The sequence below is a fragment of the Nitrospira sp. CR1.1 genome, assembly GCA_014055465.1.
GTDB lineage: Bacteria > Nitrospirota > Nitrospiria > Nitrospirales > Nitrospiraceae > Nitrospira_A.
Genome location: WIAF01000001.1, coordinates 850,966 through 908,636, shown reverse-complemented (window position 1 = coordinate 908,636; position 57,671 = coordinate 850,966). Strand labels below are relative to the sequence as shown.

Sequence of the window (57,671 nt, the reverse complement as noted above, 5' to 3'; positions counted from 1 at the left end):
GTTGAGGCCATCTCGATCCCGCGTCTCCGCGCACTGTTGTCTTCGGACGTGACGATCAGGCGGTAACCAGACGAGCGGCGCGTTCCGCACCTTGCTTTTACAAGGCCCCAACGCTATTCTCCTGGCTCGTCTGTATTGATGCGGAGGGCTATGGCTGATTATTCCATGGGAGGCGGACTCACGCTTCTCACCGCGATCGAAAAAAGCGACAAATTTGCGGACTTTCTAAAAACGAGAATGGTGCAAGCCCTGGAAACGCAGGATCCGACCGAACTCCATTATTTGCTCGCACAGCTCGATGATTATCATTCGTACATGTGGCGCTACTACAAGAAACTCGCTACGGAACGACCCGAACGCATGAATCCAGGCATCTGACCACGGCGACTGCACACCGTTCAACCCCGATTCAGCAGGACACCCCGTGACTAGGACTCCGCCGTCAACGCTGCGATTTGCCTCCGCCCTCACCCGCCAGGGCAACGCACAGGCGGCCGCCGATGACTTGATCAAGTCCATCCGCGCACAGTTGGGTCCCGCGCGAATTGACGTGGCATTCCTCTTTATTTCCGCTCAGCATGCAGACCAGGCCGAGTCCCTTTCACAAGACCTCCGCACGGCACTGGCCCCGGTGACGCTGGTCGGCTGCACGGGCGAAGGGATTATTGCGACCGGACGTGAAATTGAGTCGGGTCCGGCTGCCACTCTCTGGGCAGCACATCTGCCCGGCGTGCTCATCCAACCGCTGCGGCTTTCCTTTTCAAGCGTCCATGACCAGTTCTCGCTGCGCAATTGGCCGGACATGGAGGATGCCGGAGCCACAGACCAGGTCATGATGCTGTTTGCCGATCCTTTTTCCACGCCCATGCAAGAAGTTTTGGCCGTCATTGAGGAGCAGTACCCCGGAACTCGCACGCTGGGGGGGCTGTCGGGAGGCGGGCAAGACCTCGGCGAAAACCGCCTGTTCCTCGATGACCAGGTATATACCGACGGATTAGTCGGCGTGGCGCTGTCCGGAAATATCGCAGTGCGCTCCGTCATCTCACAGGGCTGCCGTCCCATCGGTGACCGCTTCATCGTCACGAAGGCAGAGCACAATGTGATTCAAGAGCTCGGCGGAATGCCTGCCTTGCATTGCCTGCAGACGGTCTTTGAACAACTCAGCAGTGATGAACGGGCGCAAGCCCAACGGGCCTTGCATATCGGTATTGCGATGGACGAGCAACGTGCGCAATTCACCCGAGGCGATTTCTTGATCCGCAACCTGCTCGGAGCCGACCAGCAAACCGGCGCCATCGTCATCGGGGATGTCGTCCAGGAAGGACAGACCGTCCAGTTTCAAGTCCGCGATGCCCATTCCGCGGATGAAGATCTGCATGCCTTGCTCACCGCGGCCCCTCGCGGCGTACCATCACATCCGCTCGGCGCGCTGTTGTTCAGTTGTTGCGGACGCGGCAAAGGGCTGTTTGGCATGCCGCACCACGACGCATCCGTGTTGGGCGAACAATTGGGCGCCATCCCGCTCGCCGGTTTTTTTGCGCAGGGGGAAGTGGGACCGGTCGGGGGACGGAATTTTCTCCATGGCTATACGGCCAGCATTGCCATTTTCTCCGAGCCCGAGCGGCGGCATAGGCCAGATCTGAACCAGTAAATTGCTCCGCCTCTACGATGTCGGGATTCAGGTCACAGGGGGAGCTGAAAGGTACGTATGAAGACTCGCTTCTGGTGGACGACTTGGGGTATCGTGGGACTGATATTCATGACCATAGGGAGGCCAATGATGGCGCAGAGTGAACAACCCGGCACAACGGCGGAAGTCACGACCGCATCCGGGCTTAAATACGTAGACGTGGTTGTGGGGACCGGTCGTGAAGCCGCCGCGGGCAATCTGGCAACGGTGCACTATACAGGCTGGTTGACGAATGGCAAGAAGTTCGACAGCTCCGTCGACCGCCGTGATCCGTTCTCCTTTCCAATCGGCGCAGGCCAGGTCATCCGAGGATGGGATGAAGGGGTGGCCGGAATGAAAGTCGGCGGAAAACGAAAGCTCACGATTCCACCGGAACTCGGGTATGGCGCACGCGGCGCCGGCGGAGTGATTCCTCCCAATGCAACGCTGGTGTTTGACGTAGAACTGCTCGAAGTCCGATAAAACCGGTTCCTATTTCGGTCTACCTGCACCGCCACCATGGATTTCACGCACGTCCGATGAAACACACGCCACTGATAGACGCGCACCGTAACGCACAAGGCAAGCTGGTCGATTTTGCCGGATGGGAGATGCCCATTCACTATTCCGGCGTCGTCGATGAGTATCAGACTGTCCGCCACCATGCAGGGCTGTTCGATGTCAGTCACATGGGACGCATCCGTGTTGCGGGGCCTGGTTCATTGGCCTTTTTGCAGCGCGTCACCACGAATGATGTCTCGAAACTGTCGGTGCGCCAGTCGCAATACTCGATGGTCTGCGCGCCCGATGGGGGCATCAAGGATGATATTTTCATCTATCACGTGAAACCCTATGAATTTCTTGTCTGCGTGAATGCGTCAAATCGGGAAAAGATCGTCGCCTGGTTGCACGAAAAGGTCGCGTACGCTCAGGGCTGCACGGTTCAGGACCAGTCGACAGCTTTCGCGCAAGTTGCGATTCAAGGCCCCGCCTCACGCGAGATTCTCACCGCCGCCGGCGTGACCGATCTTCACCTGCTGAAAATCCGGCACTGCCTCGGCGCCGTCCTCTGTGGTCAGCCGACCCTGGTCACACGAACCGGCTATACCGGCGAATTGGGCTATGAGTTGTACTTTCCTGCTGAGGGAGCTATGACGATCTGGAATCGTCTTCTTGAGGCGGGACAACCGCTGGGCATGAAGCCGGCTGGACTGGGCGCGCGTGATTTACTGCGGCTCGAAATGGCCTACTTGCTCTACGGCAATGACATGGACGAACACACGACGCCCATCGAAGCCGGAGCGGACTGGGTCGTGAAATTCGACAAGGGAGAGTTTATCGGCCGCACGACCTTGCTTGCGCAGCACAGCAACGGGCCATCACGTCGACTCGTCGCCTTTGAACTCGTCGAAAAAGCCGTGCCTCGACATGGATTCAAGATTCTCAGCGCACAGGCGCCGCACGCAGAGATCGGCGAGGTCACCAGCGGAAATCTGTCGCCCATACTGCAAAAAGGTATCGGCATGGGATACGTCACTCCGGCGGCAGCCCAACCGGGATCGTCCATCCTGATTGATATCAGGGGAAAATCCTGCCCCGCGGTGGTTGTGAAACCACCCTTTTACAAGAAACATCCCGGCACACCGTAACCCGTACCCCATGGTCAGACCTATCTACAAAGGCGCGGTCGTCACGCTCAACGTAGAGACGGTACGCCTGCCGAACGGGCATACGATAGATCTGGAAGTCATACGCCATCCCGGGGCGTCCGCTGTCGTGCCGTTGAAGGTTGATGGAACAGTCGTACTGATCCGCCAATTCCGCCACGCCGCCAACGGATTCATATACGAAATCCCCGCAGGCAAGCTACATCCGAAGGAAAACCCGTTAGACTGCGCCGCTCGCGAGCTTGAGGAGGAGATCGGATACAAGGCCGGTCGCTACGAACTCCTCTCCAGCATTTTTACGGCCCCGGGGTTTGCCGATGAGGTCATCCATATCTATCTGGCCACAGACCTGACGCTTGGCATCCAGAATTTGGATCAGGACGAAGTCTTGGAAGTGGTGGAGATGCCACTAAGGGAAGCCATCGCAAAAATCGCGGATGGCACGATACGGGACGCAAAAACGATCGTCGGATTACAATTGGTCTATATTCGGCAAGTAGAAGAACCGTAAACGACAGAAGAGGACTCCCACCACTCGGATGGGAGCCCTCTTCAGCCAGCTAGCCTCGCCAAAAAACGGTTGATTCTTAGTGGCCGCCCTTCTTCTCGTCTTTCTTCTTCTCTTCGCCGAACACGGTCTGGGACAGGTGTCCACCCTTCTTCTCTTCCTTCTTCTTGTCATCGCCGAAGAGGGTCTGGGAGAAGTGGCCGCCCTTCTTCTCTTCCTTCTTCTTGTCGTCGCCAGCGAACGAAGGAGCGCTGAACGCCACCAACAACGCTGCCGCCATGACCGTCAACATCATCTTCTTCATACTGACTACCTCCTGTTAGATTTGAAGTTACCAACCACCGACGGTTCTTCGGTATAGCAAGGTCCTTGCCTTATGGAACGCTGGCGTAACTCCTTGTTTTTTCGCACCTCGAATCTTCAGATGGCCCGAACGTCCTATGAAGCGTCGGTCCATTCTGTGGCAGAATAGCCCGTCCTCTACTAAACCGCCTCATTCAATGACCTGAAATCCGACCCGATAAGGCTCACCGCGCACATGACCAAGAGACCTTGCCATCCCGGGACTCACCCACAAATGCCACGACCACCTTCCTTGCCTGACCATCTCGCACCGGACCTCAGAATATTATTTGTCGGAATCAATCCTGGTCTACGCTCGGCCTCAGTGGGCCATCATTACGCTGGCCACTCCAACCGTTTTTGGAAACTGCTCTATGAGGCAGCTTTAGTGCCGGAACCTCTCACGTACCGGGACGACGGACGGCTTCCCGAATGGGGCCTGGGACTCACGAACCTCGTTGCCCGCCCGACTGCGGGAATGGAGAGCCTCACAGCCGAGGACTATGCCACAGGCCGGTTAGCGCTGATGGAAACCATTCGCCGGTATCGCCCGCGTGTGGTTGCGCTTCTTGGTATCACACTCTATCCAATCCTCTTTCCCTTTGAACCGAGACAAGCAGGCCGCAAGCCCGGTCTGCAATCGGTACTGCTGTACGATTCCCGCGTCGTGTTGCTCCCGAATCCGAGTGGACGCAATGCGGCATATCCCTACAGCTGTCTGTTGAACGCATTTCGCACGCTTGCGCCTTGGACTGGCAATTTTTCAGGATAGGCTACCCCACGCCACACTGCCGGCTGCATGCTATACTCTGGCATCCAGCCCAATAATTGCTGTACCATTCCCGTCTTATTTTGATTCACCTCACATCATCGGTGTTCTTATGAGATACATCGTCATCCCAGTATGGCTCGCGCTTGTTCTGACTCTCATCACCGGGCAGGCTTCCGCAGATACGCCGGTACAACGCCTGACGATCGAAGCCATGCATGAATGCTCGCTGGGCCGGCAGGCCCAGACTCGTACGGATCGGATTCAACATTTCGCTTCGGGGCAAGCCCTGGGCGAGCAGGCTGTTGCGGCGGATGAATCATCGCCTGACGCGCACTTTGCCCTGTTCTGCAATCTCGGCGAGCAACTGCGGGTGGACGGAGAGAGCCTCTCGTCGCTCTTTGGATTCCGCCGAATGATGAAAGAGCTGAACCGCACCCTCGAACTGGCGCCCGACCATTTAGACGCACTCTCGGCCAAAGGCACCGTTCTGGTTCGCGTCCCGGGGTTTATGGGGGGAGACAAGGAAAAAGGGGAACTGCTGCTGCGTGAGGTGATTGCCCGTGAACCAGCGTCCGTCAATGCCCGATTGAGCCTGGCAAAAAGCTATTGCGCCGGTGGGCGACATGAAGAGGCCGTCGCCATTGCGACGAGGGCGCTGGATCTTGCCCAGGAACTGCAGCGCGTGGACTTCATACCGGAAGCGCGGCAAGTGCTCGCGCAACTGAGGGCCCAATCCGCCAAAGGAAATTAAGCGAGCGAGCGCAGGCGTCTCGATCCTGTCCGGCGGAGGCGGTCGATGTCGTCCCGGAAAGGGATCGCCGCCTGCGCGCCATGCCCGGTCGCGGCCAATGCCCCGGCAGCAGCAGCCATCTCCACCGCTGTCTCGATCGGCATTCCTTCAGCCAAACCGCAGGCCAACGCCCCATTGAAAGCATCCCCGGCGCCTGTCGAATCAATCGCTTCCACAACAAAGGCCGGAATAGGAATCACCTCCTGGCCGCGTGAGACCACTGCGCCATCCGCGCCACGAGTGACGACGACTGTTCCTGCGCCACCGCCTAGCAACACCCCTGCCGCTTCGACCGAGTCCGTGACACCCGCGACTACGCAGGCTTCGCGTTCATTCGGCGTGAGAATATCCACCATTCGTAAACACTCTGGCGGCAAAGAACAGGCTGGAGCTGGGTTGAGAATCGTGAGGAGATTATGTTGTTTGGCCAGCCGTAAGCATTCCTGGACCGTCTCAACGGGAATTTCCATTTGAACAAGCAGGACGCGCGCCTCGGAGATCAGTCCAGCATGGCGCCGCACATCCGCCGGAGTCAGATGCTGGTTGCTCCCGGGAACCACGACAATCTGATTGTCGCCGGCTGCATCGACCAGAATCATCGCGACCCCGGTCTGCGCTGCAGTATCACGCAGAAGCACCAGCTGCGACAAGCCCTGCGCCGCCAGATGCCGTTCTATTAGGACGCCGTTCGGGTCACTTCCGACTTTGCTGAGGAACGCGACGTTGGCGCCCGCGCGCGCCGCCGCCACAGCTTGATTCGCACCCTTGCCGCCGAACGATTGCAGGACATGGCGCCCGAGCAGGGTCTCGCCGCGAGCCGGCAAACGATCGACCGCCGCGGTGATATCGATGTTGCTGGAACCAACTACGACGACCATGGGCACAATCGACTGCGGATGACGCCCAACGCCCGTTCGGCGTCGACATCAACCGCCACCTGCATATTCGGATGGGCTTTCTCTTCCGGCCTGCGATGGCGCCGGTCCGCAACGGTGGCCCCCCGGGACACTCGCCCGACCACTTCCACTTCGACATGCAGCAGTTCGGTCTTGAGCAACGATGACTCAACGGCCGCGAGGACGGCCATCGGGTCGTGAAAGTACAGCAACCCGTGACCTTCGACCTGTTCGGCAAAATCAAAGGCTTTGGTGGTCATATCCGCGACGATGCGACAGCGCGGATCACGCGATGCCGCGGTCCACGTCTTGAGGACATCGCGGGGCACGCCGACACGAGTGGTTACGTCCAACGGCACCAGGGTTAACGGAAGCGCCGCTTGAAACACCCGCTGGGCGGCATGCGGGTCCACATACATATTGAACTCGGCCACCGGCGACACGTTGCCGGGCACGCCGATCGCTCCTCCCATCGCAATTATCGAGCGAAACTTTTGCACGGTGAGCGGATTCACTTTCAGCGCCACGGCCACATTCGTCAGCGGACCTAAGGTAATCAGCGTGATCTCTTCCTGATGCCGCCGCACACATTCGTTCCACACATCTTGCGCCGTGGAGAGAAGAGGCGGCAGCCGTACAGACGGGTACCGCATGGTCCCCTCTGCAGTCAGCACAGCATCCAGCTCGCCGAGCCCATCGCAGCCATGTACGTGGAGAGCCGTTTCCAGATCTTCTTCCAATGGTCGGGCTGCCCCCTGTCCAACCAGCAATCCGGGTGGTGGATTGAGAAGATTCAAGAGACGAAACAGATTCTTCGTGCCCTGCCCCACCGGCACATTGCCGCAGACCGTGGTGATTCCCACCACGTCCAACTCAGGCGATGCCAGCGCGAGCAGAATCGCCAGCGCGTCGTCGACGCCGGGGTCGGTATCAATAATGACTTTGGTCGGAGAAGTCTTCTGCATGCCTGAATGTTACGCCCACGAGGAAGAAACGTATGGAATTCCCCTTCGCCCCGGCAAATGCATGGATCACTGCGTGTTACAACGCGGCGTCAGGCCCTGAACCAGACTCGCTGAAGCGCGTGGATTGTCCGAGTTGTTCCAGGACGGTATGGAAGACAGATGTCTCCTGAGGCGGCCCCATCAGAAAATAAACCACTGCCGTATTCTCGGCGCCCATGACCGCCAACGCCCGGCCGGCCATCTCTTCGCCCTGGTACGATTGAGCGATCCACGCGTCAGTCTCCACTTGCGAACCGGCAGGAATAAATGACAGGCCATGCAACAACGCCAGCGGCTCACGGAGTTGTTCGCGAAGCGCCTCTCGTGTGACCCCGGTCAGGGGAAACATCATCCCCAGTTCCTTGCCTTCCTCGGGAGTGAGAAACGGCATTTCTGCATCATCAGGGCGATTGCTCTGCCAACCATCGGGAACCACGAACGACCAGCCGGTACCGGGAATCCTCAGCCTTGTCCCGGCGCGATAGGTCATGCCGGACACCACATCGAGCGGGCGATCTTCGGCATGCATCTCCGCAATAGCGGCGTATTCTGTGGAAGTCACCATAGGTAGGGCAAAGAACAGGTTGAGCAGGAGACAACACGCAGCGATCTGACGGATGACAGGCTCCTGACGCACACAACTCGCACCCGCCCGCCAGAGAGCACCGCCGCGCACCAGACTACGAGAGGCCATCCATCGGCGGACAGGTACAAAAGAGGTGGCGGTCGCCATAGGCTTCATCGATCCGACCCACGCTCGGCCAAAACTTGTTCTCGCGCACCCATGGAGCAGGAAATGCCGCCTCCTCGCGGGAGTAGGGTTTCGTCCATTCGGCGGCAGTCACGGCCAACGCCGTGTGAGGCGCATTCTTGAGCACATTTCCCGCCTTCGGCTGCCGACCTTCAGCAACGGCCTGGATCTCGCCGCGGATCGCGATTAACGCCTCACACAGTCGATCCAACTCACCTTTCACTTCACTCTCGGTCGGTTCGATCATCAAGGTACCGGCAACCGGAAACGAGACGGTGGGCGCATGGAATCCATAGTCCATCAAGCGCTTGGCCACATCCATCGCTTCCACACCGCTGCTTTCCTTGAGAGGGCGCAAATCCAAGATGAACTCGTGCGCGACGAACCCGCGTGCCCCGCCATACAAGACGGGGTAATACTTCTCCAGGCGTTTGGCCATGTAGTTGGCATTGAGAATCGCGACCTGTGTGGCCTTGGTCAACCCTTCCCGTCCCATCAAAGCAATATAGACCCATGAAATGGTGAGGATGCTGGGACTGCCATACGGAGCAGCCGAGACCGGCCCGATCGACTGCGGTCCACCCAGTTTCGTGACCGGATGTCCCGGCATGAACGGCATTAAATGCCGGGCGACACCGATCGGTCCCATTCCAGGTCCGCCTCCGCCGTGAGGGATACAGAACGTCTTATGCAAATTCAGATGGCAGACGTCAGCGCCCAGATCAGCCGGCCGGCAGAGCCCGACCTGCGCATTCATATTGGCGCCGTCCATGTAGACTTGCCCGCCATGAGTATGCACGATCTGACACATGCGGCGAATCCCTTCCTCAAACACGCCGTGCGTCGAAGGATACGTCACCATGAGCGCCGCCAACCGGCTCCGATGCTGCGTGGCTTTCGCCTCGAGATCCTTCAGATCAACATTGCCGCGCTGATCGCAGGCGACGGGAACGACCATCATGCCGCACATCGATGCGCTGGCCGGATTGGTCCCATGGGCGGAGACCGGAATCAAACACACATCGCGTTGCGTCTCGCCTCGATGCCGGTGGTACGCCCGGATCACCATCAATCCGGCATATTCGCCCTGTGACCCGGCATTGGGCTGCAACGAGATCGCAGCAAAGCCGGTGAGTTCCGCCAGCCACGACTCCAGCTGTTGGAACAACGCCTGGTAGCCCTGCACCTGATCGGCGGGAGCAAAGGGGTGCAGCCGCCCGAACTCCGGCCAGGTGACGGGCAACATTTCCGCCGTGGCATTCAATTTCATCGTGCAAGACCCGAGGGGAATCATCGAATGCACGAGCGAGAGGTCCCGAGATTGCAGCCGGTGGATATATCGCAACAACTCATGTTCAGCGTGATACCGGTGAAATACCGGATGCGTGAGATAGGGGCTGGTGCGCGCAAGGTTCGCCGGATACCGCCCGTCGACCGATTCGAGAATGGTGTGCAGCTCTTCCGCGGACATCTCCTGACCGGCGAAGAGCGCCAGCAGCTGCCGCACTTCCTCCGGATTGCTCCATTCGTCGAGCGACAATCCCAGGCTATGATCATCGTACCGACGGAGATTGATCTTCTGCTGCCGCGCCCGGTTCACAATCGTATCCGATTGTGCCGGCGAAAGAGGAACCCGCAATGTATCGAAGACAGGCTCCAGTCCGACTGCGCAGCCGTGCCGCCGCAACCCTTCAGCCAATGCCATCGTAAGGCGGTGAATCCGTTCTGCAATTCGCCGGAGCCCGGCAGGACCGTGATAGACGGCATACATTCCCGCCATGACTGCCAGCAACACTTGCGCCGTGCAGATATTGCTCGTCGCCTTCTCCCGGCGGATATGCTGCTCTCTGGTTTGCAAAGACAGTCGGTAGGCCAGCCGCCCGGTGGCATCTCTCGACACGCCGACGATCCGGCCTGGCATCTGCCGTCGAAACTCTTCCCTGGTGGCCATGAACGCCGCGTGCGGCCCGCCGAATCCCAATGGCACACCGAACCGCTGACTGGATCCCACTGCGACATCCGCGCCGAACTCTCCCGGAGGACGCAGCAGCGTCAAGGCCAGCAGATCGGTCGCCACGACCACGTAGACCCCGGCGGCATGCGCCCGCGTAATGAATTCGCTGTAATCCCCAACATACCCGTCCGTCGACGGATATTGGAGCAACATCCCGAAGAACTCGCCTGAGGACAGATCCAGCGACTGAATCGCGCCGACCTGCAGGACGATCCCCAACGGTTCCGCACGAGTCTGCACCACGGCAATCGTTTGCGGATGACAGGTTTCAGAAACAAAGAACTTGTGCCGTTCGTGACCCGCCGCGCGCGAAATCGCGGCGCACATCGTCATGGCCTCGGCCGCCGCAGTGGCCTCATCCAGTAGAGAGGCGTTCGCGAGGGGCAACCCCGTCAAATCCGCCACCATAGTCTGAAAATTGACCAGCGCCTCAAGACGGCCTTGAGCGATCTCGGCCTGATATGGAGTGTATTGGGTATACCAACCGGGTCCCTCGAGGATATTGCGCTGAATGACCGGCGGGGTGATGCAGTCGTAGTAGCCCATCCCGATCAAGGAACGCCATACTTGATTCTTCCCGGCCAGGTCGCGCAGTTCCGCCAGGACCTCCTGCTCGCCGCGCGGGGACGGGATCGCCAAGGAACCCTGCAAACGAATATCAGCCGGGACCGTCGCCTCGACAAGTGCCTCCAACGAAGGCACGTTCAACGTCTCCAACATCGTCTGGATCTCGGACTCGGTCGGGCCGATATGGCGGGGCACAAACGAATCGCTCGTTTCGAGAAAGTGAGGTTCTGGCATGGAGGTGAAATCCTGGTATAAGGTGACGCACTCGTTCATTCGAGGCAGCGTAGGTACCCTATCATGCAGAACAGAGTTTTCCAAGCGTTCAGCGGGCATCCTCCCCTCGCTTGTTTTCCCGAATTCCGTAGCGTAATAGTGAGATCGGACCCCATGCGCAGGGCAACGTTCGACCCGGCGAAACGGTATCAGGACAGGATCACCTCATGATGACCCATGACATTCTGGTTGTCGGAGCGGGACTCGCCGGCATGCGGGCCGCCATCGCCGTACCGCCAGACATCAACGTCGCCCTCCTCTCGAAGGTACATCCAGTCCGCAGCCATTCCGTCGCCGCCCAGGGCGGCATCAACGCGGCCATCGGCGCAGAAGATTCCTGGGAAGCTCATGCCTATGACACGACCAAGGGAGGACTGTACCTGGGCGATCAAGACGCCATCGAAGCCATGTGCAAAGAAGCGCCGCAGGACATTCTCGAACTAGAGCGCATGGGCGTGATTTTCAGCCGGACGCCGGAAGGACGCATCGCGCAACGACCTTTCGGAGGTGCGGGGTATCCTCGTACCTGCTACGCCGCCGACCGTACGGGCCATGCCCTGTTGCACGCCATGTACGAACAACTGATGAAACGCCGGTGCAAGGTCTACGAGGAATGGTACGTCACGGCATTGCTGGTCGAACAAGGACGTTGTTGCGGTGTGGTCGCGTGGGATCTGATCCGTGGCGGACTGCAGGCGCTGCGCGCGAAAGCCGTGATTCTGGCCACCGGAGGAAGCGGGCGCATCTTTTCCACCAGCACCAACGCTGTGATTAACACCGGGGACGGGATGGCGTTGGCCTATCGGGCCGGGGTTCCGCTGGAGGACATGGAATTCGTCCAGTTTCATCCAACCACATTGAAAGACACCGGCATCCTGATCACGGAAGGCGCACGCGGAGAGGGCGGGTATCTACTGAACACGCTCGGCGAGCGGTTCATGAAACGCTACGCGCCGGAACAAATGGAACTGGCGACCCGCTCCACGGTCTCCCTCGCCATCGGACAGGAAATCCAAGAAGGGCGAGGCGTCGACGGGTGTGTCCTGCTCGACCTTCGACATCTGGGTCGCGCCAAAATCCTGGAGCGGTTGCCGCAGATTCGAGAGCTGGCGATGGAATTCGCTGGTCTCGATCCGATCGAAACCCCCATTCCCATACGTCCTGGCGCCCACTACCAGATGGGCGGGGTCCGAACCAATGCCTGGGGAGAAACCGACCTTCCAGGCCTGTTCGCCGCCGGCGAATGCGCCTGCGTCAGTGTACACGGGGCCAACCGCCTGGGAGGGAACTCCTTACTCGAGACCATCGTCTTTGGACGCCGGACAGGCATGAAGGCCGCTGAGTCGATCCACGCATATCAGCTGCCTCCCATCTCCGACGCAATCCTGCAGAGCGAAGAGCAGCGCATCAACGTGTTGCTACGCAATCCCGGTCCGGAACGGGCGTGGCAGCTGCGGGACGACCTCGGCAAAACCATGAGCCTGAACCTCGGCATCTTCCGCACGAAACAATCCATCGAGGAGGCGCTCGGTGCCGTTCAAGTCTTGAAACGTCGCGCAGCGCACATGTGCGTGCAGGACAAGGGACGCATCTTCAATACCGACCTGATTCACGCCTTGGAATTGCAGTGCCTGCTGGAGATCGCCGAAACCATCGTCGTGGGCGCATTAGGACGGGAAGAAAGCCGCGGGGCCCACTACCGGGCCGACTTCCCGACGAGAAACGACAAGGCTTGGCTCCGCCATTCATTAAGCCACCGTCGTCCCGAAGGCCCGCACCTGACGTATGCCCCTGTCACCATCACGCGATTCCCCCCCACATAACGCTTCAATTCCCGTTCCTCATTCCTATCCCTGAAACCCGGTCAGCGCCGGGGAACCGCCCGCCCCAATCTACGCGGGCGGTTGCGCTCCTCCCGTTTTGCGCTATGCTTTTCAATATTCACCGATCACCCACTTACGGGACCGTCCAACAGGCGCCCGAGCGAAGGGTCGTAAGGCACCATGACTACCGTTCACCCTGGCGCGGCACTACCTGCACCCCCCGCGCTGACACCATCGGACTCTGCCCAGACCGCAATCTGTCCCTTCTGTCAGACGAATATCTCCTGCGCAGCCGTCCCCGGCCTGCCGTTGCACCAAGTTCCCTGTCCTTCTTGTCAGGCGAATCTCCTACTCCTCAACCCGGGAGCGAGGCCGACCGATGAAGACATGATCGACCGCTCGCCGGAGTGCGATCTTCCGGTCGATCTCTCGCGCCGGCCCACAGGCATCGCTGTGGCCGTCCTGGCCTGTCTGTTGAATTATCTGTTGTTGTCGGGAATGGCGTACTGGATGCTCGGACAAATCAAAACGACCCATGATCCCTACGACATCGACGCCCTGATGCTGTCGCCGTTTATCCTGAAGGCCAATGGCTGGACCCCGCTCCATATTGCGGCCGCGCGAGGCGATGTTTCCACTGCCGCGTCTCTCCTGACTGATGGACAGGCAGTGGACCAGCGCAACGGGAACGGGAAGACGGCACTGTATGAGGCGGCCAAGCGAGGGCACACCGATGTGGTGACGCTTCTCTTGCAGCATGAAGCAAACCCCGATGCGAGAGGAAAACAGGGCTTTACGCCCCTATTGGCAGCAGCGGAGCAGGGCCATGCCGACACCATTGAAGCGCTCCTTAGCAACGGGGCCGACATCAGAGCGATCTGCACCTGCGGTGATTCGGCTCTGCACCGAGCCGTCCGGCGAGGACATCTCGCCGCCGCGCAGATACTTCTCGCCGGGGGCGCGCCCGTGAATCAGAAGAGTCACGGGGAAACCCCGCTGGAGATTGCCGAACGCGACGAGGATCACGAACTGGTCGCGCTGCTGCAAGCACACGGAGGCAGAGAGTTTTCTGAAGCGAAGGCCAGACGCGCGCAAGGCATCGCATTCCAAAAACACGGCCAGATCGACAATGCGCTCTTCGCCTATGCCGAAGCGCTGAACCTAGACCCTGAAGACTATGAAGCCTATTACGGGCGCGGAACCGCCCTGCTCCAAAAGGACGCTCCCGACGAAGCCCTCATCGCCTTCCAGGCCGCCATTCGTCTCAATCCGACCTACATGAATGCCTACAGCGCAGCGGCGTCCGTATACACCGTGCGCAGACAATGGGATCAGGCCCTCATCCTCTGGGATCAGTTCCTCGCCTACCAACCACAAAACGGTCGCGCCCATTTCGAACGGTCCATCGTAAAGCGGGGAAAAGGGGATAGCGCGGGGTTCCTGCAGGGATTGCAACAAGCCTGCGCGATGGGCCATCAGGCCGCCTGCTGAATCATGACCAACGCGGCACTGCATGAGGACACGAGCGCCGCACGCGTCACCTGTCACCATTGTCTCAGCCCTTACCGGGTTCGCGCCCTGGAACACTTGACGCGGGCGTCTCGCAGCACCTGCCCGTCATGCGGCACCCGGTTCGCCGTGGTCACGCCGACGCCCGCAGCTTCTGAGGAAGACCGGCCGCATCGGCAACAGTTTCTGTCCGCAGTTCCCGATCCCGCGCCCGCATCCGGCACGACCGCGTCCATGATCTCCCCCATACGCGCGGCGTTTCATGGAATGGGCGGGACTCTGCTCGGCATGCATGTCGTGAACGTCTGCCTCACATTGGTCACGCTGGGCGGATATCACTTCTGGGCCAAGGCGAAGATCCGTCGGTATCTCTTCAGTCACACATCCTTTGCAGGCGACCGATTCGCGTATCACGGGACCGGCAAGGAACTCTATCAGGGGTTTCTCAAAGCCATGCTGGTCTTCGGCCTTCCTTATTTTTCCCTGAGCGCCGCGCATACGTTTCTGGACCTTCCGCAATCGATCGATAGGTTGTCGCAAGCCTTGGCCGGCCTGGTGTTCTTCTTCTATGTCCCCGTGGCCATCGTGAATGCGCGCCGCTATCGGTGCACCCGCACCTCATGGCGCGGCATCCGGTTCTCGTTTCGAGGACGGACCGCAGATTTCTTGAAATTGTATTTTCGGGGGTGGCTCCTCACAATCCTCACCCTGGGCACCTACTATCCCTATTTCCAAACTCAGCGTCAGGCGTTTCTGCACTCCCACACCTATTTCGGCAACCAGCGTTTCCGGTTCACCGGCCACGGCTCCGGGGTGATGGTCCCCTTCGCCGTCACCCTGTTTACCACCTATGCAGTCCTGGCCCTATGTGGGTTCGCCCTCACCATGCAGTTGACGAACGCGGGACTGACCTTGCTGTTGATTCCTATTGTGCTGGGACCGCTGTGGATCTGGCTCCTGGGACAAAAGCAGCGATACTTCTGGAATCACACCTCGTTCGGGGAAGCCCGCTTCACCTCCGATATCACGTGGCAACGGCTGTTCACGCTGTACCTGGGCAACCTCGGACTCCTCCTGGCAACCTTGGGGTGGGCCTGGCCCTGGGTCACGGTTCGCAATGCCCGATTTTTTATCGGCACGCTCTCGCTGCAAGGACCAGCCGATCTCGATCGCGTCCTGCAAGATACCACCGAAGTCTCCGTCACCGGCGAAGGCCTGTCGAACCTCCTCGACACCGGCTTCGACATGGATGCCTGATCATGCCGACCGGCCGAACCGCTCACTACCTCGACGGCCGCACGGCCACGCGACACCGCGTCACCCTCACCATCAGCCCGGCCGCGCTCCAGATCGCCATGTCCGACGGCAGCATGAAGCAATGGCCGTATGACCAGATTCGCCAAACACAAGGAACCTACCGCGGCGAGCCGGTCCGGTTGGAGTTCGGACCTGAACCGGCAGAGGCCGTGGTGATCGCCAGCCGCGCACTGTTGACCGAAATCCATACGGCGGCACCCACACTCGCGGAACATTTCCACAATCCCTCCTGGCGCAAAAGGCGTCTCGCTTGGACGCTGGCTGCGGGACTGGGAGTGGTGTTCCTTCTGATCAGCCTGTACCGGTGGGGAATCCCGGGTATCGCCTCCGCGGCCACGCCGTACGTGCCGACAACCTGGGAAGAATCACTTGGCCGACGGATCGTTGAACATCTGGCGTCGGAGACGCAGCAATGCCGGGATCCGGAGCGGCTTCGGAAGATCGACTACGTGGTGCAAACGCTGGCGGCCACCCGTCCTGACTCTCCTTACCGGGTGTCGCTCTCCGTGGTCGACAACCCCGCCGTGAATGCATTTGCCGCCCCCGGCGGCCAGGTGGTGATTCTGCGCGGCCTGTTGGAACGGACAACCAGCCCTGAACAACTTGCCGGAGTTCTGGCGCACGAACTCCAACACGTCTATCAACGCCACAGTACGAGAGCCATTCTTGAACAGACGGCCGGCACACTGCTGCTAACCGCGGTGTCGGGAGACCTGTCTGGAGGACTGGCCTGGGGACTGGAGGGTGCCCGGACGATGGGATCATTGCACTACAGCCGCACCCACGAACAAGAGGCGGACACCGAAGGCCTGCGCATGATGCAGGCCGCCCATCTCGATCCCGCCCCGATGATTGCCTTTTACGAAACTCTGCAGAAGGCTGAGCAGGATCATGCCGGACCGCCTGATTTCCTTTCGACCCATCCGGACATGGGCCAGCGGATCGCCACCCTCATCGCGCGTGCCGGCCCACCGCCGACCGACGCGCGCCGGCTGCTTCCCGGAGAAGACTGGAAGGACATCCGCACGCTCTGTCGCGTACAGGCCGGCACGCGTTCCAATCCGGATTTCGCCGCTCCCCCCTGACACAGACGTTTCACCGCATCACAGACCGGCTGCCTCTGTTATAATCCCCTCACCTATAGGCATGCCGTATGCGCGTTCTTGTCGTTGAAGATGAAACCAAGGTGGGCTCCTTCATTAAGCGAGCCCTGGAAGAAGAAAGTTACGCGGTCGACCTGTGCGAGGACGGCGCGCAGGGTCTCGACCAGGCCCTGACCGGCAGCTACGACCTCATCATGATCGACCTGATGCTGCCGGGTTTACCCGGCATGGAAGTGCTCACCCGCCTCCGCAAAGAAAAAATTCAGACACCCGTATTGATCCTGACGGCGCAGTCGAAAGTCGATCAACGCGTCAAGGGACTGGATGCCGGGGCGGATGACTACCTCACTAAACCGTTCGCCATCGACGAATTGCTTGCCCGCGTCCGAGCCCTCCTGCGTCGCGGCACGGCGGAAACGTCCGGCACGCTGCAGATCGATGACCTCATCCTCAACCCCGCCACGCGGGAGGTCACCCGCGGAGGACAGCGCATCGATCTCACGGTCAAAGAATATGCCCTCCTGGAATATTTCATGCGGCACGCGGGACGGGTGTTGACCAGGCCCATGATTTCCGACCATGTCTGGAATCAAGACTTCGACACCTTCACCAACGTCATCGACGTCTATGTGAATTATCTGCGGAACAAGATCGATCGCGGACGGGCTCGAAAACTGATCCATACGATACGAGGGAGTGGGTATATGCTCAAGGTGGACTGATGCCGCTTCGAGTCCGGCTCACCCTCTGGTACGGAACCGCTCTGGCCCTGATTCTGTTGACGTTCTCCGTGGTGCTCTACACCGTCACGGCCCGCGGCCTCCGCGACCAAGTCGATGAGTCGTTGCAGGAAACCGCCTCGGCCGCCGTGCGCTCGCTGGAGGTCCGCGGATTCCTACCCCTCATCGATGAAGATGCCTTGTTGAGCCAATTCCCGGAACTCACCCGTATCGACAAATTCTTTCAGATCTTCAGCCCCACCGGTACCATCACCATCCGCTCGCCGAATATCCGGCAGCACGACGTGCCATTGAGCCGCCCGGCCCTGGAAGCCGCCTTTACCGGCAGCACCGTCTTCGAGTCGGCTAGATACCCCAACGAACCGCCGCTGCGTCTGGTGTCCGTTCCTATTATTTACCGCGGCTCGTTGCTCTACATCGTCCAGGTCGGCACCACCCTCGAAGGGGTCGAAGAAACCCTGCGCCGCTTCCTTCTCGTGCTGCTCGTGATGGCGCCGATTGCGCTGGTTGTGTCTCTCGTCGGAGGATGGTTTCTGGCAGGACGCGCTCTGCGTCCGGTCGATTCCATCACCGTCGCCGCGCAACGGATCGCGGCGGGCGATCTGACGCAACGGCTGCACTCTGAACGCTCGTCGGATGAAATCGGGCGTCTGACCGATACCTTCAACAATATGATCGCGCGACTGGAAACCTCCTTCGCACAAATCCGCCAGTTCAGCAGCGACGCTTCCCACGAACTGCGCACGCCGCTGACCGTTATGAAGGGCGAGAGTGAGTTGGTCCTGCGCCGCCCCCGACCGGTCGAAGATTATATCGCCGTGCTGGAGAGCAATCTGGAGGAAATCGACCGGATGTCTCGCATTGTGGAGGAGCTGCTGTTCCTCTCCAGGGCGGACATGGGCCAAGTCAAAACCGAATGCGAGCCGGTCAGACTGGAAGCCTTAGTGGAAGACATTCAACGACAGGCCTGCCTCCTTGGCCAGGAACGGGAAGTGGATGTCATCATGGGCACGATTGAACCGGCGACCGTATGTGGCGATGAACTTCGTCTGCGGGAACTCATCCTCAACATCGTCGACAATGCGGTGAAATATTCACATCCCCGGGGCAAGGTTGAAATCGACTTGCGGGTGGAAGGCTCCACCGCGCGCCTTGCCGTGCGCGATTACGGGATCGGCATTCCCCAGACTGCGCACAAACAGATTTTCGACCGCTTCTTCCGCACCGATGATGCGCGGGCCCATACCAAAAAAGGGACCGGCCTCGGCTTGGCCATCTGCGCCTGGATTGCGGAAGCCCACCATGGACACATCGAAGTCCAGAGCGAGGTCGGCCAGGGATCTACCTTCACGCTTGTCCTACCGTTGGCTGACGCAGCTTAACGACTTCTAATTCCTCGCTAATAGTTTTCTCATCCGGGGCTGTTACCTTTCAATTGACTGTCGCACGTAGGATTCATTTCTCCCGCGCGTACAGACCACCGCCATCTAGGAGGAGCCCCTATGAAACGACCCACACCGTCACTCAGTATTTTGGCAGGTATTGCCGCAGTAAGCGCCGGGCTGATCTGGAGCTATACCCCGCTCTCATCGTCCCACGCCTCAAACCCATCACCGGTTGCAGAGGAGCGCACGATGACGCCGGCCGGTGCCCTGCCCGCTGCCGGATTCGCCGATGTGGCCAAGACCGTCACGCCGGCCGTCGTCAACATCACCACCAGCGGGACTGAGGAGGTGTCCGACCATGCCCGCCCGCGCGGAAAAATGGAAGACTTTTTCGGATCACCGTTCGGCCCGCGCCGGTTCGGACCGCCAATGGAGCCACGGGAACACCGTGGCGGCGGACAGGGATCCGGAGTGATCGTCACTCAGGATGGCTATGTGCTGACCAACAACCATGTGATCGCAGGCGCGAAAACGGTGACGGTCACGCTGCCCGATAAACGGGAATTCAAAGGCCGGATCGTCGGCAGTGATCCGAAGAGCGATATTGCCGTGATCAAGATCGACGGCACTCAGCTCCCGACCGTTCCTTGGGGCGACTCCAGCCGCTTGCAGGTCGGTGAATACGTGCTGGCAGTTGGAAATCCCTTCGGCCTCAATTCCACGGTCACCCTGGGCATCGTCAGCGCACTGGGCCGTGGACACATGGGGATCACGCAGTATGAAGATTTTATTCAGACGGATGCCGCCATCAATCCTGGAAATAGCGGCGGGGCGCTCGTGAATACGAAGGGAGAACTGATTGGCATCAACACGGCCATCTTTTCTCAAACCGGCGGCTACCAAGGCGTTGGCTTTGCCGTCTCGACCGGCATGAGCAAGCCGATCTATGAAAGCCTGGTCAAAACCGGCAAGGTTGTTCGCGGATACCTGGGCATCGGCATTCAGGACCTGAACCATGACCTGGCCAAATCATTTGGCGTGAAGAGTAGTAATGGCGCGGTCGTCACCGACGTGAAGGAAGAGGGCCCGGCGGACAAGGCCGGGATCAAACAGGGCGATGTGATCCTTTCCTTCCAGGGCGCGCCGATCGAGGATGCCGTGACACTCCAACGCGCGGTCACGCGAACCGCAGTCGGCAGCAAAGCCACGGTGAAAGTGTTGCGGGATGGCCATGAACAAGAACTATCCGTCACGCTGGCCGAACTGCCGGATACCCAGCAGGTAGCCAAGGCGGAGATCGAATCCCCGGACCAGCCATTGGCGGGTCTCGCGGTGCAGGAACTTGATCGGGAAACGGCTCAGGAACTGGGGCTCAAGGGAAAGATTCAGGGAGTCGTGGTCACCAATGTCGACCCGGAAAGTGACGCGGAGCGGGCCGGATTGATGCCCGGTGACGTGATTCGGGAAATCAACCGGAAGCCGGTGACATCCATGAAGGAGTTCGATCGGGCCGCATCGAGTCTCAAGAAAGGGCAAACCGTTCTAGTCTTGATCAACCGACGCGGCGCATCCCTGTATCTGAGCGCGAAGATCTAACTGCAGGCAGAGCGACGGGGCGGGGGGGCCGGTGAGCACAGGCTTACCGGTACCCCGCTCCGATTTTTTTGGGCATGAGCAACGCGGGAGAAGAGGGAGACGTGTGTGACCTGTCGGCGTGGCCGACAGGCTGGGCAATCAAATCATACCCGGCGACATCTGTCACTGTAACCGAAATGAAGTCGCCCGGCTTGGCAACCCCGCGTTCACAATACACCACTCCGTCGATCTCAGGCGCCAAACCCTGATGCCTCGCCTCCAGCAACCGATCCGACTCCTCAGACACCCCATCCACCAGGACTTCGATTGTACGGTCGAGGTACTCGCGGTTTTTGGACTCTGAAATCGATTCCTGTAAAGCCAGGAGCTCATTGCGGCGTTCTTCCATCACCGCCTGGTCGACTTTGCGATCGAGGTTCACGGCCGACGTGCCTTCCTCATCGGAATAGAGGAAGACCGCCACGCGATCGAATTCCATATCGAGCATGAACTGCTTCAATTCTTCAAAGTGCGCATCGGTCTCACCGGGAAACCCGACGATAAAGGCCGTTCGAAAGAACACGCCAGGAATTTTGGTGCGAATCCTCTCCACCAGTTCCGTCAGATGCTTGCGATCACCCAATCGGTGCATGCGCTTCAGCATCCCGTCGCTGATGTGTTGGAGCGGCATGTCGAGATACTTGGTGATGCGCGCCTCACCAGCATACAAATCCAACAACTCATCCGTGACCTGCTGCGGGTACAAGTAGAAGGGCCGGATCCAACGCAGATCGTTCACGGTGACCAACTCGCGCAGCAGAGCCGTGAGTCCTTGCTTGAGGCCAAGATCCACCCCGTAATTGATGGTGTCCTGGGAAATGAGGTTGAGCTCCTTGACCCCTTCTTTGGCCAGCCGTCTCGCCTCAGCCACGATCGATTCGATCGGACGGCTGCGTTGCTTGCCGCGCATGATCGGAATTGCACAGAAGGCACAGTTGCGGTTACAGCCTTCAGCAATTTTTAAGTAGGCGCTGTGTGGCGTGCCCAAACGGACGCGCGGCGTGTCGGCATCATAGAGGTAGGGTGGCTGCCCGAGCCAGAGACGTTGCTGGCGCGCCTTCGGAGCCAAGAGGCTGCGGCAGATTTCTGCGATGCGGCCGAATTCACCGGTGCCGACCACACCGTCCAACTCAGGCAGTTCATTCAGCAGCTCGCCCTGATAACGCTGCGCCAGACAGCCGGCTGCAATTAGGACGCGACAGGAACCGGACTTCTTGAGACGGCCATGTTCTATAATGCTATTGATCGATTCCTGCTTGGCCTCTTCAATAAAGCCGCAGGTATTGATGATGACCACTTCGGCGGCGCGCGCATCGCCGGTCAGTTGGAACCCGCCGGCCACCAGCGTTCCGAGCATGACTTCGGAATCCACCTGGTTTTTTGAACAACCCAGGTTCACGAAGCCGATGGTGGGTTTCTTACCTTTCGCCCGTGAAGGCGTAATCAATGATGAAGCCATAACGAGGCAGTCTACGAGACGGCGGAAAAGTCTGTCAAACCAGGTCTCTTGCTATTCGTCCTGCCGCTATCCTAGATTGAGCGCATGATCCGGACGTTCCAAGGCATCAAGCCCACCATTCCGCGATCTTGCTTCATCGAAGAAACGGCGGTTGTCATCGGCGACGTCGTGATGGGCGAAGACTGCAGCGCCTGGTTCCATGCCGTTATCCGAGGGGATGTGAATTACATTCGCATCGGAAGCCGGACCAACGTGCAGGATCTCTGCATGCTGCATGTCACGCATGACACACACCCCCTCGTCATCGGCGACGACGTCACCATCGGACACCATGTGGTGCTGCATGGCTGCACCATTCAAGACCGGGTGCTGGTCGGAATGGGCGCCATCATCATGGACGGTGCGGTCATCGGGGAAGACTCGGTCGTCGGCGCTGGAGCGCTCGTGACAGAAGGCACCATCGTTCCACCCAAGAGCCTCATCCTGGGATCACCGGCTAAGGTCAAACGTCCGGTGACCGAGCAGGAGCTCGCATGGATACGGGAATCTGCGCAGAACTATATTCGATATTCCCGTCAGTACCTCACCGGACCCGATAAACCTCGCCCGGGGTTTTGGGTCTAACCGTCACGACAATACTCCCCGACAAGGCACTCATCCGATCCGCATCAGACAGATGGGATCACCGACAGTAGGTGAGGCGTACGTGCGGGGATCAATCCGGTAAGGAATGCCGCACCGGTGGCACCACTCGGCAACCCATACCGCCTCCTCAACCGTCGTGGTCACCAGGCCCGGCACAGTCAGTCTGCCCAGGCAATGATCGATCAATCGGGCCACCGTGCGTTGTTGCGTGACAAATGTTTTGGCATTGAACGTCACGGGATTTGCCCGCCCATAGGACAGCACTGATAATTCCGGAAACCGTTCAGGATCATTCAGCACACTGACAAGCCAGAGGTGATCCACCCGCTGTTTCACGGAACCCGCGTCTTGATGCTGAAACCGGATCGGAAGTGCGCCGCAAGCACGATTCAAGATCTGCACTTCTTGCCGTCGCAGGTTGCAGGCGATCACACGCCGGTTCAAATCAAGGGTTTCCATCACCAGCGGCGGAATCTCCGCGACGCCGGCTCCCACGTACAAACTGGCGCCGCCCGGCTTGAGCCGGGGCTTCAACGCAGTGGCTACCTTCGTCCCGAGACGCTGACAAGGCCCTCGCTTCGCGGCCCAAAATTCATCGCCGCCTTCGTCGCAATAAATCGGGCCCAGCCGCGCATAGTCGAGACGCGCAAATATCTCCTTGATCGCACGCCTGGTAGCAGCCCCTATCATCACAATCTTACGCGCCATCCTTCTCCATACTGGTCAGGTTCCATGATTGTGGCTCCCTCCTGAAATGTTGAAGATCGGCTAGCGGCACCCGACCGGCAGGTGAACGATTCATCTCAGCGCCGACGCAGCCCCTCCCCACCGGTGTCCGATAAGCGGGAAACCAACGGGTCATGCGCGCCGCCCATTATTGATTGAGATGCACACGCGTGGTTGGGTTGCTGACTACGAGACGATCTCGGTTCCGATACCCTTGTGAGTAAAAATCTCCAGCAGAATGGCATGGGGCACGCGGCCGTCCACGATATGCGCTTTTCCGACGCCGCCGGCCAGTGCATCCAGGCAGGCATGCACCTTCGGCAACATGCCTTCGCTGATCGTGCCGCGCTTGACCATGCGCTGGACATCCTTGCGCGAGACCGTCGAGAGATGGCGGCCATTGGCATCCCGGATCCCCTTCACATCGGTCAACATCACCAGCTTTTCCGCCTTCAACGCCGCCGCGATCGCCCCGGCGACCAGGTCGGCATTGATGTTGTACGTGTTCCCCTCCCGATCCGTCCCGATGGGCGCTATCACCGGAATGTAGTGATCTTCCTGGAGCTTCAGCAGCAATGTGGGATCGATCGACTTCACGTCTCCGACAAACCCGAAATCCGCGTCCCGGTCTTCGATATCGATATCCTTTTCGATGCTTTCCGCCCAGGCCTTGGCCGTCAACGGCTTGGTCAACATCAACCCGCCGTCTTTGCCGCTGAGCCCGACCGCCTGGCCGCCGTGCCGGTTAAGCAGATCGACGATTTCCATGTTGATCCGTCCCGCAAGGACCATCTCTACAATTTCCATCGTCGCGGCATCAGTCACACGCACGCCGTGCTTGAACTTTGCTTCCATGCCCAATCGATCCAGCATCTGATCGATTTGCGGACCGCCGCCATGCACCACGACCGGATTCAAGCCGACGTACTTCAGCAACACGACATTCTGCGCGAACCGCGCTTTGAGCGAGGCGTCCGTCATCGCATGCCCTCCGTACTTGATGACGACAGTCTTGCCCTTAAATGTCCGGATGTAGGGCAGCGCCTCGATCAGCACGTCGGCTTTCTTAATCAGTTTATTCATCCGTCACTCCTCGCTGTCGCTGGTCACACTTACAAAATATAGCGGCTCAGGTCCTGATCCTTCACGATATTGAGCAACCGTTCCCGTACATACGCAGCATTCACGACCACGGTCTTCTCTTGCGAGTCCGCCCCTTCGAACGACACCTGTTCGAGCAGCCGCTCCATGATCGTAAAGAGACGCCGGGCGCCGATGTTTTCCGTGCGCTCGTTGACTTGCACCGCCGTCGCCGCAATCTCCGCCAAGCCGTCTTCGGTAAACTCGACGGTGAGCCCTTCCGTCGCCATCAACGCGTGATACTGGCGCACTAACGCTCCCCGCGGCTCCGTCAGGATACGCACAAAGTCATCTTTGGTGAGCGGCGCTAGTTCCACGCGTATTGGAAACCGCCCTTGAAGCTCAGGAATCAAATCCGACGGTTTGGCCACGTGAAAGGCTCCCGCGGCGATAAAGAGGATATGGTCAGTCTGGACGGCGCCGTGTTTTGTGCTGACCGTCGAGCCTTCCACAATCGGCAAGAGATCGCGTTGCACCCCTTCACGGGACACATCCGGGCCCATCGCACGCTCACGACCGGCAATCTTGTCGATCTCGTCCAAAAAGACGATGCCGGTCTGTTCGACTTTTGTGATGGCCTCCCGCACCACCTCATCCATATCGATCAGTTTCTGGGCTTCCTCCTGAGTAAGATGCTTCAGGGCATCGGGAACCTTCATCACCCGCTTCTTTTTCTTCCCCTGGAACATGCCGCCCAACATGTCGCGGAGATTCCCTTCGAGATCTTCCATCCCGCCCGCATTCGAAATGACTCCGAGCGGTAAAGCCCGTTCCTTCACCTCGACTTCCACAGATCGTTGATCCAGCTTGCCCTCGCGCAATTGCAATCGCAACTTCGAGCGCGTGGCGTCCGCCGATTCAGTCGGCTCTGCAGCTTCCGCGCGCGAGGCGGCATGGTCGAATCCGGGCGGGGCCGAACGGGATGGCGCGCCGGGCAGCAGCAAATCGAGCAGCCGTTCTTCGCCGAGCCGTGAAGCCTTCCCTTGCACATCCTCCAAATGTTTGGTTTTCACCAAACTGATCGCTTGTTCGGTGAGATCACGGATGATGGATTCGACGTCCCGGCCGACGTACCCGACCTCGGTAAACTTCGAGGCCTCCACCTTGATGAACGGCGCTTCGGCAAGTTTGGCCAAACGCCTGGCGATCTCAGTTTTGCCGACACCGGTGGGGCCGATCATGATGATGTTCTTCGGCATCACTTCATCACGCAACTCCGGAGCCAGTTGCTGGCGTCGCCACCGGTTACGCAAGGCAATCGCGACCATGCGCTTGGCATCCTGCTGGCCGATCACATAGCGATCCAGCGCCTCGACGATCTGCCGGGGCGTGAGACTATTCACATTGAGGGTGCGAGAAGTCGATTCAGTCGTCATGGCAGGCTGATCCTAACGCGTGAGCGATTCGATCACAATCTGTTGGTTGGTATAAATGTCGATCCCGCCGGCGATCATCAGTGATTCCCGAACGATGTGTTCGGCGGCCAGTTCTGAATGCGCCAGCAGGGCACGAGCAGACGCCAAGGCATAGGGTCCGCCTGAACCAATCGCCAAAATGCCGTCCTCAGGCTCCACCACATCTCCCGTGCCGGAAATAATAAAAGAGTGGTCGAGATCGGCTACCGCCAGCAATGCTTCCAGACGCCGCAACACCCGATCCGTCCGCCAATCTTTTGCTAATTCCACGGCGGCACGCGTCAGGTTGCCGCGAAACTCGGCCAATTTTGCCTCGAATTTCTCAAACAGTGTAAAGGCATCGGCCGTGGCGCCGGCAAATCCGGACAAGACGGTATCGTTGTGCATGCGTCGCATTTTCCTGGCGTTATGCTTCATGACGGTGGTGCCGACGGTGACTTGTCCGTCGCAGCCCATCGTGACCTGATTTCCTCGTCTGACACACAGCACCGTAGTCGATCGAATTTTCATCGCGAGCCCTTCTGCTTGTCTCCCTCCACCGTTTCCGTCACAGTGACGGCACGGGGGTGCGTGCGATCGTATAACGCGAGTAGCTGGTCTGTCGCAAGATGGGTGTATTTTTGCGTCGTACTCAGCGAGACGTGCCCCAGCATCTCTTGAATGGCGCGCAAGTCGGCGCCCTCATCCAACAGATGCGTGGCAAAAGAATGGCGCAGGGTGTGGGGGTGGATCGCGCCGCCGCTCAGTTGCCCTGAATATTTGGCCACAATGCGGGCCACCGACCTCGTCGTCAACCGGCCCCCCCGACGATTGCGAAAGACGGCTCCAGACTCCTGCCAGGGCCGCGCGGAGGATGTCAAGGCTGTCGCGACGGGAGCTTGGGCATGGTAGGCATCGATGGCCTCAAGGGCGAGGGGGCTCAAGGGAATGACTCGTTCTTTTTGTCCCTTGCCGCGAACACGCACGACACCTTCACTGCGACTGATATCCTCACCATTCATGCCGACCAATTCACTGACCCGCGCGCCGGTTGAATACAAGGTTTCGAGAATGGCGCGATCACGCAATCCATCTGGCGCTTCTTGCTGGGGAAATTCCATCAAGGCCCCCGCATCATCCTTCGTGAGCACTTGAGGAAGATGTTTGGGAAGCTTCGGCGCGCGCACATCTTCTGCGGGATTCGTCTGCACGAGGCCGACTCGAACCAGGTATCGAAAAAAACTGCGCAGGCAAGCAAGTTTTCTGGCCAGGGATGTTTTTTTCTCTCCTCGGCGATCACGCGAAGCGAGAAATCCGCGAATCAGGCCAGTGTCTATCGATTCAACGGTCAGCGGGCCGCGTGGCTTCAGCGAGGCCAGGGCAAAGGTGCGAAACTGGGCCAGGTCGGACGTATACGCGCGGATGGTTTGCGGTGAGGCGCCGTCCTGAACAGCCAACACCTCTAGGAAAGCCCGGATTGCGCGATCCATGCGTCAAAATCCTCAACCGCCCGTTGCTGGATCAGACGCCGCTTTTGTTCCTTATCGCGCGTCTTGACGGTGACTGGCGGGAACAGGCCGAAATTGGTGTTCATCGGTTGAAAATGTGCGGGATCGCTTTGGGTGATGTGCGCCATCAGGCAGCCGTGGGCGCTGGCGGGTGGCGGTGTGACGAGCGGTTGACCAGCCAGGCCTCGCGCCGCATTGATGCCGGCGATCCCTCCCATCGCCGCCGACTCGGTGTATCCTTCGACACCCACCAATTGGCCTGCAAAAAAAACGGTGCCACGGGTTTTAAGCTGGAGCGTCTCGCGCAACAGTTGCGGTGAGTTGATGAAGGTGTTGCGATGCAGGCTGCCGAACCGCAAAAACTCAGCCTGCTCCAGTCCGGGAATCAGCCGGAATACTCGCTTTTGTTCCGGATACGTGAGCTTCGTCTGAAACCCGACCATGTTGTAGCACGTCCCATGGACATTCTCAGTACGAAGCTGCACCACAGCATAAGGGCGCACGCCTGTCTTAGGGTGCTCCAGCCCGACTGGTTTCAGCGGGCCGAACTGCATGGTCTGCCGTCCTCGCTCAGCCATGACCTCGATGGGAATACAGCTTTCAAAATACGCTACTTTTTCAAACTCTTTCGGCTGAACTTTTTCTGCCGCCATCATGGCGTCGTACAACGCATTATACGCCGCTTCATCCATGGGGCAGTTCAGGTAGTCCGCCCCGCCTTTCCCATACCGTGAGGCCCGATACACAATGTCCATGTTGATGGAGTCGGCGTCGATGATGGGTGAGATGGCATCGAAAAAATAGAGGTGTCGTTCGTGCGTCAGTTCGCTGATCGCCTTCGACAATTTGTCTGAAGTTAGCGGGCCGGTGGCGATGATCGTGACGCCATCCGACGGGATCTCCGTGACTTCTTCGCGAATGATGCGAATATTGGGGTGTCCTTCCAGCGCCTGCGTGATGGCACGCGCGAAGACCTCGCGATCCACCGCCAGCGCCGAACCGGCCGGCACGCGCGCCTCCTCCGCCGCGCGAATCACCAGTGAGTTCAGGCGCCGCATCTCGCCTTTGAGAATGCCGGGCGCATTCAGCGGGTCCATCGACCCTAATGAGTTTGAACAGACGAGTTCCGCCAGATCACCGGTTTTGTGCGCCTTCGTCGTTTCCTTCGGGCGCATCTCATACAGCGTCACCCTGGCTCCGCGATGTGCCGCCTGCCACGCCGCTTCTGAGCCGGCCAAACCACCCCCGATGATGACGATGTCTTCACGCATGAATGGGAAACCTGTGAAAAAATGGAAGGAGGCCCATTGTAAGAATCGCCTTTTCTCGATGTCAAGAAACGGGAGGGTGTTTCAGGATCGCAGGGGCCACCGGCTTTTCACCATGCGGCCGACCGCACAACGTTCTGGATACGCTGAGCCACTTTGTTGCTCCCTTTTGCCCGACCATGCTAGACTGCGACCGGTGCGGGCGATTAGCTCAGTGGGAGAGCGCTTCCTTCACACGGAAGAGGCCACAGGTTCGATACCTGTATCGCCCACCAATTTTTCAACGACTTCCAAGACAGCACTCTCCGACACACGCAGCACTGTGGTCATTTTTGTGTCACGGTGTGACCGTCGGTCCAAAATCTCCACCCCATCTCGCAGGCTTTCCGGGTAATGATGCGCATAGCGTTGCGTCATCATCGGCGACTTGTGCCCGAGTAGCCGTTGTACCTTGTAGAGATCCACTCCCGCCTGGACCAGCCGCGTCGCGAAGGTGTGGCGGAGGTCATGGAAATGGCAGTTCACGATGCTCGCCTTTGCCATTGCAGGCCGTAACGCCCGTCGCAGATGGTTGGGATCTAACCGTGTACCGGCGAGACTTGGAAAGACCAATGCAGTTTTGATGTGCCGCACCTTGGCCTTCTCCGTCAGAAGCGCCATCACGGTGTGATTCAATGGCACGGTTCGCCGCTCTCCGTTTTTCGACTCAAACACGGTTGCAGTTCTTCGAAACAGATCCACGCCGGTCCAGGTCAGTGACAGGATCTCGCCCAACCGCATCCCGCTATGGAGCGCGAACACCACGAGCTCGCGTAACCACGACGGACAGGCATCGAGCAATCGTGCCTCCTCGTCTTCCATCAACCATCGGTCTCGTTTAGTCACTCCCTTTTCGAGAGACACGCGACTGACGGGATTGTCTCGACACCATTCCCATTCCCGCTTCGCCAGATTGAAGGCCTTTCTCAAGCAGGTGAGCTCTCGATTGATAGTTCCCTAAAGCCACCCCTATATCTTCGCTGGAAGCTCCAAAGTCTGGCTATGGCGACACGAAGTAACTGAACCATAGCTGACGCTTACATGGCAGGGTAAGGGCCGAAAGGCATGCGCTTTTGACTAAGTTTAAATGAATCACACCGTTGTCCAGCCCTGAGCGGACCGCTTACCCACAATGAGGCGCCCCTCTATCGAGTGATCACTTAGCTTATACACAAGTCCAACACGGTACCTCATCACGTAATACTGAATAGAAATGCAACACACAGCTAGGTGTGCTCTGTCTGGAGAAAATACGGCGGCCTCCACCTCACATCGCCCGCCTCCTACAACAGTATTGACATGTCTTGCAATTGATTCCCACGATTCCGCCGCATCGGTCGGCTGCCTCGTGCCGTCGAGTAGTGCCACAAGCGGTTGCAGGCGAGGAGCTCCGTGGGTTCCAGCAAATTGAAAGTGTATGCCGAGCCTGGTCAATGTGCAGGTCCGCATATCGTCAGGATGTACTTTTCTCCCACTCCAACTGCACACTTGAGCCTCGGCCGGCGTACAATACTTCTGTGCAGCCGATTGCACAGCCAATGTTTCTAGGACTCGGTCATGAGAAATGCTACTCGTGACGATGAAACGTTTCAGCGCTTTCTTCCCACTTGAAGCACAGCGTTCTAGCTCTGAAGGAAGTACCCGTTTCCCACTCTCGGCACAGGTCTCTAAAATTCCTGGACGGACAAAGCGTCCCGTAACTTCACACTGCTCCGCCTCAGAAGGTACGAGGGACTTCCTGGTTTCGAAGCACCAAATAAATTCGGAACGATGCCCGGTTTTTCCGGACACCGATGACTGAGACCCTTCGTCGCCACGGTACAACTTTCCCGAGACTTCACTGATTGCGAGTTCTGACTTCAGAGCATCTGTCCCAGTAAACTCACACCGGCCAAAGTGCTCTGGCTCTGCACGCTTGCGACTAATCTGCGAGGTCCGCAGCCTGCTTCGCAGGACAGGTTGTCCGCTCACCGAAGAGATCTCAAGTTCAGAAGGTAGAACTCGTTTGCCTGATAATGAACACCTTTTAAGAATCGCCGGGGACACAACGGCTCCAGTTTCAGCACAGGTTTCTGCTTCCGTGGCCATCAAGAGCTTCCCAGTGATGAAGCATGTGACAAATTCCGAGCGGTGACCAGATTTTCCGGAATAAGCAGATCGCTCCTTCTGATCACTGCGGTAACGCTTTCCTGACCCCTCACTGATCGCTACTTCCGACTTGAGAATCTCCGCGTGAGTAAACTCACATCTATCGAAATGTTCCGGTTCCGCTCGCATGCCACTTTGCTCGGAAGTCTTTAAGAGCCATTTCGCCACCGGGTGATTTGTGACTGAGGATAACTCGACTTCATCTCTCAGCAGTCGTTGCTTTGATACCGCGCAAATCACTGTGAACTCGGGCAGGGCGTAGCGGCCGGAAGCGTCAGACTGTGAGAGTAGATGTTCAAGCACATATTGCCTTGAACTTTCACATTGCTTTAGGCAAACAGCTGGCGCCTTCCGGCCGCTCTTGGCACACACGAGGAGCTTAGGGGCATCAATGAGAGTAGGATCGTGTGGGAGGACCGTGAGGATGCTCTGATACTCCTTATCACCTTCGAGCCTGAATCGAACTCGCATCTGCACACGTCTGTACATGCTCCCATCAAGAGCCACCAGAGTTGTTTCGAGTTTTGGTGTAAATTCGTCCTCGAGGCGTTTAGCTTTGCGGGGATTGTCACCGGCAGCTTTAACTTCCTCCACGCAGCGTTCGATATAGAAACGATGAAATTCGGCAATGCCTGGATCGTTGTGCCCTGCGTGAAGGACCGTTTGTTCGTCTATTCCAATTTCACGTGCATCTGGGAGAACCCGAGGTAAGGGGTCGAGCCCCGATGATCCGACTGTCTTGGTGTGTTCCGATGCCCCGCACTTCACTGTCACGAGTCTCTCGTAACTGTCATGTGCAACAGTTGCTCGGACGAGAACAGTGGCTTCTCCAGTAAAGCATCGGCTCACTGCCTGAACGTCCCTGCCAGTGAGCGAGGCATCAAATGAGTGGACCCAATTCGAAGCGATGTCATGGGACTGAGTAGACGGCTGAGAGTCCAGATCCTCAACATGATGCACGCCGGACCCTACTACTCGATGAATTAGCGTGAGGAAGGGACCTGAGCCCGGTGCATATAGCTCACTTCTCACATCTCTGTCAGATTGATCCTCAAAACGAATATGGTGTCGACTTCCATTCTCTTCAACACAAACAAAGCCACTGGGAAGTTCCGTGACCCGCGCTCCCAAGGTTTTAAACGCCGAAATCGTGAATTCGCGGGGCTCCATGGATCGGGTCTGCGACGGTAGCCGTGGGCCACGTGGGCCCGTGTAAGCTGTACCATCCATTCCACCGAGCAGAGAGTTGATGCTGGCCTCTTCTCGTTCCAGGGTCGCTTTGGCTTCGTCTATGCTATCGATAGCCTTTTGAGTTGCTGCGTCGACATCCATTCCGGTCAATGCGGCAACAACAAGGCGCCGAATCTGCTCATCGAATCCAGCTGAATTTTCTTCGTCTCCCTCACCGATTCCCGATGCCTCCAGCAGGGCATCGATATCCCCAATGGCATGTGATGCTAACTGGAGTTTTTCCATCAGACGTCCAACGATATACTCCTCAAAGGTTCCTCGTAAGATGATATTGAAGATTCCAACACTCGCGTGGAGGGATGCCAGTCGCTGCACGCGTCCAATTCGCTGTTCCACAATCATGGGATTCCACGGGAGGTCATAATTGACGAGTACATTCGCTACTTGTAGGTTGATCCCTTCTGAGCCAGCTTCCGTCGACACAATCACATGACAGTCTGGTGGCATCTTTCTAAAAGCTGCCAGGGTCTGGGAGTTTCGAAGTCCGGAAGATCCGTTGATTATGCCGACTTTTAGCCCATGCTGCTCCAAGAAAGCTTGAATGGTGGTCTGTGTTTCACGACGACTTGTAAAAACAACCATGCGCCATTTGTCGGGATCTTGGCTCTTTAGTCGTTGTATGAGACTCCCCAGTCCCTGAAGTTTCGCGGTCAACGGCATTTGACGAACAATTGCGTTAACCATATGCGACAGTTCCGTCGAAACAGTTCCGTTCCGTGCCATGTTTTCCAGCTGTGCCCTTAAGGCTTCTGGACTGCTAGTTAACGCTTGCAATACAGAAATTTGGGCGAGCCTATTCAGTTGCTGAATTCCCTTTGCGATCACCTGAATCAGTTCGACCTCATTGGGAGTCGGGTCAACCCTATGCAGTTGAACCTTACGATCGGGGAAGTAGAGATTAGCGTCTCCTCGTCGAATTCGAGACATATAACCATATACAATTGACTGGAATTCCTCACGTGCTTCGGGCCGTAGCTGCCGAGCCTTTTCGCGATGATCCGCAATAAATTTCCTCGCAAACATGCCTTCGCTTCCAAAGGGGTTTTGATGTCCCCTTGCCACTGTGAGTAGGTCAACCAGGGAATAGAGATCCCAAAGTCGATTTTGAATTGGTGTTGCAGTCAACATGAGTACATACCGAAACCGTCTTTCTTCGAGTGCAGAACGGAATCGTTGCGCTACTTGTGGTGGCGATTCAACTCCGTACAAGTTTCGTAACTTGTGCGCCTCGTCAAGAATCAGCATTTGAAATCGGTCGCGTGGAATTTCATCAAGATATAAACGGGTTGAGTTATACGTCGTAATGATAGCTCCCAGCTCTGCTGGTTCCTTACGAACTAGATCTTTACCGGTTGCGATCGTTGAATCGATTTCAAACTTCGTTGCAAGCTCTTCCTTCCATTGAGGTGCCAATAGCTTGGGACAAACCACCAGGAAGTGAGTGAGCCGTGAACGAGCGATGAGTTCGCTAACGATCAATCCTGCGCTGATGGTTTTGCCCAACCCCACGTCATCGGCTAGAAGCGTAACGGGGAGGCGACGGCAGAAGGTTATGAGATTGGTTACTTGATGATTATATGGTTCCACACGATCGCGCCATTTCGACTCTGACTTCAGATCATCCCGCTTTTCGATAACGATAGGATCAAGTAGGTCCCATTCAAGACCTGCCCGATAAACCTGATACTCAAGAGGTGTAGCGGCCTTGTGCATGACGCGATGCTGAAGCTTGCCATCTAGCATAGATGAACCCAAAGTTAACAAAGGTGTCAGTAACGTCGTATACCACAAGCCTCGCAGTCATGGACTGTCGCTAACTTCGATTTGGCGCTCAGGAAGGTAATTGCAAGAGCGGGCGCGAGGGATGCCTGAATGAATCTGGGATTGAACCTGGAAGGCAGCTCCATCTGCGATTCCGAGTCTGAGTGAAGTGGGGATGCATGCTAGAACATGATCTATGCCAGCGTCAATCTAGGTCACGCCATCTTGTTTGCTGTGGCCTAAGAGTATCGCCAGCAAAGAACCCTTTGTGATGAGAGAGAACCTGGACATCAGCCTTACGTTCCACAGGTTCTGCCTAGTTGGGTTTGTAAGCTCCTCGTAAATTGATATAGTCATGCGGAGAATGTTCTGACAGTTCCGCGAAGGTATCGGGGCTCATGACGGGGATGAGGCGGCGCTGCAAGACGGCCTGAAGGATCCGGGCAGGAGGCCCTGCGGCGGACAACAGGCCGGACACGAAAATATTGGTATCAAGAACGACGCGCACGCTCGCGCCGAACCGCTGCAACCTCAGCGGCAATCTGTTCGGGGGTGACGCCCAGTTCGCGGCTGGCGCGGCGGAGCTTGCTGACCATACGACCAAGCTTCTTGCGACTCGCCGCTCTGGCCGGGGACTCCAAGATCAGGATGTCGGAGTCGCGATGCGCCACCACAGCTTTTCCCCATCCCTTCATCCAGGAGGAGGGAATCACCACGCCTTCTTTGGTGTACTTCACGGCTTTCATCGGCAGCGCATCCAGTGTATCCGCAGGCAGTATACCATGGTGGTACGGTTCTGTAGTCAGCGGGCGGCGATTTTGCGAGCCGCTCGACAGTCGTTCATGACTGCATGTTCGGACTTCCCAATTCGACCATCCTCTGCTGGTTAACGATCCCGTCGTCCGAGGCCAGTTCACTGTGGTCATTTTTGTGTCAGAAATTATCCAAAACCTTAAAATCTCCCGTACACAGTAGAAGCGATAGAAAGCTCATAACCACATGACATGCAACGATTTTGTGGGGAAACCATTGCAACAGCGAGCGATTCAAAAATCTAGCTTTTCACCTTCACACGGAAGAGGCCACAGGTTCGATACCTGTATCGCCCACCAATTTTCCACCGGCTTCCGAGACAGCAGTCACTGCCACTCCTCATCACTGCGGCCACTTGTGTGCCACGGTGTGCGCGTCGGTCAAGAATCTCCACTCCATCTCGCAAGCCTTCCGGATAATCATGCGCATAGCGTTGCGTCACCTTGCGTGTATCCAGCGTCGTGCGTGAAGCCGACGATGCTAACCCGCTGTAGTCTCCTTAATTGGGCTGGATTGAAAGCTGCTTCAGATAGAGACATGCTTCGGTCGGATCTGCTCTTTTACGGCATCACAAATGGCCTGATGTAGCTCCTGAACAGCCGCCTCTTTTGTAATGAGCACACTGGCTCCGGCTCTTGTCATGGCTTCTTGATTTTCCGCGCCTGCATTAACCGATAGCCCAATCACATTGGTTGTCGGAAAACGCGTCTTGATTTGCGACGTGGCCATGATGCCGTTCATTTTAGGCATGTTGATGTCCATCACTACCACTGCCGGCTGAAGTCGTTCGACTAGAGCCACGGCTTCTTCGCCGTCAGCGCCCTCCCCTACAACCTCCAGATCGGGATAGCCTTCTAAAATGCTTCGCAACCCTTGTCGTACCATCGCATGGTCGTCCACCAGCAAAACACGCGTACGACGGTTAGTCGCGACCGATGAGACTGTATCGACTCGGTGGGCGCTGGATGGAGTAGGCCTGTTTGGCTGCTCCGCAGCGTAGACTGGTATCGCTCCGATATTCGAAGTCGTGTCTTTGAGCGATTTAGTCGGAAGCACCAGCGTGGCCTGGGTGCCTTGCCCAGGTTGTGATTGCACATCTAAGTACCCCCCTATCGTTTTCATACGCTCACGAAGACTGAACAGTCCAAATTGGGAGAGCATACGACCCGTGGTCGGCACTGACTCGATGTCAAAACCCACGCCGTGATCGGACACCGTAATCCGTAACTCGCCGCTTCTTTGGTCCAGACGTATCACGGCCTCATTGGTCTGAGCATGTTTCAACGTATTCATGAGTAATTCACGGACAGACTGATAAAGCAAGATTGAACAATCGTCGGTAAGAGAGCTGTCGGCGGCTGTGCCGACATCGACCGTGACGGTTAAGTCGTGACGCTGAAACTGTTCGGCAAGCCATTTAAGCGCAGCGACCAGGCCGTGCTCTTGCAGAACCAGCGGGCTTAATTCCGCCATCAAGGTCCGACTGTAGTTCAACGCTTTACTGAGCACCGCTTCCGTTTCATTCACCGTTTGTTCCGCTTGCGGCGGCAGTCCAAAACCACGAACTCGTCCGAGATTCAGGCGACACACAACCAGCCACTGGGCGAGACAATCGTGAAGCTCACCGGCCAGCCGTTTCCGTTCGCGCTGCTCGGCCAGGTTCAGTTCCGTCGCCAATATGCGGAGGCTATCCCGCGATTGCTGAAGTTCGCTCGTCCGCTCCTGTATTCGATGTTCAAGCTCTGCGGCAAGCGCTTGGAGCCTATGTTCGCTTTCCCGCAATGAGGTTTGAATGTCCCGAATCTCCGTAATGTCGGTATTCGTCCCAAACCATCGCACAATTCGTCCGTCAGAATCTCGAATCGGCTGAGCCCTGGAGAGAAACCAGTGGTACACACCCTCTCTGCTACGAAGCGGAAAGGTATCCTCCCACGGATGGCCTGTCGCATGGGCCTCCCGCCATTTTTTCTCAACCCGATCCACTTGGTCGGGATGATGCACCTTCTTCCAGCCCCAGCCCTGCATCTCCTCAAAAGTCGTTCCCGTGTAGTCGTACCAACGCCGGTTATACCAAAATATCCATCCATCGGCGTCCGCCATCCAAGCGAGTTGGGACATGTTATCGGCAAGTGTGGCAAATCGCGCTTCACTATCGCGCCCAATGTCTTCTGCTTGTTTGCGGGCCGTAATGTCTTCTATGACCCAGATAAAATTCAGCGGAGCACCCGCCTCGTCCCGCAACAAAGATACCGTGAGATTGATCCATATCAGGCGCTCATCCTTCCGGATGTACCGTTTCTCCATGGTGTACGACGTAATTTCTCCGGCCATTAATCGTCGCGCATTGACCCAATCGGGCTCGATATCGCCTGGATACGTGACATCCTCAAATGTCATGGAGAGGAGTTCTTCACGGGTATACCCTGTAATCTGACACAGCCGCTCATTGACCTTAAGCCAGCGTCCCTCGAGGCTCACATGCGACATACCCACTGCAGCATTCTCAAACGTGGATTGGTACTGAAGGAGTGACTGTCTAAGTTGTTCTTTAGCCTGTTTTCCGGTGGTCACGTCCTCTGAAAAAATGACGAGACCTCCGACCTGGCCATCGATTCCGTACCACGGGCGAACTTCCCATCTGATCCATTGAACCGCCCCGTCAGCCCTCTCAAAACGGTCTTCCTCTGCCCGGGAGATTTCTCCGGCAAGCCCTCGTTGATGCACCTTTCTCCAATCGTCAGAGATTTCAGGAAACAGATCGTAATGGGAGCATCCAAGGATATCGTCCTTGAGGTTGTAATCTCGAATCCATCGCTGACTGGCGAGCACATATCGCATCTCGCGATCCAGCATGGCGATAGCGGCGGGTGCGTGCTCCACCAACAACCGGAGAACTTCACTGTTTTGCAATGGCTGCCCGGCTTTAATTTGCTCTCTGTCATGGGAGAACATACAAGACTCCTGCGAGGGTGCATGACCAGTGGCAGGGGGATGACTAGTGCTAACAGGCTGAACGCACTAGTAAGTTTCCCAGTATGCCATAGACTAGGCCTGGAAGTCCGGCAGGAGCTCTAAACTTGCATGAAAATAGAGGGCGTGGACGAACTTTTCGTCGCCGACGGTAACGGTAATATGCCGTGATACGTCGGTGTTCTCAGCTTGTACGCATCGTGCCGCTTCCGTTGGTTCCCCATCGGCCTGGGTGGTATACGAAGGAACCGGCGAGCAGCTCCTTTATAGTTCGCGGGGTACAATGACCAGGGAAGGAGCTTCTAGGTTCCTTCATCGTTGCACGCTTAGAAGACCTCGCTATCCGACTTACGGATGGCGGCCACCCGAACAGAGCGATTCTGGTAGTCCGGGAAGGGGTCAAACGGCTAAATTTGCCTCGCTTTCCTTGAATGAGGGCCGAGGCTGCCGTCTGACTGGACAGAATCAAGACCCTGCGCTAGACTTTTCTCACGAGGAACAGACTTCGTCTCTTCGAATGTTCCTATAGAAGAAAGAGAGGCATGGTATGCGCGGGACTCTGGCCACAATCATCTTGGGACTGGTTTTGACGACGGGCTGCTCCACCACCAATCAGATGGCGACGCAGGATCAGAACTACAACGCGCCGCTCAGCATCTATAGCGCAATGGATAGCACCTCGCTGGTCTATTCCGATCCCATGGCCGCCTCACAGGCCAACGACAATCCTTACCGATGGCTGGGCTTTGTACTTCACCCGGTCGGGCACCTGGTGGACTACACGGTGAACCGGCCGCTCTATGCCGTTGCGAGACATGCTCCATACCTCTTCGGATACACGGCCGAAGATTCGATGATCGACTCGCAGCGCCGGTAACCCCGCTCGACACCTCGCCGACCGGGATCTTACTTTCTCGGCGGCGAGGATCAGCAGTCACGACTCTCCCTGCCAGTCGCATCTCCAGAGCCATTCAGGTATGCTTGGCTCCTTGATCCTCTATTGCATTGACCTGGGGCATCGAATCCGGCCATGCATCGTCGGCTCTCACTGTTGCCTACACTGATCACCGTCTGCGCCCTGCTGACAGGGTGCGAAACCCCACCGCCAGCTCGCGCGCCGCTTCCGCCGTCAGAGAGCGACCTCGACCTTCTAAAATCCACGAAACTCTGTGATACCCGCAAGGCATTCCTGGAGCAACATCCTGGCGTCGTGCCACATACCCAGGCGTGGGGCAGTGGCCAAGAACTTCGTATCTTGGCCGAACAGAGCCTTTCCAAGGGCGAAGAATCGTACTTCTTCGATGAAGACGGGACATTGGTCGGAACGCTGTTTGTATTCCGTTCCGGTCTCGACCTCGCACCGTACAAAACGCTTCGCTACACTCTCTCCCAACTGAAACCCAGCCTCGAATTCTACCTGACTGTCGCTCAATTGGCCGATCGTCAAAATATGGCCTTCAGCACCCTTTACGACACGGGGGATGAAAAGACCACGACCCGGTACCTCGTACTAGGCGACCGCACCGCTCAGCGGCTTCTGGCAGCGTCCTTTTCTATCGACCCCTACGTTAAACTCTTTTCTCCCTACCGAAAAGAGTTCCTCGATCGTCTTCGGGATACCGGGCAACAGAACGGTGGCCAGCACCTCGACACACAGGGAGCGGAAGATAAGGAACCCTTCGTGTCGCTTCAACAATTCGCCCGAGGCCAGAGCGCCCAGCTCGCCTACTGCGGAACAAAAAATCAGACCATTGCCCTCGACGCCTACCAGAAGGCAAGCGCTTCGGGGTTCACCAGCCAGGTCTGGCAAGCGGAACTCCATCACCGCCTCGGCGTGTCCTGGGAAGCCGCCGGCGATCTAGACAAGGCCAAGCGCGAACTGCTCGCATCGCTGGCGCAACGTCCAAACTCCCCGGAAGTCGTGAACAATCTGGGGTACGTGTACGGCAAGTTAGGCGAGAAGCAGAATGCGCTGGCCTCATTCGAAAAAGCCGTCCTGATGCGCCCGAATTATGCAATTGCCCGGTTTAACCTGGCCGAAGCCATTGCAGACGCCAACCCCAGACGCGCCATTACGGAATATGAAACGTATCTGGCACTCACCGAAGGGATCCCCGAGGAGGCCGATCGCTCAGCCATGGCGCAATCACGCGTCAAAGCCCTCAAACACCAGTAGCCACAGGTCATCTGGCGGCGACAGCCGGCGGATTAAGAAAAGAGTTGAGGAGGAGGGCCGAAATCAGCGGGGAGATTTCTCAGCTTCTTCCTGAGTGGTTTTGCACTCGATGCATAATGTCGTGACCGGGCGCGCCTTCAACCGCTTATACGGGATATCGCCCCGGCAGCCTTCGCAAATACCATAGGTCTGCGTCGCGAGCCGCCCCAATGCTTCATCGATTTTCTTGAGAAGTCTTCGCTCCCGTTCGCGGATGCGAAATGAGAAATGCTGGTCGGCCTCTGCGGACGCTTGGTCGCTCACGTCCGGAAACACTTCCAGTCCGGTAGGATTCGTCAGCACCACTCCGGCTTCGGCCAGGATGGCCGCACGTTGGCCTTCCAGGTCCTTCAGAATATCAGGGTACTTCACCCCGTTCGCTTTCGCCGGCTTCTTTCGAGTGGTGGTCGATTTTTTCGCCGAAGTCTTCATCGAATACTCGGTCTCACTACGCCGGTATCGCCGCCAGACCCGTCCCACGAATTTCGACTATAGCAGCCTCAAATCAGAGGGGTCAATCGGTTCGTCTCGAGAGGGCAAGGTGGGGGCACTGACCCAGACCGGACACTCCCGTCGGCAGCAGGCCATCCACATCACAAATCTCTCCGGCCTTCGATCGATTTCACCAGAGTGACCTCGTCGGCATACTCGATATCCATACCGACGGGAATGCCGTAGGCGATACGAGTGACCCGGACATGATGCGGTTTCAAGAGTCGGGTCAGGTAGATGGCCGTCGCCTCGCCTTCGATCGTGGGATTGGTGGCCACAATGATTTCTTCCACCCCTCCGGCTTTGACCCGCTCGAACAATTCCTCCGCACGAATATCCGATGGCCCGACGCCGTCCAGCGGCGATAAGACCCCGAGCAGGACGTGGTACAGACCTCGATATCCACCGGCGCGCTCAATCGCATACAACGTGCTCGGCTCCTCCACCACGAGAATCTTGGTGCGATCCCGCTTGGGATCCCGGCAGAATTCACACAGCTCGCCCTCAGCGATATTGCGACATTGACGGCAAAACGAGAGGCCATCCTTCACAGCCTGAATCGCTTCGGATAGCCGCAGCGCATCCTCCCGTTCCGCTTTGAGAAGGTGAAAGGCCAGGCGCTGTGCGCTTTTCTGACCAATTCCCGGTAAACGCACCAACTCACGGACCAATTTTGCCAGCAAACCCTGTTGATCAATGCTCATGATGCATCTTCATATCCAAAGCACTCACACCGGGGGCCGGAAATCTTATGCCGCCAACACAAAACGCCATCGATCGTATCAGAACAGACCGGGGATCTTCATTCCGCCCGTGACAGCTTTCATTTCCTCTGCCATCATTTCGCGTGATTTCTTCAATGCATCGTTACCGGCCGCAACGACAAGATCCTGCAACATGTCGACATCACCCGCCTTCACCACTTCCGGATCGATCTTCACGCTCAGCAGGTCCATCGCGCCATTCACCGTCACCGTCACAATTCCCCCGCCCGCGGTTCCGGACACCGTCTTGGTCGCAGCCTGCTCCTGCACTTTGGCCATTTGTTCCTGCATGGCCTGCGCCTGCTTCAAAATGTTAGACATATTCCCGAACGGACTTTTCATTCCTGTACCTCCTGTGCCGGAGCCGTCGTGCGAACATCGGCCAACTCTCCGCCGAACATCTCCAGAGCTTGTTTAACGAGAGGGTGCGCCTTCGCCTGTTGCGTCAGGATCACGCGCTGCTCCTCCTCCTTTGCAACCCGTAGCTGCTTCATCGTCGGGGCAGCTCCCGGATCCTGCTCCACCACCTCGACAATTCGAACACGTAACGCACTTCCGTACAGACGCTCCCCCAAAGCCGCCAGGGCTTGAAGGTTGTCTTCCTTCTCCAGCATCGACCGCGCCACCGTCGCCTGCCTAGTAAACCCTAACGTGACCAATCCGCCCTCGATCTTCACCACCCGACCCATTTCCAGGAACGGGGCAATATTGGGATGGTGAGTCGAAACGGCCTCTTGAAAGGCCTCCCAATCGATCGCTATCGAGAGTGGGGGGGGCTCGGAATGGGATAGCGTCTCGGATTGTTGGGGAGCCGGTTCGAGCGAAACCTTCGCGACCGCCGGAGTCTGAGCAGGAGGAACAGCCGCTCCACGAGGCCGCGCCACAGATGAGGGCGCGGGAGCAGACCCGCTTGGAATAAGCGGCTTTTCCCCCACATCTGAACTGGTCTTCGTGACGTCCCGTTTCGTCGATCTGGTCGGAGTCACCTTTTCTGGTGGTGACGATGCTGCGCGGGATCCGGTTCCACGATCGACCGGTGGTGTGCCCGACTGAGCGCTGGTTCCCGATACTCCCGCTGGATGTTCCGGCGCGCGCAGCAGACGGGTCGCCCGAACAGCGGCCGTTTCCAGAACAAACCGTGGATGAGCGCTCACCCGCAAATGATCTTCCGCCGTCGCCCACAGCCGAAACAGCTCCTGTAGCTGCTCAACCGTAAACTGTTCCGCATCACGACCCAACTGGGTCAAATCTTCATCGGTCGCCTCGATCAATCCCCGCAACTCAGGGCCTGCCGGCACCACGGCTGCAACCAACATATTCCGCACATATTCGACCAGATCCGCGCAGTAGGCGCGCACGTCATGACCTTGATCCAATAGACCGGCGATGACCTGCAACGCCTTGGCGCTGTGCTGCTCGATGACGGCCTCGACCATCGCCCGCACCCGCTCCTGCGGAACCGCGCCGAGCAGGGTTTCAAGATCCTGATGGCGAATCGTCTTGCCGCCGAACGCGATCACTTGATCCAGCAGACTTAGCCCGTCACGCATACTGCCTTCACTGGCGCGCGCCAGGGCCATCAAACTACGATCTTCGATGGTCAATCCATCCTGGTCCGCCACATGCCGCAACCGCTGCACAATCTCGGCTTTTGAAATCCGCCGAAAGTTGTAGTGTTGGCAACGGGAGAGAATCGTCGCAGGTATTTTATGAATTTCCGTCGTCGCGAAGATGAACACGACATGGGACGGAGGCTCTTCCAGGGTTTTCAGCAAGGCATTAAACGCCGAATTGGAGAGCATGTGCACTTCGTCGATGATGTAGACGCGATACTGTCCCCGAAACGGCGTGAATTTGACGTTCTCGCGAATCTCCCGCACATCGTCCACGCTAGTGTTTGACGCGCCATCGATTTCGACGACATCCACCGACGTGCCTTGTGTGATCTCCTGGCAGTTCGCACAGGTGTTACAGGGGGAACCGGTCGGCCCCTGCTCGCAATTGAGCGCTTTCGCCAGAATCCTGGCCACCGTCGTTTTCCCGACGCCGCGCGTGCCGGAAAAGAGAAAGGCATGGGCGATCCGCTTGGTGGCAATCGAATTCATCAGCGTCTGCACGACGTGTGACTGCCCGATGACATCGTCAAACGTCCCAGGCCGGTATTTTCTTGCGGAGACTTGGTAATCCAATGTTGCCAGACTCTAGCTACCAGTGGCGATTGAGCGCCGAGTGACGGATCAGATTGCCAGCGCAGGCAGCCTTTCCGTTCTCTTGTCGCTCAGCCGTCAAAATAAGTGGGGCCAGGTGATCCTGCGGCACACAGAACGAACCGCTTACCGTTGCTTCCTTCCGGACCTGGCGGGGTTCACAGGGTTCTGTTGCACAGGGCCCGGCCCCGAGGACTTCGTGGTCCGGCAGAGATGACCCGCGAGGCGACGGGCCTTGGACGGCTCACCCTCTCGTACCCGGCTCATTTCATGCCTGACGCAACACGACTTCAATTGATGGCGGAGAGGGTGGGATTCGAACCCACGGTCCCGTTGCCGAGACGCATGCTTTCCAAGCATGTCGATTCGTCCACTCTCGCACCTCTCCACAATCGGACGACTTCAAGGGGTGGCATCTTATCACGCAGGTCGGTGGGCGGCAAGGTAAGGAGGGCCCGCTTCCCCTCGACCGGATCGGCCCCCGAGGCGGCAGGGAAACATCGGTCGCGAAGGACTTCCCAATTGCAACGACGTGCGGTGCGCGGCCGAATTGGCTACCATTGACCCCTTTCGCGCGCATTCCTATACTGCGGAACCATTTCAGCGGAGGGACGTGATGAAAATCCTGGTCGGGATCGGTGTCGTGATCCTGCTCCTTCTGATCCTGCTCATCGCTTTGCCTTTTCTCATCGATTTGAACAAGTATCAGGACCGGTACCGCCCCTTGATCGAGGAGGCGCTGAACCGGAAAGTCGAACTGCAGGATATCCGGCTGACCATTTGGCCGCGCATCGGCGCCCGGATCGGCAGGTTTGTTGTCCTGGATGATCCGGCATTCCGCACGGGCCCCTTCGCCTCCCTCGCGTCGCTGGATGTCGGCGTCAAACTGTTGCCGTTGCTCAAAGGCAGGGTTGAAGTAGAAGAGATCACCCTGCGCGACCCGGTCATTCTGGTCCTGAAAAATTCGCAGGGCCAGCTCAACATCTCCACCATCGGCGCCAAACCAACCGGTCCGGCCGCGCCGTCGAAACCGGAAGCCCCAGAACAGCCGGCCGGCAGCCCGCTCCAGGCCCTGGCGCTGTTTGCCGTCGACCGTGTCTCCATCGATGGCGGTACACTCACGTATCGTGACGAGTCCGCCGCAAAGCCGACCGAGTATACTGTCAGTCAACTCGAATTTTTGCTGACCTCAGTCCATCTCGGTGCCAGTCCCACGGTCCACCTGGGGGCGACCATCCTGCCCTATCACCTCCCCGTACATCTCGATGGAACGTTCGGACCACTCGTTGAAACGCTGGATGTGAAATCATTTACGTTTACGCTCGGTCTTGGCAAGGTGGCGGTCGGGCTCAAGGGACGTGCGATCGGCGGAAACCTGGATGCCACGATCAATGCCTTGCAAATCGATACGGCAGACCTTCCCGTTGCATTGCCGCTGACGAAGCCCGTCCAGATCAAGGATCTGCACCTCACGCTCCATGCCCTTTACCCGGCGCCGCCTGATACCCCTCTCGCCAGCCAGGTGGATCTGACTGATCTCGGCCTGACCCTCGTCATGGGTGGCTCAGCCATCAGCATCAAAGGCACAGCAACGAAAGGGCTAGCCAATATCACCGCGGCGTCGGCCAGTATCAATTCCTCCGACCTTCCGGTGGCCGTCCCCCTGGCCAAACCGGTCGAAGTGAAAGACCTGCATGTCAACGTCCGGGCCAAGTATCCGCCCAAAGAAGGGACCGCGCCGCTTGATCTCGCAGAGGTTCCGAACCTGGGCCTCACCGTCGCATTGGGTAGCTCACGAGTCGAGGTGAAGGGGTCACTCCTCGGCGGATTGGCGAAAGTCACGGCCACCTCAAAACTGGTGAATACCGCCGACCTGCCCGTCATATTACCGCTGAAGAAACCGGTGGAGATCAAAGACCTCCAGGCCGCGGCTGAAATGAGGGGACAAGAGGCGCGACTCACCAACCTCACGCTCCAGGTCTTCGGAGGCGTCCTTCGCACGCAAGGAACGCTGGGTCTCGGAACTCCCACCCCGCCGTTCACGGGCACCGTCGCGCTACAAGGTCTACAGGTCGGACCGGCGCTTCAAGCCGTGGGCACAGACCAGGTATCCCTCAGCGGCACGGCCAACGCCCAACTGGCGCTTAGCGGGCGCGGATTTACCCATCCGGACCTCGTGAAGGCCTTGGCCGGAACCGGCCGCATGTCCGTGAAAGAAGGCACTATCGAAGGGATCAACTTGCTGCAACAGGCCGCAATGTTACTGAAAGTGGTGGGAGTGTCTTTGGACAATGTCAAAGCGACGGCGTTCTCCACGATCGAAAGCGACATTGTCATCAAGCAAGGGCTGATTGGCCTGCAGCGAGTGCTGATTGACAGCCATGATTTCCAGGCGACCGGCGGCGGCACGGTCGGCCTTGATCAATCACTCGACATGAAACTGAATCTGAGCCTGTCTCAGGCCTTGAGTCAGAAAATAGCCGCCGGGTCTCCCATTGCCAAGGTCGCCCTGAGCAACGGACGCCTCTCGCTTCCACTGGTGATTACCGGCAGTACGCAAGCGCCTTCCTATGGACTCGACACTAAGATGTTCGCAGGCAAAGTCCAGGAGCAAGTGAAGGAAAAGGTCAAGGGCGCGGTGGGCGATCTCCTGAAAGGTTCCACCAAGCCGGAGGACCTCAAAAAGCAGGGGAAGGATCTCCTCAAGGGATTGTTCGGACGGTAAGACTGGGCGGAGAATACCTGTCGCTGGCCGATTTGATTACTCAGTACGTCGTGCAATACGGGTTTCGAATCATGGGGGCGATCCTCATCATTGTTGCCGCCCTCTTCGTGGCCAATTCGATAGGCCGTCTCTTCGAACGCTGGCTGAGCGGCCAGGACCTGGAGCCGCCCCTCCGCCCGCTGCTTCTGCGACTCCTCCGTGACTTGTTGCACCTACACAAACATGCTAGTGTAGCGCCCTTTCGCTGACGGACACCGCGACCCAGGAGGCGACACCATGGGCAGGCACACAGATCTCGATCGCACCCGAGGTTCGGAACCAACACCGACCACGCTCGCCGAGACAGAATCCAACACCGCGCTCGCCGAAGATCCCGCGGCCGGCAATAATCTCGACAAGATCCGCGACATTCTCTTCGGCGCGCAGGTGCGCGATCACGAGCGCCGGTTTACCCGGCTCGAAACGCAACTGCTCGCAGAGGCGGCTCAACTACGTCATGACCTCAAGGAGCGATTCGCATCACTGGAACAGTACATTCGAACCGAAGTCGATCAGGTGACGGGACGGCTGAACGCCGAGGAGCAGGGGCGCACACATGCCGTCAGCGCCCTGACCACGGAGCTTCAGTCTCTCACCGGAGCTCTCCAACAGACGGCCGCTCAGTTGCGGGGACAGAGCGAACAGGCGCACCGCGACTTGCACGACCAGCTGCAGAATCAGGCGGCCTCACTCACGGATGAGTTTACGCAGCAACATGCGACCCTGTCGGCCACGCTCGAACAGGCCGTGCAGCAACTTTCCCACCAGAAGACCGACCGGGCATCACTGGCGACCTTACTCCAAGAACTTTCGCAGAGGCTCTTGCATGACCAGCCTCCCCACCAGGCGTAATCCTTCCTCCATACCTGAACGGTCTCGACCTGTCTTCCGCACAGGGAGCCGCGTTTTTCATCGCCGCCTTTCCTCCACTGTGCGCCTCCCTCATCGCGGTGAACCACGGAACCGGTATGGCGCAGTCACCTAACCCCGGTTCGACGCCCGTCGAACACGACTATGCCGAACTGCGCAGCCTGTTGCTGGCGCCGGAACAGACCCGTCTGGAACAGCTCCAGGAACAGGTTGAGCATATCGACCTCACTGCGCAGAACCTCAGCCGCGTCCTGCCCGATGCCATTGCATTACGCGGGGAGGGTGATCATCAATTGACGCACGTTCTGACCCCGCACGTGTCGGAGGCACTGGGTGCTTCCGTCCGGAGACAGCCTCAGATGATCGTGGATGCTATCGCGCCGATCATGATGCCGGCCATTCGTCAGGCTATCGCCAATGCTTTGCGGAGCATGGTCCAGTCACTCAACCAAACCATCGAGCACAGCCTGTCGATCCAAAGCCTGAAGTGGAGAGTGGAAGCCCTGCGCACGGGCAAACCATTTGCGGAAATCGTCCTTCTGCACACCTTGCGCTATCGGGTCGAACAGGTCTTTCTCATTCACTCGCACACCGGGCTGCTTCTGGCGCATGCCGCCGGCGACGCAGTGGCCGTGCAGGATCAGACTCTAGTGTCCGGCATGTTGTCGGCCATCCGCAGCTTCGTGCAGGATTCATTCGGCGCGACCCCGGACCAAGCGCTGAACACCTTGCAGGTTGGTGAGCTGACGGTCTGGATCGAACAGGGACCGGCTGCCATTCTCGCCGCCGTTATTCGCGGCACCCCGCCGGAAAGCCTCCGCCTTCATCTTCAAGATACGCTCGACCATATTCACGCCGAACGGTCTGAAGCTTTGGCCCGGTTCACAGGCGATGCCTCCACCTTTTCCAGCGTCACACCGCTCTTGGAAGAGTGCTTGCGCGCGCAGTTCGAATCGCGTCGGCGCGGCGTCGCCCCGATGACATGGGTCCTGGTGGTGGTCGCGCTGCTTGGTATGGCCTGGTGGGGCCTATCAACCTACCAGGAACGCCAACGCTGGCAGACCTACCTGACCCGCTTGTCAGCGGAGCCCGGGCTGGTCGTGACCTCCACTGAGTCGGAAAGCGGCCGCTATCGGCTCACCGGCCTTCGCGACCCGCTTGCCGCCGACCCGGCTGTCCTTCTGCAGGATAGCGGCATAGACACGAGTCGGCTGGATGCGAAATGGCAACCATACTATGCACTCGACGCGGCAGTGGTGTTGAAACGAGCACGAATGGTCCTCTCGCCCCCGCAGACCGTTCACTTATCCTTGGAAGGGAACCGCCTGACAGCCGGAGGCATTGCCCCGGCGGATTGGATCACGCAGAGCCGAATACTGGCTCGCGCATTGCCGGGCCCGGATGGGTATGACGATCGACGCCTGGTGAACTCCTCTCTTGACGCGCTGAGTCACCGACTGACAGAAGCCTCAATTCTGTTTGAACAGGGTAGCATTAGCCTCACCTCTCCGGAGCAACTCCATAGTATCCGCCGTATCTCTGAGGTGCTTCAGCAACTCAATGACATGGCGAGGCTAGCCGGCGCCGCAGTGACAGTATCGATTGTCGGTGAAACCGACGTGGTGGGGGACCCGAACCAAAACCGCCGTCTGAGCGAAAGTCGCGCCCGAGCGGTTCTGGACGCGATTCACCCCGCAGCCTTTCACGCGCTCACGTTTCAAACCAGGGGTATCACTTCTGCGACTGAATTGCATGGAGCCCCCGCAGCCGTCGCCCATCCGCAACATCGGCGCGCGTCACTGGAAGTCACGATTCAGCCGTTGCCATGAGACCCTCCGCATGATTGAGAAAAAGATCTGCATGCTGGGCGCCTTTGCCGTGGGAAAAACCAGTCTGGTTCGACGGTTCGTGACCAGCTGCTTTTCCGAACAGTACCAAACGACCATCGGAGTCACGGTCGACAAAAAATCGATGCTGGTGGACGGCACGCCCCTCACCATGGTCCTCTGGGATCTCTACGGAGAAGACGAATTCCAAAAGCTACGCCCGTCGTATTTGCGGGGATCATCCGGGTATCTTCTTGTCCTCGACGGGATGCGACGAGCGACCCTCGATAGCGCCGTGCACATTCAGCGACGTGCCACCGACACACTGGGACCGGTCCCGTTCATCGTTTTGATCAATAAGCATGACCGGAGAGCAGAGTGGGAGGTAACTGATCAAGATGTAGCACAGCTGGCCCAGCGTGGATGGTCATTCCTGATGAGCAGCGCCAAAACCGGTGAGGGCGTCGAAGAGGCCTTCGTCACCCTGGCTCGTGCCATGCTGGCACCGTCGAACTCCTCACCACCTGCCGAGAAGATCAATGACTGACAAGTCATCGCACGCGTCAGACTTCCTCTGCGAAACGCTGCTGCAACGATTCCACTTCGCTGTCCTGGAGCATATTTCCGGCACGCAATTTCGCATCCTCGGCCGGCCATCCGCCTGGCTGTTTCGTCTCTATCCGGAGGCTGAGGCCACGCGGCACCTCTCCGTCGACATACGCACGCCGGTCCTGCACAATTTTCTGGCCGACGCGGCAGACGTATGGCAGGCCCATGACGGACGCATCGGCCGCTCCGGGTTCTGGACTGAACAGACGGCCTTTGAGGTCCCCTGGCACTTCGAAGCGTTAGCGCTACGAGTGGAGACCATCCGTCTGTTGGTGATTCAGCACAGCACCGCCTCCTTTGAACAACAAGCCTCCGTGCTTCAGCAGGCGCGTGACCAGGCGCTCCAACAACATGAGCACGAGCGTGGACATCAACGCGCCCAACGCCGGCTCAGCAAGCAGCTGGTGGACATGGAACGGTCGCGGGACGACGTGGCAGCCATCTTACAGCAACTGGGGCTGGCCACTCTGTTGATCGACCAGGACGGGCACGTCCGGTTTGTAAGTGCGTCCGCAGCCAGTCTCTTGGAATTGCCCTCGCCCCTGGTCAGCCCAGACCTCCGATGGGACAACCTGCTGCCGCTCACGAAGGCCGATCGGCTGACCGTCCAGTCGCAACTCGCGCAACCTGTCGCGCAACGAGAACGAGTCCGCTGCCACATCGACACGCCGGCGGGAAGACGCCTCTGGCTGGAGATCGAAGTGCACGACGACCCCCGGGACAAACGGAGTAAGATCGCCTTCCTCCACGACATGACGGATGTCCATCATCTCCGGCGTCTGCTGGAGTTGAAGGCGCACTACCATGATTTGATCGGCAAAAGTCGCGGCATGACCCAGATCTATGAACAGATCCAAGATCTGGCTCGCGTGGATTCGACCGTCCTGATCGAGGGGGAAACCGGGACGGGAAAGGAACTGGTCGCCCGCGCCTTACACCAGGCCAGCGCCCGGCGCACCGGTCCGTTTATTGCGGCCAATTGTGCAGGTCTGACGGATTCCCTGCTTGGCAGCCAACTCTTCGGCCACAGGAAAGGGGCATTTACCGGCGCGATCGACGACCAGCAGGGACTGTTTGAAGCCGCGCAGGGCGGGGTCCTGTTTCTCGATGAAATCGGCGATATCCCGCACACCGTTCAGACCAATCTGCTTCGAGTCTTGCAGGAAAAGGAAGTGACCCGGCTCGGTGAGACCAAGCCGAGAAAAATTAACGTGCGGGTCCTGACGGCGACTCACCACAATCTCAGTCAGGACGTAGCCAAGGGCGCCTTTCGCGCCGATCTCCTCTACCGGATTCGAGTCGCTCGCGTGCATCTTCCTCCGCTGAGGGAGCGGAAGGAGGATATTCCGCTGTTGGTCACCTCCTTCCTCGCCGAAGGACGGGCCAGCATGGACAAAATCATCCATCGGGCAAGCCCGGCAACCATGGCGGCACTGATGGAATATCACTGGCCCGGCAACGTGCGGGAACTCAAGAGCACCATCGAATGTGCCATAATCCACTGCAAAGGTGACACGCTCGAAGCGACGGATCTTCCGCCTGAGCTTCGGCGGGAGGCGGTCAGCCTTCAGACAGAACCGCTTACCCACAGCGACGAACGCAGTCGGTTCGTCTCCGCGCTCGGACAAGCCCGTGGGAACCGTACCAAGGCCGCACGCCTGCTTGGCATGAGTCGCGCCACCTTCTACCGCCGATTGACCGAACTCGATCTTCCAGCCACCTAGCCTCATACACTAAACGGTCTTCCGCAGCAGGTGTCTCACCACGTGTCCGATGAGACAACGGAAGACAATGTGATATGTCTCACCCGGTCGCCACGATCCTACCCATCGAGTCGCCCCTCCTCTGATACAGCGCGCTGGCCCGTATTGACACACCGTCCGCAGTCACAGGCACGGAGCTTGTAAAAGGCACCGGACAAACCATTGCGTGCAATCCCGCGGGATCACCGGACAGGACCTTCAGAAAGGAGCATGAGAACCACCGATGGAAAAGATATTTCCGTTTTCGTCCCCCCGGCTGGACCAACCGACGCCCCGCGAGCAAGAAATACTCAATTACATTTGGGCAGGATTGACGAGTCAGGAAATTGCGACCCGTCTGCGGATTGCGCAAAAAACCGTGGAATCTCATCGTGCCAATTTGTTGAGAAAGTTCCGGGCCGCGAACGCCGCGCAACTCCTTCGCCTGGCGTTATTGGAAGGCCTGCTCACCGTTCCTGCGGCGGGATGCGCGACAGACACAAAACGAACGGCGCAGAGCGCGAAAGCTTCACGGAGACTCGCGAGCCTCACATGAGGATCCCCGCGTCACCGGAGGACGACACATCTCCACCCTGGTGCACGCGAGGGTGCAATCACCAGACATGCCTCATCCTGACACATGCCGGATGTGCTGGTCGACGATGATCCGCTCGGACAGCCCTTCCGCAGCTCGGCCTCCACGATCTGATCGCATGAGCATTCATCATTGCCGCGAATCGGTCGCAGCGCACCCTAGCTACGGACGAAGCGCCAGGTCCACGCCATACCGGTCAGGGATGGCATGCGCGATGCGGCAGCGCAGGGGAAGAGAAAAGTTGATCTCCTACGCAGAATCAATTATACAACCCGCACGTGTCTCACTCATCAGGCAACCAGTACATCGTTGCCATTCGCAAGCCCCAGGAGGATGGAATGATGCGACGTTTGAATTGTGTGTTATGTGCGCTGCTCACCATGGCGCTCACGGCCTCCGGAGTGTGGGCCGAAGCACCGGCCCCGACCGACACCACAGCCGGGACACCGGCACTCGACTCGGTGACTCTCAAGGACGGTAGCGTCATTTACGGGCATGTCCTCGGCATGATCGCCGACGAGCTTCACATCAAGACCGCGTTCGGGCCCACGGCCGGCGAAGATATCGTGAAGATCATGTGGCCGAACGTGGCCAAACTGGTTGTGAATCGTCCACTGCCGTTCAGCCTGAAAGAGGGCACGACGGTCGTGGGAACGGTTCAAGCAGGTGAGCCCGGCACGATGGTGTTGCAGGCCGCTCCCATGGGCACTCCGATGACGATTCCTCTTGAAGCGGTCGTCGGGATGAACCAACCCGCCGTCATTTACACAGGCGCCCTTCAAGCCGGGTTCTCACAAACCACGGGCAACAGCCACCTGCGAAACGGAAGCCTGCTCGGCGAACTGTCCGCCCGCAGCGAGTCGCTGCGACTGACCATCCTCGGCCGGTACATCTACGGAGACAATACCGGCAATCTCATCGTTCGAAACAGCCGCGGCACCATCAAGCTTGACTTCTTTCTCTCGAAACGTTTGTATTGGTTCGCGTCGGCCTATTTCGAGCAGGATACCTTCCAGGACTTGAAGTTGCGCACCGCTCTCGCCACGGGGCCTGGGTATCAAATCCTCGACCGCGGCGACCTAACCGGCATCGCGAAAGATATGACCCTCTGGGCCGAAGCCGGCGCAGCGTACTTCAATGAAGATTTCAAGCTTGCCGACGACAAGTCCAGCACACGAGGCCGATGGGCCGTCAAATGGAATTGGCCACTGTGGGGCGGCGATCAGGTCAGCCTGTACCACTTCCAGGAAGGCTTCCAATCGCTCGCTAACTCGAAAGATCTCTACCTGACGGCCGATACCGGCTTGCGATTCAAAGTGTGGGGCGGGCTGGTCAGCGGATTCCAATGGACCATGCGGTACAACAAGAATCCGCCGCCGGGCGTTTCGGATACCGACAACCTGTACTTGATCACGCTGGGATACAGCTTCGACACCAGTCGAAAACAGTAAGGTCCGAAACGGATTCGGCCGCAATTCGGCTCACACAAGGAGGTGGATCGATGGGTATGATGAGTGAATTCAAAGAATTTGCCGTGAAAGGGAATGTGCTCGACATGGCCGTGGGGGTCATCATCGGAGGGGCGTTCGGCAAAATCGTGTCCTCCGTCGTCAGCGATATTCTTATGCCTCCTATTGGTCTCCTCATGGGGCACATGGATTTCTCCAGCCTGTTTATCCCGTTGAGCGAAGACGCCAAGGGCAAATCCCTCGCCGCAGCCAAAGCCGCCGGCGCCGCCACGATCAACTATGGCGTATTCCTGCAGACGCTGCTCGATTTTACGATTCTTGCGTTCGTGATTTTCATGGTGGTCAAACAGATGAACCGCTTTAAGAAGGCCACACCTCCCGGGCCTCCACCGGCGCCGCCAAAGGAAGAAGTACTGCTGACGGAAATCCGTGATCTCTTGAAAAATCAACGCCACTAAACTGACGTGCCCACGCTTCGTCGGTGCCGCGCAGGACGTCTCCCGCGGCATCGCCAGTTTTGAAGGAGGACCGCATGAAAGATTCTCGCATTGTCCCTATGCTGTTGAGCGCCATGCTGCTTACGGCATGCACCACCGCCCCGTCGCCGAATGATACCGCGAGCCGAGCGCTGAATGAAATGAAGGCGGTGCCCAGGCCTGTTCCGCCCAAGCCAGATCCACGAGACCTCCGGATCGCAGAACTCGAGCGCCAGAAGGCGGAGCTCGAAGGGGAGTTGGCGCGACTGCGCTCCTCTTCCGCCGCCGAGCTTGATCAGTCCAAGGCGCGGATCAACGACCTGGAGAACCAACTCCACCAGCGCGACCGGGAATTGGCCGGTCTCCGGAACGCCGCCGGCGAGAAGGATCGGTTGGCGAGCCAATTGTCCGACGCAGAACGGCAGGTGTCGGTTAAGGATCAAGAACTGGCGGCTCTGAGACAGGGCGCCGGAGACAAGGAGCGGCTGGCGAGCCAATTGTCCGACGCAGAACGGCAAGTGTCGGCTAAGGATCAAGAACTAGCAGCTTTGAGACAGGGCGCAGGGGACAAGGACCGGCTGGCCGGAGAGTTAGCCGCACTCCAAGGCCAACTCGCCTCGAAAGAGCAGCAGCTCGCCGGATTGAAAAGCAATGCCGGCGATCGGGATCGCCTTTCTTCCGAGCTGTCCCAGGCGAAACAGCGCATCGCCGAATTGGAACGCCAACTCACCGGGAAGGATCAGGAGCTGGGGGCGCTGAAAAACGCCGCTGGTGACCGCGACCGACTAGTAGCGGATCTTGCCGCAGCCAAACAAAGAGCATCGGACCTCGAAGGCGAAATTGCGCGACGAGACCGCGAAATGGCCGGCTTAAAAGGCGCTCTCGACCAGCAAAAGACCAGTCTCGCGGAGGCCAAAGACGATCTGTCCAAACTTCTCCGGGCGGAAGTCTCCAAAGGCAACGTCACCATGAAACAGCTGGGGGATCAACTCACCCTCGGTCTGGCTACGACTTTGTTGTTTGATTCCGGGGAGGCCACGCTTAAGCCCGGCGGATCCGATGTGCTGAATCGAATCGGTCGCGTGCTCAAAAACTATCCCGATCGGTCGATTCACGTCGCAGGTCACACGGATAACGTGCCAATCAGGGGAAAACTCGCGAAAACCTATCCGACCAATACCGAGCTTTCACAAGCGCGAGCCGAGAGCGCGCGCCAAGCCCTGATCGCAGGGGGCATGTCCGGCGAGAAAGTGGTGGCGGAGGGACATGCCGACAGCCGACCGATCGCCAGTAATTCGACCGCCGAGGGACGGCAAAAAAACCGGCGTGTCGAGATCGTGGTCGGACAATAATCCTTGCGCGCCATACGGTGCATGCCTTGCGTCCACCCCAAGAACACGCTAGAGTACCTGGCGTGTTCTTGGGACGTGGAAGGTTATGACCCGATTCGTCAAGCACGCATTGCTCACACCCGCTGATCAATATCCACCAGATCGGTCCCGATCGTCCGGGCCTGTTGCCCGTTCGAATCGTCCTGTGACGACTATCACGCCCCCGGCAATTTTGACCCGGGATCCCGACGACCAGGGGGAGATCATATGAGACGAGCTGTGTGGACGCTCATGGCTCTCGGTGCCCTCGCTTCCGGCTGTGATACCGTTGTTCCCCGGCCGCAGCCTCTCGCGGCCGCGCCGGCGGCTGAGGATGCAAAACTCCTCGCCCTTCAACAGGAGCGCGAACAGCTTCTGACGACCCTCGGCGAATTCCATGATCGTATTCGCGATCTTGAAAGTAAATTAGGGGATCGCCAGAATCAGCCCGCCGCTGCCTCGTACGACCAGTTGCTGAGCGCAAAAGACGCGGAACTGGTTGAGCTGCGTCGACTCACCCCTGAACGCGATAAGCTGTCCAGCCAATTGACAATGGCCAACAACGAATTACTGCAGGCCCGTCAGCGTATCGGAGCCCTGGAACAACAGCTGGCGACACGAGAAAAGGATCTGGCCGCTCTTCAATCCCGCTCCACCGCCGTCTCAGATCTGGAGGGCGCCCGACGCCGAATTATGGATTTGGAAGCACAGATCGCTCGGCAGGATCACGACCTCCGCGCAGTACGGTCTGAAAATGCCGAACGGGACAGTCTCGCCGCCCAATTACAAACTGCCACGGCAACCATCGATTCCTTAAAAGCGCGCATCAGTGCGCTCGACCAGCAACTCAGAGACCGGGAACACGCCTTTGAAACGGTTCGCTCGCGCCTCATGGAGCGGGATAAGCTGGTCCCTCAATATAATGCGATGATTGCCGAAATTTACCAGGCCCGGCACCGGATCGCCGCCCTTGAACAACGCCTGAATGAAAAGACCCGGGATCTGTCTCCGCGTCAGAAGGGAGCCCAAGCGGCAACGGCGCCGCGAGAATCGGGAACGACTTCCAATAGAAATTCAGGATCCTCCGACAAGGACGCCGGCCGTACGGAAGGCCCGTCGTCAACAAGTCCCACGCAGTCCGCTGCGCGCGAGGCTAGTTTTGCGGCCATGAAGGAGGAGTTGCTGAAGGTTCTACCGAGCGATAGGGGGCAGAAGGCCATCACTGTGAAGCAGGATGGGGCCCGACTGACGATCGCGCTGTCCAGCAATTGGCTGTTTGCATCCGGCGAGGCCGATTTGACCCCCGAAGGCTCGACCATGCTGAGACGCATCGGCACCGTGCTGGGACCGCTTTCAGACAAGTTCGTCCAGGTGGCCGGCCACACGGACAATCAAACACTCAGCAAGGCGCTGCAGAAAACGTTTCCAGATAATAAGGCATTGTCCTGGGCTCGGGCTGAAAATGCCCGCCGCGCATTGGTAGCCGGCGGAATGTCTGCCGAACGAACCAAAGCGGTTGGCTTGGCCGACTCCAGACCAATCGCCTCCAATGCAACCGAACAAGGCCGCCAGAAAAATCGCCGTCTCGAGTTGGTCATTGTGCAGGGCCCAACCGTCGCGTCAACGCCGGGGAAAACGATTGACGACCGGGATCGTCTCGTCGCACTGGCTCCCCCGTACTAGACCCATCCTAGCCGCTCGGCTTACAACTGGCAGACACCCGCCTGAGTAGTGGCAACAGCCTCACCGGCAATCGTCGCCAGAATCTTGTAGTGCCCAAGTCCCAGCTCCTTGCCGTAGGCTTCTCCCACCAGCACATCCTGCACATGCTGGTGATCGGAGGCGCGGAAATACGATCGCCCCTCTTTCAGACCATCAAACTCATGTCCTTCTAATACTTTGATGAGCGCAGACGCTTCGGTTGTCCCGGCTCGTTGAATCGCATCCAGAATCTGCGTCATGGCAGCGTACCCAAGATAACAGCGCGACGTGGGAGTATGACCGTACTTATCCACCACACCTTGAATGAATCGTTTTGACCCATCCGTATTGACTTTGGGGTCCCAGATAAGTCCCCAGATGCCTGCATTGCTGGCATAGCCGAGGGGACGGCCGATCTGTTCACCGGCGATCATCCCGCCCACACCGATTTTGTCCTTGGCCAATTCCAGTTTGGTATAGGCTTTGAGGGCGTGAACCAGATCCCATCCATAGAGATTGAACACGACCAGCGTCGGATGTTTGTCCCTGGCTGCCGTCACTGCTGAAGTAAAATCCGTCGAACCGAAGGGCATCAGCGTCTCGCCCACCAATTCCACCCCATGCGTGAGACCGACAGAAACCATGGCCTGGGCCATGGCTTTCCCATCCAATGAGCTGGTGGTA

The 57,671-nt window shown here is 58.2% G+C and carries 48 protein-coding genes, 3 tRNA genes, 1 other RNA gene and 2 pseudogenes (2 of these 54 only partly in view); 31 read left to right on the top strand and 23 right to left on the bottom strand.

The window, feature by feature from the left end; genetic code table 11:
- From GDA65_04515 to GDA65_04490, 6 genes are all read left to right on the top strand, one after another.
- On the top strand, positions 1–66 hold the end of the coding sequence (locus GDA65_04515; protein MBA5861954.1) for a S58 family peptidase. Its footprint begins 1,098 nt before the window's first position; only the last 66 of its 1,164 coding nucleotides appear in the window; the start codon falls outside the window, past its left edge; it ends in the stop codon at positions 64–66.
- Positions 67–150: 84 nt separating this feature from the next.
- Positions 151–378: a hypothetical protein gene (locus tag GDA65_04510; GenBank protein MBA5861953.1), complete on the top strand. Its 228-nt coding sequence runs from the start codon at positions 151–153 to the stop codon at positions 376–378.
- A 46-nt stretch (positions 379–424) separates the two neighbouring features.
- Positions 425–1,651, top strand: coding sequence for a hypothetical protein (locus GDA65_04505; protein MBA5861952.1), 1,227 nt, complete (start codon positions 425–427; stop codon positions 1,649–1,651).
- A gap of 129 nt (positions 1,652–1,780) precedes the next feature.
- The gene (locus GDA65_04500) at positions 1,781–2,152 is read left to right on the top strand and encodes an FKBP-type peptidyl-prolyl cis-trans isomerase (GenBank protein MBA5861951.1); all 372 of its coding nucleotides are present in this window, start codon (positions 1,781–1,783) and stop codon (positions 2,150–2,152) included.
- 56 nt (positions 2,153–2,208) lie between these two features.
- A complete protein-coding gene (gene gcvT, locus GDA65_04495; protein ID MBA5861950.1) occupies positions 2,209–3,318 on the top strand; it encodes a glycine cleavage system aminomethyltransferase GcvT in 1,110 nt (369 codons plus the stop codon).
- Positions 3,319–3,328: 10 nt separating this feature from the next.
- A complete protein-coding gene (locus GDA65_04490) occupies positions 3,329–3,847 on the top strand; it encodes an NUDIX domain-containing protein (protein MBA5861949.1) in 519 nt (172 codons plus the stop codon).
- Between the two features lie 76 nt (positions 3,848–3,923).
- Here the strand turns inward: GDA65_04490 and GDA65_04485 are convergent, their stop codons facing one another.
- Positions 3,924–4,148 carry a hypothetical protein gene (locus GDA65_04485; protein ID MBA5861948.1) on the bottom strand — a complete coding sequence of 75 codons (225 nt, stop codon included), beginning with the start codon at positions 4,146–4,148 and terminating at the stop codon, positions 3,924–3,926.
- A gap of 234 nt (positions 4,149–4,382) precedes the next feature.
- Here GDA65_04485 and GDA65_04480 point away from each other — a divergent pair, with 234 nt between their 5' ends.
- Positions 4,383–4,958 (top strand): mismatch-specific DNA-glycosylase, encoded by a 576-nt coding sequence (locus tag GDA65_04480; protein ID MBA5861947.1) that lies wholly within the window; start codon positions 4,383–4,385, stop codon positions 4,956–4,958.
- Between the two features lie 109 nt (positions 4,959–5,067).
- Positions 5,068–5,709 carry a hypothetical protein gene (locus GDA65_04475; GenBank protein ID MBA5861946.1) on the top strand — a complete coding sequence of 214 codons (642 nt, stop codon included), beginning with the start codon at positions 5,068–5,070 and terminating at the stop codon, positions 5,707–5,709.
- On the opposite strand, the gene rbsK is transcribed toward GDA65_04475, so the two are convergent.
- From rbsK to gcvP, 4 genes are all read right to left on the bottom strand, one after another.
- Complete coding sequence (rbsK, locus tag GDA65_04470) at positions 5,706–6,626, bottom strand: ribokinase (GenBank protein MBA5861945.1); 921 nt, start codon at positions 6,624–6,626, stop codon at positions 5,706–5,708. The two genes, GDA65_04475 and rbsK, sit on opposite strands and share 4 nt — an antisense overlap.
- Positions 6,614–7,609, bottom strand: coding sequence for a nucleoside hydrolase (locus GDA65_04465; protein ID MBA5861944.1), 996 nt, complete (start codon positions 7,607–7,609; stop codon positions 6,614–6,616). The genes rbsK and GDA65_04465 overlap by 13 nt, the downstream gene beginning before the upstream one ends.
- Positions 7,610–7,685: 76 nt before the next feature.
- Positions 7,686–8,285, bottom strand: coding sequence for a hypothetical protein (locus GDA65_04460; GenBank protein ID MBA5861943.1), 600 nt, complete (start codon positions 8,283–8,285; stop codon positions 7,686–7,688).
- Positions 8,286–8,328: 43 nt separating this feature from the next.
- On the bottom strand, positions 8,329–11,214 hold the full coding sequence (gene gcvP, locus GDA65_04455; protein ID MBA5861942.1) for an aminomethyl-transferring glycine dehydrogenase: 2,886 nt from the start codon (positions 11,212–11,214) through the stop codon (positions 8,329–8,331).
- Positions 11,215–11,420: 206 nt separating this feature from the next.
- On the opposite strand from gcvP, the gene GDA65_04450 reads away from it, so the two are divergent.
- From GDA65_04450 to GDA65_04420, 7 genes are all read left to right on the top strand, one after another.
- Complete coding sequence (locus GDA65_04450) at positions 11,421–13,076, top strand: FAD-binding protein (GenBank protein MBA5861941.1); 1,656 nt, start codon at positions 11,421–11,423, stop codon at positions 13,074–13,076.
- Between the two features lie 180 nt (positions 13,077–13,256).
- Positions 13,257–14,567 carry a tetratricopeptide repeat protein gene (locus GDA65_04445; GenBank protein MBA5861940.1) on the top strand — a complete coding sequence of 437 codons (1,311 nt, stop codon included), beginning with the start codon at positions 13,257–13,259 and terminating at the stop codon, positions 14,565–14,567.
- Positions 14,568–14,570: 3 nt separating this feature from the next.
- Positions 14,571–15,842 carry a DUF898 family protein gene (locus tag GDA65_04440; protein ID MBA5861939.1) on the top strand — a complete coding sequence of 424 codons (1,272 nt, stop codon included), beginning with the start codon at positions 14,571–14,573 and terminating at the stop codon, positions 15,840–15,842.
- Between the two features lie 2 nt (positions 15,843–15,844).
- Positions 15,845–16,987, top strand: a complete 1,143-nt coding sequence (locus GDA65_04435; GenBank protein MBA5861938.1) for a M48 family metalloprotease — start codon at positions 15,845–15,847, stop codon at positions 16,985–16,987.
- A 68-nt stretch (positions 16,988–17,055) separates the two neighbouring features.
- Positions 17,056–17,727: a response regulator gene (locus GDA65_04430; GenBank protein ID MBA5861937.1), complete on the top strand. Its 672-nt coding sequence runs from the start codon at positions 17,056–17,058 to the stop codon at positions 17,725–17,727.
- Entirely contained in the window at positions 17,727–19,127 is a 1,401-nt protein-coding gene (locus GDA65_04425) for a HAMP domain-containing protein (GenBank protein MBA5861936.1), read from the top strand. Before GDA65_04430 ends, GDA65_04425 begins: the two co-directional genes overlap by 1 nt.
- Before the next feature lie 120 nt (positions 19,128–19,247).
- Positions 19,248–20,726, top strand: a complete 1,479-nt coding sequence (locus GDA65_04420) for a Do family serine endopeptidase (GenBank protein ID MBA5861935.1) — start codon at positions 19,248–19,250, stop codon at positions 20,724–20,726.
- Between the two features lie 43 nt (positions 20,727–20,769).
- Here GDA65_04420 and rimO read toward each other — a convergent pair whose 3' ends face one another.
- Complete coding sequence (gene rimO, locus GDA65_04415) at positions 20,770–22,224, bottom strand: 30S ribosomal protein S12 methylthiotransferase RimO (protein MBA5861934.1); 1,455 nt, start codon at positions 22,222–22,224, stop codon at positions 20,770–20,772.
- Positions 22,225–22,308: 84 nt separating this feature from the next.
- Between rimO and GDA65_04410 the strand changes: the two genes are divergently transcribed.
- Positions 22,309–22,848 carry a gamma carbonic anhydrase family protein gene (locus GDA65_04410; protein ID MBA5861933.1) on the top strand — a complete coding sequence of 180 codons (540 nt, stop codon included), beginning with the start codon at positions 22,309–22,311 and terminating at the stop codon, positions 22,846–22,848.
- Between the two features lie 30 nt (positions 22,849–22,878).
- Here GDA65_04410 and GDA65_04405 read toward each other — a convergent pair whose 3' ends face one another.
- From GDA65_04405 to GDA65_04380, 6 genes are all read right to left on the bottom strand, one after another.
- Positions 22,879–23,577: a hypothetical protein gene (locus GDA65_04405; protein MBA5861932.1), complete on the bottom strand. Its 699-nt coding sequence runs from the start codon at positions 23,575–23,577 to the stop codon at positions 22,879–22,881.
- 204 nt (positions 23,578–23,781) lie between these two features.
- Positions 23,782–24,678, bottom strand: a complete 897-nt coding sequence (gene argB / locus GDA65_04400; protein MBA5861931.1) for an acetylglutamate kinase — start codon at positions 24,676–24,678, stop codon at positions 23,782–23,784.
- Positions 24,679–24,707: 29 nt separating this feature from the next.
- The gene (gene hslU, locus GDA65_04395) at positions 24,708–26,111 is read right to left on the bottom strand and encodes an ATP-dependent protease ATPase subunit HslU (protein MBA5861930.1); all 1,404 of its coding nucleotides are present in this window, start codon (positions 26,109–26,111) and stop codon (positions 24,708–24,710) included.
- A gap of 12 nt (positions 26,112–26,123) precedes the next feature.
- Positions 26,124–26,660 carry an ATP-dependent protease subunit HslV gene (gene hslV, locus GDA65_04390; GenBank protein ID MBA5861929.1) on the bottom strand — a complete coding sequence of 179 codons (537 nt, stop codon included), beginning with the start codon at positions 26,658–26,660 and terminating at the stop codon, positions 26,124–26,126.
- Entirely contained in the window at positions 26,657–27,619 is a 963-nt protein-coding gene (locus tag GDA65_04385; protein ID MBA5861928.1) for a tyrosine recombinase, read from the bottom strand. The genes hslV and GDA65_04385 overlap by 4 nt, the downstream gene beginning before the upstream one ends.
- The gene (locus GDA65_04380; protein ID MBA5861927.1) at positions 27,592–28,908 is read right to left on the bottom strand and encodes a methylenetetrahydrofolate--tRNA-(uracil(54)-C(5))-methyltransferase (FADH(2)-oxidizing) TrmFO; all 1,317 of its coding nucleotides are present in this window, start codon (positions 28,906–28,908) and stop codon (positions 27,592–27,594) included. Before GDA65_04380 ends, GDA65_04385 begins: the two co-directional genes overlap by 28 nt.
- A gap of 197 nt (positions 28,909–29,105) precedes the next feature.
- On the opposite strand from GDA65_04380, the gene GDA65_04375 reads away from it, so the two are divergent.
- Positions 29,106–29,180, top strand: a tRNA-Val gene (locus GDA65_04375).
- Here GDA65_04375 and GDA65_04370 read toward each other — a convergent pair.
- The 3 genes and pseudogenes from GDA65_04370 to GDA65_04360 form a co-directional block, all read right to left on the bottom strand.
- Positions 29,137–29,898 (bottom strand): annotated as a pseudogene (locus tag GDA65_04370) (tyrosine-type recombinase/integrase). The gene GDA65_04375 and the pseudogene GDA65_04370 overlap by 44 nt on opposite strands.
- 138 nt (positions 29,899–30,036) lie before the next feature.
- Entirely contained in the window at positions 30,037–34,086 is a 4,050-nt protein-coding gene (locus tag GDA65_04365) for a DEAD/DEAH box helicase (GenBank protein MBA5861926.1), read from the bottom strand.
- A 334-nt stretch (positions 34,087–34,420) separates the two neighbouring features.
- The gene (locus GDA65_04360; protein MBA5861925.1) at positions 34,421–34,708 is read right to left on the bottom strand and encodes a putative toxin-antitoxin system toxin component, PIN family; all 288 of its coding nucleotides are present in this window, start codon (positions 34,706–34,708) and stop codon (positions 34,421–34,423) included.
- A 435-nt stretch (positions 34,709–35,143) separates the two neighbouring features.
- On the opposite strand from GDA65_04360, the gene GDA65_04355 reads away from it, so the two are divergent.
- A tRNA-Ser gene (locus GDA65_04355) sits at positions 35,144–35,216 on the top strand.
- 226 nt (positions 35,217–35,442) lie between these two features.
- Here GDA65_04355 and GDA65_04350 read toward each other — a convergent pair.
- Positions 35,443–37,869 carry a PAS domain S-box protein gene (locus GDA65_04350; protein ID MBA5861924.1) on the bottom strand — a complete coding sequence of 809 codons (2,427 nt, stop codon included), beginning with the start codon at positions 37,867–37,869 and terminating at the stop codon, positions 35,443–35,445.
- Between the two features lie 565 nt (positions 37,870–38,434).
- On the opposite strand from GDA65_04350, the gene GDA65_04345 reads away from it, so the two are divergent.
- A complete protein-coding gene (locus GDA65_04345; protein ID MBA5861923.1) occupies positions 38,435–38,764 on the top strand; it encodes a hypothetical protein in 330 nt (109 codons plus the stop codon).
- Positions 38,765–38,917: 153 nt separating this feature from the next.
- On the top strand, positions 38,918–40,063 hold the full coding sequence (locus GDA65_04340) for a hypothetical protein (protein MBA5861922.1): 1,146 nt from the start codon (positions 38,918–38,920) through the stop codon (positions 40,061–40,063).
- Positions 40,064–40,126: 63 nt separating this feature from the next.
- Here the strand turns inward: GDA65_04340 and GDA65_04335 are convergent, their stop codons facing one another.
- From GDA65_04335 to GDA65_04310, 6 genes are all read right to left on the bottom strand, one after another.
- Positions 40,127–40,534 (bottom strand): hypothetical protein, encoded by a 408-nt coding sequence (locus GDA65_04335; protein ID MBA5861921.1) that lies wholly within the window; start codon positions 40,532–40,534, stop codon positions 40,127–40,129.
- A gap of 161 nt (positions 40,535–40,695) precedes the next feature.
- Positions 40,696–41,298 (bottom strand): recombination protein RecR, encoded by a 603-nt coding sequence (gene recR, locus GDA65_04330; protein ID MBA5861920.1) that lies wholly within the window; start codon positions 41,296–41,298, stop codon positions 40,696–40,698.
- A gap of 78 nt (positions 41,299–41,376) precedes the next feature.
- Positions 41,377–41,700 carry a YbaB/EbfC family nucleoid-associated protein gene (locus GDA65_04325; protein MBA5861919.1) on the bottom strand — a complete coding sequence of 108 codons (324 nt, stop codon included), beginning with the start codon at positions 41,698–41,700 and terminating at the stop codon, positions 41,377–41,379.
- On the bottom strand, positions 41,697–43,556 hold the full coding sequence (gene dnaX / locus GDA65_04320) for a DNA polymerase III subunit gamma/tau (GenBank protein ID MBA5861918.1): 1,860 nt from the start codon (positions 43,554–43,556) through the stop codon (positions 41,697–41,699). Before dnaX ends, GDA65_04325 begins: the two co-directional genes overlap by 4 nt.
- Positions 43,557–43,653: 97 nt before the next feature.
- Positions 43,654–43,753, bottom strand: an RNA gene (gene ffs, locus GDA65_04315) — signal recognition particle sRNA small type.
- Positions 43,754–43,863: 110 nt separating this feature from the next.
- Positions 43,864–43,953, bottom strand: a tRNA-Ser gene (locus GDA65_04310).
- Between the two features lie 228 nt (positions 43,954–44,181).
- On the opposite strand from GDA65_04310, the gene GDA65_04305 reads away from it, so the two are divergent.
- The 11 genes and pseudogenes from GDA65_04305 (at position 44,182) to GDA65_04255 (ending at position 56,969) form a co-directional block, all read left to right on the top strand.
- Positions 44,182–46,290: an AsmA family protein gene (locus GDA65_04305; GenBank protein MBA5861917.1), complete on the top strand. Its 2,109-nt coding sequence runs from the start codon at positions 44,182–44,184 to the stop codon at positions 46,288–46,290.
- Positions 46,291–46,307: 17 nt separating this feature from the next.
- A pseudogene (locus GDA65_04300) lies at positions 46,308–46,499 on the top strand (mechanosensitive ion channel family protein).
- Between the two features lie 67 nt (positions 46,500–46,566).
- On the top strand, positions 46,567–47,181 hold the full coding sequence (locus tag GDA65_04295; GenBank protein MBA5861916.1) for a hypothetical protein: 615 nt from the start codon (positions 46,567–46,569) through the stop codon (positions 47,179–47,181).
- A 116-nt stretch (positions 47,182–47,297) separates the two neighbouring features.
- Positions 47,298–49,028: an OmpA family protein gene (locus tag GDA65_04290; protein MBA5861915.1), complete on the top strand. Its 1,731-nt coding sequence runs from the start codon at positions 47,298–47,300 to the stop codon at positions 49,026–49,028.
- 10 nt (positions 49,029–49,038) lie between these two features.
- Positions 49,039–49,572 carry a GTP-binding protein gene (locus GDA65_04285; GenBank protein ID MBA5861914.1) on the top strand — a complete coding sequence of 178 codons (534 nt, stop codon included), beginning with the start codon at positions 49,039–49,041 and terminating at the stop codon, positions 49,570–49,572.
- Positions 49,565–51,358: an AAA domain-containing protein gene (locus GDA65_04280; GenBank protein MBA5861913.1), complete on the top strand. Its 1,794-nt coding sequence runs from the start codon at positions 49,565–49,567 to the stop codon at positions 51,356–51,358. The genes GDA65_04285 and GDA65_04280 overlap by 8 nt, the downstream gene beginning before the upstream one ends.
- A 262-nt stretch (positions 51,359–51,620) precedes the next feature.
- On the top strand, positions 51,621–51,932 hold the full coding sequence (locus GDA65_04275) for a hypothetical protein (GenBank protein MBA5861912.1): 312 nt from the start codon (positions 51,621–51,623) through the stop codon (positions 51,930–51,932).
- 377 nt (positions 51,933–52,309) lie between these two features.
- Entirely contained in the window at positions 52,310–53,422 is a 1,113-nt protein-coding gene (locus GDA65_04270) for a DUF481 domain-containing protein (GenBank protein ID MBA5861911.1), read from the top strand.
- A gap of 50 nt (positions 53,423–53,472) precedes the next feature.
- Positions 53,473–53,898: a large conductance mechanosensitive channel protein MscL gene (gene mscL / locus GDA65_04265; protein ID MBA5861910.1), complete on the top strand. Its 426-nt coding sequence runs from the start codon at positions 53,473–53,475 to the stop codon at positions 53,896–53,898.
- Between the two features lie 74 nt (positions 53,899–53,972).
- The gene (locus GDA65_04260) at positions 53,973–55,268 is read left to right on the top strand and encodes an OmpA family protein (protein ID MBA5861909.1); all 1,296 of its coding nucleotides are present in this window, start codon (positions 53,973–53,975) and stop codon (positions 55,266–55,268) included.
- Between the two features lie 246 nt (positions 55,269–55,514).
- A complete protein-coding gene (locus GDA65_04255) occupies positions 55,515–56,969 on the top strand; it encodes an OmpA family protein (protein MBA5861908.1) in 1,455 nt (484 codons plus the stop codon).
- Between the two features lie 20 nt (positions 56,970–56,989).
- Here the strand turns inward: GDA65_04255 and GDA65_04250 are convergent, their stop codons facing one another.
- Positions 56,990–57,671, bottom strand: the 3' portion of a protein-coding gene (locus tag GDA65_04250) for an ABC transporter substrate-binding protein (protein MBA5861907.1). It continues 560 nt past the right edge of the window; only the last 682 of its 1,242 coding nucleotides appear in the window; the start codon falls outside the window, past its right edge; it ends in the stop codon at positions 56,990–56,992.

Excerpts from the sequence above, each read along its gene's own strand:
- GDA65_04510 (MBA5861953.1), top strand. The coding sequence starts at position 151 with ATGGCTGATTATTCCATGGGAGGCGGACTCACGCTTCTCACCGCGATC.
- GDA65_04500 (MBA5861951.1), top strand. The coding sequence starts at position 1,781 with ATGGCGCAGAGTGAACAACCCGGCACAACGGCGGAAGTCACGACCGCA.
- gcvT (MBA5861950.1), top strand. The coding sequence starts at position 2,209 with ATGAAACACACGCCACTGATAGACGCGCACCGTAACGCACAAGGCAAG.
- GDA65_04490 (MBA5861949.1), top strand. The coding sequence starts at position 3,329 with ATGGTCAGACCTATCTACAAAGGCGCGGTCGTCACGCTCAACGTAGAG.
- GDA65_04485 (MBA5861948.1), bottom strand. The coding sequence starts at position 4,148 with ATGAAGAAGATGATGTTGACGGTCATGGCGGCAGCGTTGTTGGTGGCG.
- GDA65_04480 (MBA5861947.1), top strand. The coding sequence starts at position 4,383 with ATGACCAAGAGACCTTGCCATCCCGGGACTCACCCACAAATGCCACGA.
- GDA65_04475 (MBA5861946.1), top strand. The coding sequence starts at position 5,068 with ATGAGATACATCGTCATCCCAGTATGGCTCGCGCTTGTTCTGACTCTC.
- rbsK (MBA5861945.1), bottom strand. The coding sequence starts at position 6,626 with ATGGTCGTCGTAGTTGGTTCCAGCAACATCGATATCACCGCGGCGGTC.
- GDA65_04465 (MBA5861944.1), bottom strand. The coding sequence starts at position 7,609 with ATGCAGAAGACTTCTCCGACCAAAGTCATTATTGATACCGACCCCGGC.
- gcvP (MBA5861942.1), bottom strand. The coding sequence starts at position 11,214 with ATGCCAGAACCTCACTTTCTCGAAACGAGCGATTCGTTTGTGCCCCGC.
- GDA65_04450 (MBA5861941.1), top strand. The coding sequence starts at position 11,421 with ATGATGACCCATGACATTCTGGTTGTCGGAGCGGGACTCGCCGGCATG.
- GDA65_04445 (MBA5861940.1), top strand. The coding sequence starts at position 13,257 with ATGACTACCGTTCACCCTGGCGCGGCACTACCTGCACCCCCCGCGCTG.
- GDA65_04440 (MBA5861939.1), top strand. The coding sequence starts at position 14,571 with ATGACCAACGCGGCACTGCATGAGGACACGAGCGCCGCACGCGTCACC.
- GDA65_04435 (MBA5861938.1), top strand. The coding sequence starts at position 15,845 with ATGCCGACCGGCCGAACCGCTCACTACCTCGACGGCCGCACGGCCACG.
- GDA65_04430 (MBA5861937.1), top strand. The coding sequence starts at position 17,056 with ATGCGCGTTCTTGTCGTTGAAGATGAAACCAAGGTGGGCTCCTTCATT.
- GDA65_04425 (MBA5861936.1), top strand. The coding sequence starts at position 17,727 with ATGCCGCTTCGAGTCCGGCTCACCCTCTGGTACGGAACCGCTCTGGCC.
- GDA65_04420 (MBA5861935.1), top strand. The coding sequence starts at position 19,248 with ATGAAACGACCCACACCGTCACTCAGTATTTTGGCAGGTATTGCCGCA.
- rimO (MBA5861934.1), bottom strand. The coding sequence starts at position 22,224 with ATGGCTTCATCATTGATTACGCCTTCACGGGCGAAAGGTAAGAAACCC.
- GDA65_04410 (MBA5861933.1), top strand. The coding sequence starts at position 22,309 with ATGATCCGGACGTTCCAAGGCATCAAGCCCACCATTCCGCGATCTTGC.
- GDA65_04405 (MBA5861932.1), bottom strand. The coding sequence starts at position 23,577 with ATGGCGCGTAAGATTGTGATGATAGGGGCTGCTACCAGGCGTGCGATC.
- argB (MBA5861931.1), bottom strand. The coding sequence starts at position 24,678 with ATGAATAAACTGATTAAGAAAGCCGACGTGCTGATCGAGGCGCTGCCC.
- hslU (MBA5861930.1), bottom strand. The coding sequence starts at position 26,111 with ATGACGACTGAATCGACTTCTCGCACCCTCAATGTGAATAGTCTCACG.
- hslV (MBA5861929.1), bottom strand. The coding sequence starts at position 26,660 with ATGAAAATTCGATCGACTACGGTGCTGTGTGTCAGACGAGGAAATCAG.
- GDA65_04385 (MBA5861928.1), bottom strand. The coding sequence starts at position 27,619 with ATGGATCGCGCAATCCGGGCTTTCCTAGAGGTGTTGGCTGTTCAGGAC.
- GDA65_04380 (MBA5861927.1), bottom strand. The coding sequence starts at position 28,908 with ATGCGTGAAGACATCGTCATCATCGGGGGTGGTTTGGCCGGCTCAGAA.
- GDA65_04365 (MBA5861926.1), bottom strand. The coding sequence starts at position 34,086 with ATGCTAGATGGCAAGCTTCAGCATCGCGTCATGCACAAGGCCGCTACA.
- GDA65_04350 (MBA5861924.1), bottom strand. The coding sequence starts at position 37,869 with ATGTTCTCCCATGACAGAGAGCAAATTAAAGCCGGGCAGCCATTGCAA.
- GDA65_04345 (MBA5861923.1), top strand. The coding sequence starts at position 38,435 with ATGCGCGGGACTCTGGCCACAATCATCTTGGGACTGGTTTTGACGACG.
- GDA65_04340 (MBA5861922.1), top strand. The coding sequence starts at position 38,918 with ATGCATCGTCGGCTCTCACTGTTGCCTACACTGATCACCGTCTGCGCC.
- GDA65_04335 (MBA5861921.1), bottom strand. The coding sequence starts at position 40,534 with ATGAAGACTTCGGCGAAAAAATCGACCACCACTCGAAAGAAGCCGGCG.
- recR (MBA5861920.1), bottom strand. The coding sequence starts at position 41,298 with ATGAGCATTGATCAACAGGGTTTGCTGGCAAAATTGGTCCGTGAGTTG.
- GDA65_04325 (MBA5861919.1), bottom strand. The coding sequence starts at position 41,700 with ATGAAAAGTCCGTTCGGGAATATGTCTAACATTTTGAAGCAGGCGCAG.
- GDA65_04305 (MBA5861917.1), top strand. The coding sequence starts at position 44,182 with ATGAAAATCCTGGTCGGGATCGGTGTCGTGATCCTGCTCCTTCTGATC.
- GDA65_04295 (MBA5861916.1), top strand. The coding sequence starts at position 46,567 with ATGGGCAGGCACACAGATCTCGATCGCACCCGAGGTTCGGAACCAACA.
- GDA65_04290 (MBA5861915.1), top strand. The coding sequence starts at position 47,298 with ATGGCGCAGTCACCTAACCCCGGTTCGACGCCCGTCGAACACGACTAT.
- GDA65_04285 (MBA5861914.1), top strand. The coding sequence starts at position 49,039 with ATGATTGAGAAAAAGATCTGCATGCTGGGCGCCTTTGCCGTGGGAAAA.
- GDA65_04280 (MBA5861913.1), top strand. The coding sequence starts at position 49,565 with ATGACTGACAAGTCATCGCACGCGTCAGACTTCCTCTGCGAAACGCTG.
- GDA65_04275 (MBA5861912.1), top strand. The coding sequence starts at position 51,621 with ATGGAAAAGATATTTCCGTTTTCGTCCCCCCGGCTGGACCAACCGACG.
- GDA65_04270 (MBA5861911.1), top strand. The coding sequence starts at position 52,310 with ATGATGCGACGTTTGAATTGTGTGTTATGTGCGCTGCTCACCATGGCG.
- mscL (MBA5861910.1), top strand. The coding sequence starts at position 53,473 with ATGGGTATGATGAGTGAATTCAAAGAATTTGCCGTGAAAGGGAATGTG.
- GDA65_04260 (MBA5861909.1), top strand. The coding sequence starts at position 53,973 with ATGAAAGATTCTCGCATTGTCCCTATGCTGTTGAGCGCCATGCTGCTT.
- GDA65_04255 (MBA5861908.1), top strand. The coding sequence starts at position 55,515 with ATGAGACGAGCTGTGTGGACGCTCATGGCTCTCGGTGCCCTCGCTTCC.